The organism is Bradyrhizobium sp. (genome assembly GCF_030654605.1).
Classification (GTDB): Bacteria; Pseudomonadota; Alphaproteobacteria; order Rhizobiales; family Xanthobacteraceae; genus Bradyrhizobium.
The window spans coordinates 1-57,197 of sequence record NZ_JAURXB010000225.1 but is presented as its reverse complement, the minus strand read 5'-3'; the positions used below and the strand labels follow the sequence as shown (position 1 = coordinate 57,197).

The 57,197-nt window shown below is 63.3% G+C and carries 51 protein-coding genes and 2 pseudogenes; 29 read left to right on the top strand and 24 right to left on the bottom strand.

The genetic code is table 11. The annotated features are described in order from the left end of the window. Nucleotides 1-481: 481 nt before the first annotated feature. From Q7U29_RS20380 to Q7U29_RS20360, 5 genes are all read right to left on the bottom strand, one after another. A complete protein-coding gene (locus Q7U29_RS20380) occupies nt 482-3,256 on the bottom strand; it encodes a molybdopterin-dependent oxidoreductase (protein WP_028133714.1) in 2,775 nt (924 codons plus the stop codon). After that, nucleotides 3,253-4,791, bottom strand: coding sequence for an NADH-ubiquinone oxidoreductase-F iron-sulfur binding region domain-containing protein (locus Q7U29_RS20375; protein WP_049819928.1), 1,539 nt, complete (start codon nt 4,789-4,791; stop codon nt 3,253-3,255). The genes Q7U29_RS20380 and Q7U29_RS20375 overlap by 4 nt, the downstream gene beginning before the upstream one ends. Next, nucleotides 4,775-5,578 carry a phosphonate ABC transporter ATP-binding protein gene (gene phnC, locus Q7U29_RS20370; protein ID WP_049819927.1) on the bottom strand — a complete coding sequence of 268 codons (804 nt, stop codon included), beginning with the start codon at nt 5,576-5,578 and terminating at the stop codon, nt 4,775-4,777. Before phnC ends, Q7U29_RS20375 begins: the two co-directional genes overlap by 17 nt. Continuing rightward, on the bottom strand, nt 5,575-6,453 hold the full coding sequence (gene phnE, locus Q7U29_RS20365) for a phosphonate ABC transporter, permease protein PhnE (RefSeq protein WP_245269324.1): 879 nt from the start codon (nt 6,451-6,453) through the stop codon (nt 5,575-5,577). Before phnE ends, phnC begins: the two co-directional genes overlap by 4 nt. Before the next feature lie 179 nt (nt 6,454-6,632). Continuing rightward, entirely contained in the window at nt 6,633-7,523 is an 891-nt protein-coding gene (locus tag Q7U29_RS20360; protein ID WP_210164231.1) for a phosphate/phosphite/phosphonate ABC transporter substrate-binding protein, read from the bottom strand. A 228-nt stretch (nt 7,524-7,751) separates the two neighbouring features. On the opposite strand from Q7U29_RS20360, the gene Q7U29_RS20355 reads away from it, so the two are divergent. Beyond that, complete coding sequence (locus Q7U29_RS20355) at nt 7,752-8,816, top strand: LysR family transcriptional regulator (protein ID WP_155253222.1); 1,065 nt, start codon at nt 7,752-7,754, stop codon at nt 8,814-8,816. A 175-nt stretch (nt 8,817-8,991) separates the two neighbouring features. Beyond that, the gene (locus tag Q7U29_RS20350) at nt 8,992-10,002 is read left to right on the top strand and encodes a phosphonate dehydrogenase (protein ID WP_028133711.1); all 1,011 of its coding nucleotides are present in this window, start codon (nt 8,992-8,994) and stop codon (nt 10,000-10,002) included. A 1,018-nt stretch (nt 10,003-11,020) separates the two neighbouring features. On the opposite strand, the pseudogene Q7U29_RS20345 reads toward Q7U29_RS20350, so the two are convergent. The 8 genes and pseudogenes from Q7U29_RS20345 to Q7U29_RS20310 all read right to left on the bottom strand — a co-directional run. Beyond that, a pseudogene (locus Q7U29_RS20345) lies at nt 11,021-11,566 on the bottom strand (IS3 family transposase); the annotation flags it as partial. Between the two features lie 510 nt (nt 11,567-12,076). After that, nucleotides 12,077-12,478: a type II toxin-antitoxin system HigA family antitoxin gene (locus Q7U29_RS20340; RefSeq protein ID WP_304744295.1), complete on the bottom strand. Its 402-nt coding sequence runs from the start codon at nt 12,476-12,478 to the stop codon at nt 12,077-12,079. Further along, nucleotides 12,463-12,774: a type II toxin-antitoxin system HigB family toxin gene (locus Q7U29_RS20335; protein ID WP_304744294.1), complete on the bottom strand. Its 312-nt coding sequence runs from the start codon at nt 12,772-12,774 to the stop codon at nt 12,463-12,465. Before Q7U29_RS20335 ends, Q7U29_RS20340 begins: the two co-directional genes overlap by 16 nt. Before the next feature lie 53 nt (nt 12,775-12,827). Further along, entirely contained in the window at nt 12,828-14,498 is a 1,671-nt protein-coding gene (locus Q7U29_RS20330) for a tetratricopeptide repeat protein (RefSeq protein WP_304744300.1), read from the bottom strand. Nucleotides 14,499-15,522: 1,024 nt separating this feature from the next. Further along, nucleotides 15,523-16,314 carry a TIGR02186 family protein gene (locus Q7U29_RS20325; protein ID WP_304744292.1) on the bottom strand — a complete coding sequence of 264 codons (792 nt, stop codon included), beginning with the start codon at nt 16,312-16,314 and terminating at the stop codon, nt 15,523-15,525. After that, a complete protein-coding gene (locus tag Q7U29_RS20320; RefSeq protein ID WP_304744290.1) occupies nt 16,311-17,237 on the bottom strand; it encodes a sulfite exporter TauE/SafE family protein in 927 nt (308 codons plus the stop codon). The genes Q7U29_RS20325 and Q7U29_RS20320 overlap by 4 nt, the downstream gene beginning before the upstream one ends. A 243-nt stretch (nt 17,238-17,480) precedes the next feature. Next, nucleotides 17,481-20,933: a tetratricopeptide repeat protein gene (locus Q7U29_RS20315; protein ID WP_304744289.1), complete on the bottom strand. Its 3,453-nt coding sequence runs from the start codon at nt 20,931-20,933 to the stop codon at nt 17,481-17,483. Nucleotides 20,934-21,123: 190 nt separating this feature from the next. Beyond that, nucleotides 21,124-21,675 (bottom strand): PadR family transcriptional regulator, encoded by a 552-nt coding sequence (locus Q7U29_RS20310; RefSeq protein ID WP_304744287.1) that lies wholly within the window; start codon nt 21,673-21,675, stop codon nt 21,124-21,126. 105 nt (nt 21,676-21,780) lie between these two features. On the opposite strand from Q7U29_RS20310, the gene Q7U29_RS20305 reads away from it, so the two are divergent. The 5 genes from Q7U29_RS20305 (at nt 21,781) to Q7U29_RS20285 (ending at nt 29,256) form a co-directional block, all read left to right on the top strand. Next, nucleotides 21,781-22,191, top strand: a complete 411-nt coding sequence (locus Q7U29_RS20305; protein WP_304744286.1) for a nuclear transport factor 2 family protein — start codon at nt 21,781-21,783, stop codon at nt 22,189-22,191. A gap of 114 nt (nt 22,192-22,305) precedes the next feature. Then, nucleotides 22,306-24,096, top strand: a complete 1,791-nt coding sequence (locus Q7U29_RS20300; RefSeq protein ID WP_304744284.1) for an acyl-CoA dehydrogenase C-terminal domain-containing protein — start codon at nt 22,306-22,308, stop codon at nt 24,094-24,096. A 152-nt stretch (nt 24,097-24,248) separates the two neighbouring features. After that, nucleotides 24,249-25,457: an acetyl-CoA C-acetyltransferase gene (locus tag Q7U29_RS20295; protein WP_304744282.1), complete on the top strand. Its 1,209-nt coding sequence runs from the start codon at nt 24,249-24,251 to the stop codon at nt 25,455-25,457. A gap of 149 nt (nt 25,458-25,606) precedes the next feature. After that, entirely contained in the window at nt 25,607-27,829 is a 2,223-nt protein-coding gene (locus Q7U29_RS20290) for a 3-hydroxyacyl-CoA dehydrogenase NAD-binding domain-containing protein (protein ID WP_304744280.1), read from the top strand. A gap of 194 nt (nt 27,830-28,023) precedes the next feature. Beyond that, nucleotides 28,024-29,256: an FAD-binding oxidoreductase gene (locus Q7U29_RS20285; RefSeq protein ID WP_304744278.1), complete on the top strand. Its 1,233-nt coding sequence runs from the start codon at nt 28,024-28,026 to the stop codon at nt 29,254-29,256. Between the two features lie 68 nt (nt 29,257-29,324). Here the strand turns inward: Q7U29_RS20285 and gstA are convergent, their stop codons facing one another. Next, on the bottom strand, nt 29,325-29,942 hold the full coding sequence (gstA, locus tag Q7U29_RS20280) for a glutathione transferase GstA (protein ID WP_304744277.1): 618 nt from the start codon (nt 29,940-29,942) through the stop codon (nt 29,325-29,327). A gap of 129 nt (nt 29,943-30,071) precedes the next feature. On the opposite strand from gstA, the gene Q7U29_RS20275 reads away from it, so the two are divergent. The 3 genes from Q7U29_RS20275 (at nt 30,072) to Q7U29_RS20265 (ending at nt 32,688) form a co-directional block, all read left to right on the top strand. Continuing rightward, nucleotides 30,072-30,560 (top strand): MarR family winged helix-turn-helix transcriptional regulator, encoded by a 489-nt coding sequence (locus tag Q7U29_RS20275; RefSeq protein WP_304744275.1) that lies wholly within the window; start codon nt 30,072-30,074, stop codon nt 30,558-30,560. 96 nt (nt 30,561-30,656) lie between these two features. Further along, entirely contained in the window at nt 30,657-32,027 is a 1,371-nt protein-coding gene (locus tag Q7U29_RS20270; RefSeq protein ID WP_304744274.1) for a glutamate--cysteine ligase, read from the top strand. A 103-nt stretch (nt 32,028-32,130) separates the two neighbouring features. Continuing rightward, entirely contained in the window at nt 32,131-32,688 is a 558-nt protein-coding gene (locus Q7U29_RS20265; protein WP_370691795.1) for a PAN domain-containing protein, read from the top strand. A gap of 130 nt (nt 32,689-32,818) precedes the next feature. On the opposite strand, the gene Q7U29_RS20260 is transcribed toward Q7U29_RS20265, so the two are convergent. The 4 genes from Q7U29_RS20260 to Q7U29_RS20245 all read right to left on the bottom strand — a co-directional run bounded on the left by Q7U29_RS20260 (nt 32,819) and on the right by Q7U29_RS20245 (nt 36,093). Continuing rightward, nucleotides 32,819-33,307, bottom strand: a complete 489-nt coding sequence (locus tag Q7U29_RS20260) for a nucleotidyltransferase family protein (RefSeq protein WP_304744270.1) — start codon at nt 33,305-33,307, stop codon at nt 32,819-32,821. Between the two features lie 130 nt (nt 33,308-33,437). Beyond that, nucleotides 33,438-34,205, bottom strand: a complete 768-nt coding sequence (lepB, locus tag Q7U29_RS20255; protein ID WP_304744268.1) for a signal peptidase I — start codon at nt 34,203-34,205, stop codon at nt 33,438-33,440. Continuing rightward, entirely contained in the window at nt 34,205-35,644 is a 1,440-nt protein-coding gene (gene tldD, locus Q7U29_RS20250; protein WP_304744267.1) for a metalloprotease TldD, read from the bottom strand. Before tldD ends, lepB begins: the two co-directional genes overlap by 1 nt. Nucleotides 35,645-35,724: 80 nt before the next feature. After that, a complete protein-coding gene (locus Q7U29_RS20245; protein WP_370691798.1) occupies nt 35,725-36,093 on the bottom strand; it encodes a winged helix-turn-helix transcriptional regulator in 369 nt (122 codons plus the stop codon). A 196-nt stretch (nt 36,094-36,289) separates the two neighbouring features. On the opposite strand from Q7U29_RS20245, the gene Q7U29_RS20240 reads away from it, so the two are divergent. Genes Q7U29_RS20240 through Q7U29_RS20230 form a run of 3 tightly spaced genes read left to right on the top strand, consistent with a single transcriptional unit; the run spans nt 36,290 to nt 37,870 of the window. Further along, entirely contained in the window at nt 36,290-36,682 is a 393-nt protein-coding gene (locus tag Q7U29_RS20240; RefSeq protein WP_304744263.1) for a DoxX family protein, read from the top strand. A gap of 1 nt (nt 36,683) precedes the next feature. Beyond that, entirely contained in the window at nt 36,684-37,211 is a 528-nt protein-coding gene (locus tag Q7U29_RS20235) for a DsrE family protein (protein WP_304744261.1), read from the top strand. Nucleotides 37,212-37,261: 50 nt separating this feature from the next. Beyond that, entirely contained in the window at nt 37,262-37,870 is a 609-nt protein-coding gene (locus tag Q7U29_RS20230; protein ID WP_304744260.1) for a TlpA disulfide reductase family protein, read from the top strand. Between the two features lie 30 nt (nt 37,871-37,900). Here Q7U29_RS20230 and Q7U29_RS20225 read toward each other — a convergent pair whose 3' ends face one another. Next, a complete protein-coding gene (locus tag Q7U29_RS20225; protein WP_304744259.1) occupies nt 37,901-38,476 on the bottom strand; it encodes an invasion associated locus B family protein in 576 nt (191 codons plus the stop codon). Between the two features lie 493 nt (nt 38,477-38,969). On the opposite strand from Q7U29_RS20225, the gene coxB reads away from it, so the two are divergent. The 13 genes from coxB (at nt 38,970) to Q7U29_RS20160 (ending at nt 52,080) form a co-directional block, all read left to right on the top strand. After that, a complete protein-coding gene (gene coxB / locus Q7U29_RS20220) occupies nt 38,970-39,812 on the top strand; it encodes a cytochrome c oxidase subunit II (RefSeq protein ID WP_304744257.1) in 843 nt (280 codons plus the stop codon). Nucleotides 39,813-39,894: 82 nt separating this feature from the next. Then, nucleotides 39,895-41,520 (top strand): cytochrome c oxidase subunit I, encoded by a 1,626-nt coding sequence (gene ctaD, locus Q7U29_RS20215; protein ID WP_304744255.1) that lies wholly within the window; start codon nt 39,895-39,897, stop codon nt 41,518-41,520. Nucleotides 41,521-41,577: 57 nt separating this feature from the next. Next, nucleotides 41,578-42,513, top strand: coding sequence for a heme o synthase (locus tag Q7U29_RS20210; protein WP_304744253.1), 936 nt, complete (start codon nt 41,578-41,580; stop codon nt 42,511-42,513). A 15-nt stretch (nt 42,514-42,528) separates the two neighbouring features. Then, nucleotides 42,529-42,693 carry a CoxF protein gene (locus tag Q7U29_RS20205; RefSeq protein ID WP_304744252.1) on the top strand — a complete coding sequence of 55 codons (165 nt, stop codon included), beginning with the start codon at nt 42,529-42,531 and terminating at the stop codon, nt 42,691-42,693. Nucleotides 42,694-42,729: 36 nt separating this feature from the next. Then, a complete protein-coding gene (locus tag Q7U29_RS20200) occupies nt 42,730-43,383 on the top strand; it encodes a cytochrome c oxidase assembly protein (protein WP_370691797.1) in 654 nt (217 codons plus the stop codon). Between the two features lie 90 nt (nt 43,384-43,473). Continuing rightward, nucleotides 43,474-44,328, top strand: coding sequence for a cytochrome c oxidase subunit 3 (locus Q7U29_RS20195; RefSeq protein ID WP_304744248.1), 855 nt, complete (start codon nt 43,474-43,476; stop codon nt 44,326-44,328). A gap of 239 nt (nt 44,329-44,567) precedes the next feature. Further along, complete coding sequence (locus tag Q7U29_RS20190) at nt 44,568-44,957, top strand: DUF983 domain-containing protein (protein WP_304744246.1); 390 nt, start codon at nt 44,568-44,570, stop codon at nt 44,955-44,957. Next, nucleotides 44,954-45,718 carry an SURF1 family protein gene (locus Q7U29_RS20185; RefSeq protein WP_304744245.1) on the top strand — a complete coding sequence of 255 codons (765 nt, stop codon included), beginning with the start codon at nt 44,954-44,956 and terminating at the stop codon, nt 45,716-45,718. Before Q7U29_RS20190 ends, Q7U29_RS20185 begins: the two co-directional genes overlap by 4 nt. Before the next feature lie 94 nt (nt 45,719-45,812). Next, the gene (locus Q7U29_RS20180) at nt 45,813-47,636 is read left to right on the top strand and encodes a beta-(1-6) glucans synthase (protein ID WP_304744243.1); all 1,824 of its coding nucleotides are present in this window, start codon (nt 45,813-45,815) and stop codon (nt 47,634-47,636) included. A gap of 98 nt (nt 47,637-47,734) precedes the next feature. After that, complete coding sequence (thrC, locus tag Q7U29_RS20175) at nt 47,735-49,153, top strand: threonine synthase (protein WP_304744242.1); 1,419 nt, start codon at nt 47,735-47,737, stop codon at nt 49,151-49,153. After that, entirely contained in the window at nt 49,150-50,439 is a 1,290-nt protein-coding gene (locus Q7U29_RS20170; RefSeq protein WP_304744240.1) for a pitrilysin family protein, read from the top strand. The genes thrC and Q7U29_RS20170 overlap by 4 nt, the downstream gene beginning before the upstream one ends. A gap of 189 nt (nt 50,440-50,628) precedes the next feature. After that, nucleotides 50,629-51,216 carry a GNAT family N-acetyltransferase gene (locus Q7U29_RS20165; RefSeq protein ID WP_304744239.1) on the top strand — a complete coding sequence of 196 codons (588 nt, stop codon included), beginning with the start codon at nt 50,629-50,631 and terminating at the stop codon, nt 51,214-51,216. Nucleotides 51,217-51,495: 279 nt separating this feature from the next. Beyond that, nucleotides 51,496-52,080: a hypothetical protein gene (locus tag Q7U29_RS20160; protein WP_370691796.1), complete on the top strand. Its 585-nt coding sequence runs from the start codon at nt 51,496-51,498 to the stop codon at nt 52,078-52,080. Between the two features lie 216 nt (nt 52,081-52,296). On the opposite strand, the gene Q7U29_RS20155 is transcribed toward Q7U29_RS20160, so the two are convergent. The 5 genes from Q7U29_RS20155 to Q7U29_RS20135 all read right to left on the bottom strand — a co-directional run bounded on the left by Q7U29_RS20155 (nt 52,297) and on the right by Q7U29_RS20135 (nt 54,864). After that, entirely contained in the window at nt 52,297-52,782 is a 486-nt protein-coding gene (locus Q7U29_RS20155) for an ATP F0F1 synthase subunit B (RefSeq protein WP_304744237.1), read from the bottom strand. A 5-nt stretch (nt 52,783-52,787) separates the two neighbouring features. Next, complete coding sequence (locus tag Q7U29_RS20150; RefSeq protein WP_304744236.1) at nt 52,788-53,321, bottom strand: F0F1 ATP synthase subunit B'; 534 nt, start codon at nt 53,319-53,321, stop codon at nt 52,788-52,790. Nucleotides 53,322-53,386: 65 nt separating this feature from the next. Continuing rightward, nucleotides 53,387-53,614: a F0F1 ATP synthase subunit C gene (locus Q7U29_RS20145; RefSeq protein WP_009796340.1), complete on the bottom strand. Its 228-nt coding sequence runs from the start codon at nt 53,612-53,614 to the stop codon at nt 53,387-53,389. A 57-nt stretch (nt 53,615-53,671) separates the two neighbouring features. Beyond that, nucleotides 53,672-54,418, bottom strand: a complete 747-nt coding sequence (locus Q7U29_RS20140) for a F0F1 ATP synthase subunit A (RefSeq protein WP_304744235.1) — start codon at nt 54,416-54,418, stop codon at nt 53,672-53,674. Between the two features lie 74 nt (nt 54,419-54,492). Continuing rightward, on the bottom strand, nt 54,493-54,864 hold the full coding sequence (locus Q7U29_RS20135; RefSeq protein ID WP_304744233.1) for an AtpZ/AtpI family protein: 372 nt from the start codon (nt 54,862-54,864) through the stop codon (nt 54,493-54,495). A gap of 282 nt (nt 54,865-55,146) precedes the next feature. On the opposite strand from Q7U29_RS20135, the gene Q7U29_RS20130 reads away from it, so the two are divergent. The 3 genes and pseudogenes from Q7U29_RS20130 to Q7U29_RS20120 form a co-directional block, all read left to right on the top strand. Then, complete coding sequence (locus Q7U29_RS20130; protein ID WP_304744232.1) at nt 55,147-55,770, top strand: 2-hydroxychromene-2-carboxylate isomerase; 624 nt, start codon at nt 55,147-55,149, stop codon at nt 55,768-55,770. 68 nt (nt 55,771-55,838) lie between these two features. After that, nucleotides 55,839-56,423: a hypothetical protein gene (locus Q7U29_RS20125; RefSeq protein WP_304744230.1), complete on the top strand. Its 585-nt coding sequence runs from the start codon at nt 55,839-55,841 to the stop codon at nt 56,421-56,423. Nucleotides 56,424-56,580: 157 nt separating this feature from the next. Then, nucleotides 56,581-57,042, top strand: a pseudogene (locus Q7U29_RS20120) (secondary thiamine-phosphate synthase enzyme YjbQ); the annotation flags it as partial. Nucleotides 57,043-57,197: the final 155 nt, after the last annotated feature.

Genomic DNA, 57,197 nt, shown 5'->3' with positions numbered 1-57,197 from the left:
GGCACGCTAAACTATCGATCCACCATGCGGTGGAGAGGGCACTCTTGGACGCTTATTATTCACACGCAACAGTTTTTTGAACGGGTGTGGCAATCTCTGCCTTCAGATTGATATCTTTACGCGTACTGCTCACATCAATCGCTGAACGTTACTGTTCGGTGCGGCGTTCGATCGGACCTGCACAAGCCCGCAATGCATATCGAGGTGAAAGCCATGTCGGCGGGACAGCTTGTCACTCTGCGCTGCGAATGCGGCGTGAGAGAAGAAGGTTATGTCGGCGCTTTGGCCTGACCGGGGACTACGTCGCCGCGGAACGTAATTCGCGTCTTGTGCCACCGCATCCACATGTGCCGTACCAGGCGGCGCAGATGAGCACGCACCCCGACCCCGCCCGGCGTCGTGCTATCCTGCCTTCAGCGAATTCTGCGTATTGTTAGCGCTCGCTTGTGTGAATTCGCGGCGTCAGTTAAAGTGGCGGCATTTAGTTGACCTTGTTCACAACGATTTTAGCGGAGCAGTACTTGTATTCCGGCACGCGTGTGTATGCATCGAGTTTATTGATGGTCAGTTCATTTGCTGCGGCCTCGAAGAACGACATTGCCATCCAGATAACGCCTTGCTGAATTCGCTGATCGGAGACCGGACGAACAGTTACAGCCCCTCGGCGAGTCTCCACGGTTACCAAGTAGTCCGACGAAAGAGCCAGTCGGTCGAAGTCGGAGGGGCAGACGTGGAGCAGTGCTTCAGGACTTAACGCGTCGAGCACGTCAGATCGTCGCGTCATCGAGCCCGTATGCCAATGCTCGCGGACGCGCCCTGTAATCAGCGTGAAGGGAAACGCTGCGTCGGGCAGTTCGCTGGGACACTTACCTTCCAGGGCTGCGAGCCGAGCCCGGGGGCCTCGTGGAAAGCCGGTCGAGAACAGGCTGTCCTGCGGTATCTGATTGCTTCCTATCGGGTGATCCATCCGTAGCGGATCGTTCGGATTGAGAGGATACCGCACGCCGCGTTCGGTCTTGAGCTTTTGCCAGCTCAAGCCGTTGAGGACAGGAACAACCGACGCCATTTCATCAAAAATCGCCTCGTGCGAGTCCCGCGCCCAAGACAGTCCTAGCCGAGCCGCGATGGCGCAGGCGATTGCCCAGTCCTCGCGGGCCATGCCCGGAGGCGATAGCACAGGCTCGACGAACTGGATGATCCGGTCGGTGTTCGTGACAGTCCCGGATCTTTCCGCAAGTGCGGCCGCTGGAAGGATCACATCAGCAAAGGCGGCCGTCTCGGTTGGGAAGATGTCTTGAACCACGAGGTGGTCCAATCGGGCGACGGCTTCCCTGGTGGCGGCAAGATCGGGATTCGCCATGGCGGGATTTCCGCCGACGACATAGAGCCCCTTCATCTTTCCGGCTTTGGCGGCATCCATAATCTCAACAACAGAAAGCCCTGACCCGATCGGAATCTGCGTCTTCCATAGCGTCTCGAAAAGGCTTCTCTGCACAGCGTCGTCAAGCGTGCGGTAGCCGGGAAAATAATGCGGCAATAGACCTGCGTCGCAGGATCCCTGCACATTGTTCTGCCCACGGAGCGGATGAAGGCCAGTCCCCGAGCGCCCGATCTGTCCGCAGACCAAAGCAAAGGCGATCGTTGCGCGGATATTGTCGGCTCCGTGCACATGCTGAGAGGCGCCCATTCCCCAAAAGCACATGGCGGCCGGCGCCTTCGCGAAAAGACGAGCGGCCTCCACGATGGCTTCAGCTGAAACGCCACAGATTCGGGCCGCCACGTCCGGCGTATAGGCTTCGACGCGCTGGACAAGTTCGTCGAAACCCTCCAGTCGATCATCGACAAACTTGCTGTCATAGAGCCCTTCGGCAATCACGAGCTTCGTCATAGCCGACAAAAGTTGGACGTCCGTACCGGGTCGCAATTGCAGGTGGACTGTCGCCAGCCGCGCTAATGGTTGCTCGTAAGGATCGATCAGGATGAGCTTGGTACCGCGCCGAATGGCGTTTTTCATGATCGAGGCGGCAACGGGGTGGTTCACTTCAGGGTTCGAGCCGACCATAAGAGCCACATCCGCGTTAACTATCTGCTCGATCGGGACAGTGACGGCGGAAAACCCGATGGCTTCCGCGAGTGGCGGTACCGAGGCGCAAAGCCGGGTGCAATGATCGATATGGGCGGTGCCGAAGCCGGTCCGTGCAAGCTTCTGGAGAATATATGCGTCCTCGTTGGTTCCCTTGGCCGATCCGAGAACGGCCAAGACATCCCCTCCGTGACGATCTCTTAGGTCGGCGAAGCCGGACGCGGCACGATCCAGCGCTTCGTCCCAGGTCGCGGGGCGAAACATCTCCAGTACCTCGGCGCCCCGAAAATTATGCGAAGCATCTTTGGGGGCGTCGTCGCGTCTGATGAGCGGGACGGTAAGACGCTCGGCATGTCGCAGGTAGCCGAAGCCGAAGCGTCCCTTGACGCAAAGCCGACCGTGGTTGGCCGGCCCATCCGCGCCGTCAGCATACACGACGCGATCCTCGGCGACATGCAGATTTACCCGGCAACCGACGCTGCAGAATGGGCAGACCGTCTCCGCCGAATACTCGATCGCTACCGGTGCTTCAGGCGCGAAGAGCACGGCCGGTGACAAGGCGCCTGTGGGGCACACCTGGACGCACTCTCCGCAGGACACGCAACTGCTGTCGCCGATATCCTTGCCGGTATCGAACGCAACGTGGAGTCCGTCACCGTGACCGGCGAGCGAGATCACGCCGTTGACCTGAACGTCCTGGCAGGCGGACCTGCACAGGCCGCAGCGGATGCACGCGTCCGCATCGACGGTGATCGCAGAATGATTTCGGTCCGGCTCCGAGCGCACCGCGCGGTTGCCGAACCGGCCACTATCGGCCTCGACCCGTCGCACTAGGCGCTGGAAAAGCCCATCCGGGTGCCGCTTCGCCGCCGGCTCGCTCATTTCAGATGCAAGGAGTTCCACAACGGTGCGTCGCGTGCGCCTCGACAGGGCACTATCCGAACGGACCACCATCCCTGGCGCAACGCTGTGGCGGCAAGCCGGCACAAGGCCGTCATGGTTGTTCAACTCGACGAGACACGTCCGGCATGCGGCGATGGGCAGATAGCCTTCGCGCATACAGGCGCAGAGATGCGGCAGGTCGACCCCCGCCGCAACAGCCGCCTCGAGAATGGTTATGCCGACGGCGGCCGGAACCGTCTTGCCATCGATGTCGATGTCGAAAAAATTCATCGCTCATGCTCCGTTAGGATCGGGGTGACCCGCGCGAGGAACTTTCCGGCGCTTCGACCGAGGCCGCAAATGGACGCTTCGCTCATCACCGAGGCGAGGTCATCGAGCAGGCGGCGATCGAGTGGCCCGCCCGCGAGCGCGCGCGCCATCTTGGCGGTACCGATACGGCAGGGAGCGCATTGTCCGCAACTCTCCCGCGCAAGAAAGCCCGCCATTTTTTCGGCGATCCATCGAATGTCGTCGGTCTTGCCGAACACGACGGCGCTGCCGGTGCCGAGGCTCAGCCCCGATGCCAGAAGCTCGGCCAGCGGCACGCCGCAGCGGGAAGCCGGAACTATAGTCCCTGCCGATCCGCCGATGACGACACCGCCGAGCTCTTCCTCCTCGCGCATACCACCAGCCGCTCGCACAAGCGCGTCGAGCGAAGGCAGGGCCCGGATTAGTTTGGGCCCAGGTTTCCGAACCCGACCGGACACGCTGTAGAGCAGCATATCGGGATCGAGCAGGGCGGAAACCGGCACGGCATCCTCGTGGACCGCGCCCCAGGCGCCGCGAAGGCGGTAAAGGGTCTCGACGTTGTGGACCAGCGTCGGTCGTCCCTGCAACCCGCGCTCAGTCGGATAGGGCGGACGCTCACGCGGGCGAGCAGGCCGCCCCTCCAGGCTGGCAATCAGAGCAGTTTCCTCGCCGCAGATATAGGCGCCGCCACTACGCCGCAGATGGACATCGAGCCCCGCGGTCAAACCTGCGGCGACCGTATCGTCGATCGCGCGACGCACAATGGCATGAAGATCCGCGTAATCGTCGCGCAGATAGAAAAATAGCTGCTTTGCTCCGGTAACCGATGCGGCAACGAGCGCGGCTTCCAGTACGCCGTGCGGATCGCTCTGCAGGATGAAGCGATCCTTGAACGTCGCAAGTTCGCCTTCGTCCGCATTGACGACCACCACCGGCTCTCCTCCTGTCGCAATCAGGCTTTGCCACTTGCGATGCACGGGAAACCCGACGCCAGCTCGACCGACAGCGTTCCGGCCAGCGATGTTCTGCAGAATTTGATTTTTTTCCGTCGGCATCCGCTGCAGCCTGTTGACGACTGTGTAACCGCCGGCCGCGCGAAACGTCTCGAACGATCGCGGCGCCGGTTCGGAGTCCGGCACGTCGCAACGTCCTCCGCAAACGCCGGGACGCATCTCGCGATCGATGTCCGCTGGTCCGCGCAACAGCGCACAGACCAAGTCGCAGCAATTGTTCGTATAGTTGCCGTAGGGAACAGTGGCGCCGTAGTTTACGGCCGGAAACGCCGTCGCCACTTCGTAGACCTCGGCCGAGGTAAGCCGAAGACGTTCCGCGATATACTGAAGCCCAGCTTGGGAGACGCTCCCCTGGCGGTCACGGATGTCGAGAAGGATTTCCAGCAGCCCGTCGCGTGCGGTGCCGTGCGACAGCAGCGCCGTCTCGATCGCCGCGATCTCCTGCGTACCGGCAATAGGCCCGCCTGCACCGTACGATCTTGGACGCTTATGCTTTGACCGCACTATAGAGCTCCTCGCGCACACTCGCCTTGAAATCGTCCGACGGCCCGTCGAAGAAGATCCGGCCATCCTTGAGCGCCACAATGCGGTCGGCATAACGAACCGCCAACTCGACCTGGTGCAGGCTGCACAAGACGGAAAAGCCGCAATCACGAGCTGCTTGCTGAAGGATCTGGAGAATATTCTCGGAAGACTCCGGGTCGAGGCTCGATATTGGCTCATCGGCCAGGATCAATTCGCCCTGCTGGGCGAAGGCTCGAGCGATCGCCACGCGCTGCTGCTGGCCTCCGGAAAGCGTTTGGGCTTTCTGATAGGCTTGGTCGAGCAGGCCAACACTATCAAGGCAAGCCAAGGCGAGTTGCCGGTCGGATTTCGAGAAGCGCCGCAGCATCGCGCGCATCGTCGACGTGTAGCTGAGCCTAGCCGCAAGCACGTTATCCAGGGCGCTGAGGCGCTTGACGAGGTTGAACTGCTGGAAGATGAACCCCACTTGGCGGCGAAAATCGTTTAGTGCGCCGGCGTTTAGACTCGTTATTGTGGTGTTGTTGATGCTGATATGACCGCTATCAGGCTCGATTAGGCGGGTGAGACAGCGGAACAATGTGGACTTCCCACCGCCGCTCGGTCCCAAAAGCACGACGAACTTCCCTCTGGGGATCGAAAAGGACACGTCGTCGAGGACCCTGCGGGTGTTAAATGACTTGCAGAGATTTCGCACAGTGATGACGTCGGTCTGCGCAGCATCGAATGGTTGGCAACGGGTCAGATCGATCGGTGTGACGGTATTCAAGGCATTTCTCCTCTGCTGAGCCGTACCGGTGCGCCATGACCAGCGCTGCTGGCCGCGTCGGGATTCAGAATTTTGTTACGCACCCAGGAGCTCAAACTGTCTATGGCGACGACCATAATCAGGATGACGCCGAGAACGGTCAGCATCTTTGGAAAATCGAGCAGGTCGATGGAGTCCTTCAGCGTCTGCCCGATTCCGCCCGCGCCGACGATACCGAGTACGGTCGAGGCTCGGACATTGAACTCCCAGATGTACAGCGTCGTCGCGATGATGTTCGGCCAGACATCAGGAAGCAGCGCATAGCGAAAGGTCTTCACGGGGCCCGCGCCTGTGAGTTGGACGGCCTCCACCGGGCCAGGGTCGGCCGGCTCGATTACCTCGGTGAGCAACTTACCCAGGGCGCCGACCATATTGAACGTGATCGCAAGCACGCCGGTGAAGGGGCCGAACCCGACGGCCGCAACGAAGATCAAGGCGAATACTAGGATTTCCGTCCCTCGCAGCACGGAGAACAGGCCTCGCACTAGGCGGTAGATCAGCATATTCGGTGTCGTGTTGCGTGCGGCGAGCGGCACCAACGGCAAACAGATCACGAGAGCGAATATCGTCCCTACAGTTGCCATGGCCAGGGTCTGGAATGCATCGCGCAGGATTCGGTCGATGTCGCGCAGGTCGGGAGGAAACATCTGCACGAACCAGTTCGCGATCTTGGGAAGGCCGCTGGCCAGTTTGTAAATGTCGATCCGCACGGCCGAGAAGCAAGTGGCCAAGAACGCCGCTACGCAGATAAAGATCAGGACGTTCCGAATGTTGCGCCAACAAAATACCCGTACACCAGGCTCCATAAAGCGTTTTTCTGACAAGTCAGCGATCAACACAGATCCTCCCCCGCAATTACGGCAACTCGTCGTCCCAGAGCGGTGAGACCGCTGGCCTGGTAATGAGTTCGTCCATAGATTTCGTGCGACCGACGAGCGCTGAAAATATCCACCCGCCGCCGGTCGCGCAGGAATACGGGCAGGGCGCCAGAATGCGCTCGCCCAACTGAATGTAATCAGGTGCGCAGCTTGCCGGTTACGCGTCCGGCTTCCTCGATGATCGCGTAGTCCTTGTGGCTCGCAGGGACAAAACCGTTGTACCCGCTGCCCATGAGCGACTGCGCTTTCTCCTCCGAAAGCCCGACCAGGATCGCCAGGAGTTTCTTCTTCAACTCCGGATCGAAATTCTTCGGCACGCAGATAGCGTCATTCGGAAGTTGATCGGAAGTCCAATAGACCTTGACCTTGTTGGGGTCCATTTCGCCAGCTTCGATCATGCCGTTGCGACCTCGATCCATGTTTGAACCGAGGTCGATCAGGCCCTGCTGGATCATCGAGACGTTGTTTCCGAAAGTTGCGCCCTCGCGCAACTGGAAGAAATCACGCGGATCAATGCCGTTTTTCACCAGGAAGGCGTAGGGGACGAGCCAGCCGGACGTATTGCCCTGATCGCTCAGCGACAGCTTCATTCCCTTTGCGTCCTTCGGGAACTCCTTGATCGAAAGATCCGGCCGTCCTTCGATGATGGCGTGGTAAAACGGCTTGCCACGATATTTTGCAGTCGCGAGCACTTCAGTGCCGACCCGGTGATATGCCAGCACATAACCCCACGGTCCGAGCCAGCCCACATCTACGTGGCCATTGGTCATAGCGACCGATATTGCAGACCAGCTTTCGGGGGACACCAGTTCGTAGGTGGCCCCCATCTCGTCAGCGATGTATTTGAAGACGGGCTCGAATTCCTTGAGGGTGATGGCTGGGGTTGGACGAAGTGGGGCGATAGCAAACCGCAGATGCAGTTTGCCATTGCGCATTTCCTGACCGCGAGCCGCGCTGGCGGCAAGGCCGAGCGAAGCTGCAGAAATAGAGGAGGCGGCAAGCGCTCCGAAACGACGACGCGTCAGCATGAAAGTCTCCATAGATCAATTCTGTTTGAGGCATCGACCGCACGCCGTGCCTTGCGCTTGCAACGTGGGCTATCGTCTTGCGCCTAGTTGCGAGGGTAGAATTATATTAACGAATGAAAATTGAATAACATTCGTATTACGATATGATGACGATTTAAGAAACTCGCTATAGAATGACAATAAAAGCAAATAATCAGACATTTTTATCATCGGAAAATCGGATTTATCTTGAAAAAGATTTCGTTTTGTAATGTCAATAATCTAATTTCGCGTGAGTTCGCGTATTCGGCGCGCATTTGTTCAAGAGCAACTATTCCGCGATGCCGCCGCCGGCGCGTGAACAAGACGATCAGGCCAACCGGTGGAGCGTTGGCGAAGTTAATCCGTCAGCAGGAGACTGAGACCCAGATGCTAGTTCTATCTCAAGTTCAGACGTTTCTTGCGATCATAGATGAAGGAAGCATCCAGTCTGCGGCGACGCGCTTGTCGTGCTCGCAGCCCACCGTCTCGCAACAACTGCGAAAGCTTGAGGAGTTTTTCGGCGTTCCGCTAGTCGTGCGCAACAGAGGCCACTCGGCTCCAACACGAGAGGGCGAGCTCTTTCTGCCACATGCGCGATCATTGCTCGCCACAGCTGAGCGAGCCCGCGAGCTGATTGAGGAGCGCCATCTCGTTGTCGCGGCAAGCGGCAACGTCGGCGTATTCCTCGCGCCTCGCTTGGTTGCTGGCTTCGAAAGGCAGCTGGGTCGAGAAGGAATCGTCGATCTTCGTATCGGCGCCAATCGACGCGCGATCGATGCGCTCCTATCTGGTGAAGCCGATGTGATCATGACCGAATGGGCCGAAGATCATGCTTCGGTGGAGTGGCTGCGCTGGCGTCGAGAAAAGCTTGTCGTGATCGTGGCACCAAATCATCCCCTGGCCCAACGCGGCTGTATCAGCAAAAAAGAGCTGTTGGAGTATCCGATGATGGGCGGCGAGCCTGGAACTGGAACCGGGCGCCTCCTTGGAAGCCTTTTTGGCAAGGATGTCGAAAAACTCCGGATTGAGCGCCAGCTCGGCAGTACAGCAGCAGTAAAGGAAGCGGTTAAGGCAAATCTTGGCGTGTCGATCGTGCTTGCTTGTTCGGTTACCGAGGATATGGCCTTTGGCTCTCTCGTAGCGATCGACATCGAGGAAGCCGACATATTCAAGAATCTGTTCTTGGGGGTTTCCGGAGAAAGTCCGGAGACATCCCTGTCTCGTCAATTTGCCCGGTTTTGCAGCGCGGCAGGCACGACATCCGATGCGTGAGTGCAGATCGCCACCTGGGCAGCAAGGGCAATGTCGTGGTCGGCAAGGTTCTGTATCCGTCATCCTCATCGTTTCTGCCGTGCGCCGCATGACAGCGGCATTTCAGCCACCGGTCTCTGACCAATCGTAAATAATCGTGCAGACCACTCCGCCAATTCCTGAGGAAGCTCGACCGATGACACGAAAGACTTTGATCACAAACTGGGTGCATTCCGAAGTCATCGATTTGCTGCGGGTCCGTGGGGACGTCGAGGTCAATCTTTCACGGCAGCCATGGCTAAGGGAGACCATACTATCCCGATTACGGAATGCGGATGCCATGATCGCGTTCATGACGGACCATATCGACGATGAATTTCTCGAACAGTGTCCGCATCTGCGGGTTATCGCCTGTGCTCTCAAGGGTGCTGACAATTTCGATCTCGCCGCCTGTCGACGTCGCGGTGTCGCAGTGAGTATCGTCCCAGACCTGTTGACGGCCCCAACGGCTGAACTGACCGTGGGGCTCATGATAGCTCTTGGCCGGAACCTGCTTGCGGGCGACCGGTTGATCCGGGAAAAATCCTTTGCGGGGTGGCGCCCAATCCTCTACGGAACAGGCCTTGACGGAGCAGCCGTAGGAATTGTCGGAATGGGCTCTGTTGGGCAGGCGATCGCGCACCGGCTCCGTGCATTTCGCTGCCGGTTGGCCTATTATGATGCGAGACCACTTTCGCCTGCCAAGGAGGACGCGTTTGGCCTCATACGGCGCGATCTTGCACAGCTGCTCGCCGAGAGTGACTATATAGTGTTGGCTCTACCCCTCGCCGCGAATTCCTTGCACCTGATCAATGCTGAAATCTTGGCCGGAATGAAACCGGGCGCTCTCCTGATCAACCCGGCGCGGGGCTCCCTGGTTGATGAGGTTGCAGTTGCCAATTCTCTCGAGTCGGGCCACCTCGGCGGTTATGCCGCCGACGTATTCGAAGTGGAAGACTGGGCACGACAGGACCGTCCGACTTGCATCGAGCCGCGGCTGCTGGCGCATCCTGGCACTGTCATGACGCCCCATCTCGGCTCTGCTGTCGCTGCCGTACGGCGCGACATTGCCCTGGCCGCTGGGCGAGACATCCTGCGTTTTTTGGATGGTGAAGCAATGCTGGGTGGGGTCGTCGATCCCCGCACGGCCAGCGCGACGATCTCATGATCGTCGATTGCCTCGCTTAGAAAGGAATGCCGTCGCCGTTCGCCGACGACAGCTCGCTCGGCTCGGCCGCTGCACTTCGTCGTGACGTCGCGGGCGCCGGTGCGTTCTGTACTTCCGGGCCTCGAACCAATGATCTTCGCTGTCTTGACGTCAGGCGCCATTTTTGTGTTTGTTACGCTGATATGGAATTTTGTGTTTGTTACGCTGATATGGAATGATGAAGTGAATGACTGGAACAATCCGCCGCCGGGCTTCTGCGAGGTCGACGGGTCGCCCACGGCGGCACGTCGGTGGCGCGATCGTTCATCCAAACCCTAACGATGGTCGATATCGCCACGGGCTGGACGGAGTGCCTTCTGTTGGTGACGCGGGATAGCTCGCTGGTTGCCGAGGTGATGAAGCACGCACAGAGCCTGTTCCCCTGGCTTCTACGCGGTGTAGGCTTCGACAAGCGTAAGGTCGGAAATTACATAGTAATTTCAATTGTATATGAGTTCGTAGTTTTGTTCTGAATGGCGCGCCATTCTCTAAAAATATTTCAAGGTCGTCGCAAAGCTCGAAATCACAAATTGAGGGCACTGCCCCGATCGTCCCCGAATTCCCGAATCGGATAGACTGCGGTTTAGGAGATTCCATGAGCGCATCCGAAGGCCGGCAAGAGTACGTAGACCAGCGACGTTGCCCAAAGTGCGATGAGTGGTATGCGGTCGCGACCGCAAATGAGGAAGGCTCGAATCCCGCCGCTTGTCCGAAGTGTGGATGGCGCCCCCACAGCACTGCGGATGGAGAATAGCCTGACGCATAGTCGGCGCAAATCTTCCCCCATATCGATTCGATGTCTGGGAATCTGTACGCAAAAGTTGTACGGTTACTAATATGCAAGTGGGAATCACCGGTCATCAGGAGAGGGAGGGCATAGATTGGAAGTGGGTCGAGGCGACCCTCCAAACTGAAATTAGAGCCGGTCCCGGTTGTCTGAACAGAATTTCCGCCTCGATAAGTGGAGCCTCTGCCGGGGTTAGGCCGCCAAGCGGAATGGCGGCTGGTTGAAGTAGGCTTGATCTGGTGTGGCGTCGTCAAGGCTTTGGTGCGGTCGGCGGCCATTGTAGAAGTCGAGGTAACGGCCGATCGAGGCGCGGGCCTCGCTGACGTTGTCGTAGGCCCGCAGGTACACCTCCTCGTATTTGACGCTGCGCCACAGCCGCTCAACGAACACGTTGTCGCGCCATGCGCCCTTGCCGTCCATGCTGATGGCGATGCCGTTGCTGGCGAGCAGGCCAGTGAAGGCCGAGCCGGTGAACTGCGAGCCCTGGTCCGTGTTGAAGATTTCCGGCTTGCCATGACGAGCCATGGCGTCCTCCAGTGTCTCGACGCAGAAGGCCGCCTCCATCGTGATCGAGAGCCGCCAGGACAATACCCGGCGAGTTGCCCAATCGAGCACGACGGCGAGATAGACGAAGCCGCGCGCCATTGGAATGTACGTGATGTCCATCGCCCAGACATGGTTCGGCCGCGTGATCTGCATACCGCGCAGCAGATACGGATAAATCTTGATATCTGCGGTCGTATAACGCCGGCGTCAGTGTATTCGCATGTGGATCAGACTTTAGGCTCTTGGGAGCAGCGGCCAATCTACAAAGCAAACGTCCAAACGTTCGTGACATTGCGGGAGGTTAGTCCGAGAGTTCCAAAGGAGGTGCTCCGGCGGCTTCCTCACTATTTCCCCGATGCGGCTTATACATTTCCGCTTGATCCGTCATACGAACCTGACAGGTCTAACATGTCCGCAGAAATGAAAGAAAAATTTCCGGCCAATGAGGACCGTCAGAGGGTGTTCGCCGAATTGCAGCAATGTAATCGGCATGGATTGGTGATGCCGGTTGACACGCTGCACATGTATTACGCGGCTTTAGAGTCAAAGGCCTGCAAACTCTCGGCCCTCGGTGCGCACTATCGTAGGCTCGCGGAGTTGAACCGAATTTAGTCCCCCGACCGTACCCAGCGAGATATCTGAAATTCCAAGCGATCGACTCAGTCGCTGACGGCGAGCGCCGGTGCTAACTCCTGTAGGCACCTACGCCGCCGATTTTCGTCCACGAATCCGTGGCGGCGGCGCGATCAGCGCTTCCGCAGGAATGTTCCACTCGCGGTGCAGCTTCCAGGCCATGTTCATCGTGAGGGGACGCTTCCGTGTCAAGATGTCGGATGCGCGCTGCCGCGAACCGAGCAGTCGTCCGAGGTCGGCCTGGGTAAAGCCGCCGGTTTCCATCCGGTAACGAATCGCCTCGATCGTTCCGGGCGGCTCGATAGGCCAACGCTTGCGTTCGTAGTCCTCGACAATCAAGGCCAGAAGATCGAAGCGATCCGCCTCCGGCGTGCCTGGCTTCGGTTCGTTTTCGAAGTACTGCTCGATCTCTTCCAGTGCCCCGTCGTACTCGGCCTCGGTACGAATGGGACGGATCACTTTCTTCGCCATGAAACGGTCTCCGGATCGATACGATCGTATTCTGCATGGGTTCCGACGAACTTCACCAGCACGCGCTTAAACGCAAACGAGATGTGGACGATCAGCCGGTACTTGTTGCCGCCGAGGTCGAAGATGGCCCTGTTGTCGCCGACAAAATCGACAGTGCTGCCGAACTGCCGCTTGATCTCGGCTGGATTGGCCCATTGTGCCCCGGACGCAATCGCGAACCACGCCCGGATCGGTCCCTCCGCCCGCGGGTGACGCGCCCAGAATTCCCTCAGCGTCCGGCGGGCGATGACCTGCATCCCGCCATCATATCATGTCACCAATCTGGTGACAATACTTCTACCCGCACGCCTCACCCTTCCGGCAATCCCGCCGCCGCCATCGACCGAATGATCCGGTCGGCCGCCTCGAGATAGACCGGGCTGGAATTCTTCGTGGGCGTCGGGACGTTGCGCACGTTCGAGCCTGGCCGCAATTCGCGGCCCTTTTCCATCGCCGCCCTGGCTTCGTCGGTCTTGCCCAGTTGCTGATAGGCGGCCGCCAGCAGCATATGCGTGCGCCCGCTGGCGGATGTGATCGCGATCGATTTCTGCAGCCACGGCACGGCGTCTTCGGCGCGGCCCATCAGCAGATTGGCCCAGCCGGCGCCGATCATCCAGGTCCAGCGCGAGACCTGCGGGGTGTCGAAGCGGTCCGCCTGCCTGAATGTCGCCAGCGCGTCCTCGAACCGTCCCGTTTGAATCTGGGCAAGGCCGACATGGTACAGCGCGATCCCGTTCCACGGATCGAAGCTCAGGGCTTTGGCGCAGGCCACAAGGCTGGCGTTGAACTGGTTGGTGGCGTTGAGGAAGCGGCAATAGGCCTCGTGCGCCGGGAGGTGATTGGGCCTTGCGCGCAACGTCTGCTGCAGGATCGCCTCGGCCCTGGTCTCCGCCGCCTCGCGCTCGGCCGGGCTCAGCCAGACCATCTGGACGCCGCGCATCAAGAGCGCGGCCAGCGCGATCTGAACGTCGGAATTGTCGGGTTCTTCGGCCAGCGCTTTCTCCAGCATGGCCTGCGCCGCCTGAAAACGTTCCGGCGAGGTCTGCTTGATATGGGCGGTGGCCTGTTCGATCACGACCCTGCTGCTATCAGCGACCCGCGTATCCGTGTTCAGCAGTTCGTTGATGCGCAGCGCCAGGGCGTGACCGACGCCGGCCGCCAGCCGCGACGGCTGCAATTGCAGGTCGGTGTCTGCCAGGTTGATCGAAGTGGAAGCGGTCCACTTGACCTCGCTGGTTGCGGTTGAGGTCATGCGCGCCCGCACGGTCCACGCCTGCTCGCTCTTTTGCAGTTCGCCCTTCACCACGAAGTCGGCCTGCGGTGTGGCCGCTTCCGCCGTCAGGACGCGGATGTTCTCGATCTTCGCCAGCCCGTCGGCGAGACGGCCGCTGACGTCAGCCGCCATCCGGGCGACCAGCGGATCGTTGCCGGCGCCCGCGATCGGCATCACGGCGATGGTCGCGGGCCCGCGCGCAAGGATCAGGCCGGGGCGCAACGTCCATGTGGCGATGGCAGCGCCCAGCATGGCGAGGCCCGCGACGGAAGCCAGCGCGAGGCTGCGACGCCGGCCAAAGCCGGGCGGGCGTTCGGCGGCTTCAACGTTCGTTTCGGCTGCCGCCCTGGTGTCCGGCGCGGCGTGCGCAGGCGCGCTTGTGGTGACGTCTTGCGGCGCCGCCGTGTCAGTCACCTCGGCCTCGAACAGATAGCCGCGGCCGGTGATCAGCCGGATCATCTGGCGCTTGTCGTCGCCGAGCGCTGCGCGGATTTCGCGAATGCATTGAAACAGGCTGTCTTCGCCGACATGGACGTTCGGCCAAACCGCTTCCAACAATTCTTGCTTGCTGAGAACGCGCCCCGAACTGGTGGCGAACAGCCGCAGCATCTCCAGCGTCTTGGGCCGGAGCTTGATCGCCCCGCCATCGGGGCGACGCAACTCGGCGCGCTCCGAATCCAGCTCAAAACCAGAAAAGCGCAGCACCATGCCCTCCGACCGACTTCTCATTCAGTGCACGGATAGGCCTTGAAACCGCGGCCAAACGCATAGGAGCGCCGAATATCAGAAAAATTCCAGAATGTCTCAGCCATCGCTTCGAGACCTGCGCGGCGGCTTCTCGGTCGGCGCCACCTTCGTGGTGACCTGTGCGGATTCTGTTTATCAGAATCCAGAGTCAAGCCCTCGAAATAAAAATATTTCGCTTAACACGTCGGGCAAATCACCTTTAGCAATTTGCCCGTCTCACCCGACAAGGGGCGTTGCGCACGTCACGAACGCGCGGTGGGATGCGATGGACGCGACAGTGTCGGGCGCGCAGTTGCAGCCGCAGGGCGAGATGAACCTCGTGAGCGGCATGCGGCGTGTAGACGGACGGCGCTGCTAACTATCCTCGCTGGAACTTGCCGGGACGCACGAGGACCGGCAAGACCTCTGGCAGGATGGGCGCGGACGGCGAAATCGTGTGGTCCTGACGCCCCCATGCTGGCGTCAAGTCGTGTGGAGAGGCATCCGGCCCAACCGGGCTTGATGCATCTGCGATCCGCAAGGCGACGGTGGCAAAAGTGCAAGGCTCACCGGGGAGATCACCTATAAGCCGTAACCCATCGTGCAGGGAAAGCCGGATGATCCGGTTCACCTGTGGTCTACTCGTGCACTTCCAGTGCACGACCGCGGGTGCAATCGGCGCCCGGCTTTCCCTGCGCCCTTCTTTCTCAGGAAGGGTGAAACCGACGCAAACCTCGGGCGCATCGCGCCGCGAGAATGCGGACGCATATCTTCGCGCTATTTGAATCTGAACATGACGTTTGAGTGCACGCCGCTCGCACAAACACCGCTGTCATCGCACGGCTTGACCGGGCGACCCGGTATTCCAGAGACGCCAGCGATAGAGCCGAGAAGCCGCGGCGTACTGGATCGCCGGTCAAGCCGGCGGCGACAGTTCTGGTTGTGGCGGCGCCTTTCCGAGCCCGGCTTCCTCCAGGGGAGGGTGAATACAGGATTCCAGGCCCGCTCAATCCTTCCGGAACACGATCGACGCCATCCAGCCCGTCATCAGCGCCATGAACGCCGTGGCCAGGCCATAGGCAAAACCGTTGTTGCGCGCGGAGTTGGCGACGAACTGCTCGAAGCCGACCTTGACGATTTCGAACGCGGTGTCGGTCTTGGTCACCAGCGCGCCGTCGGAGAACAGCTTGATCTCGACGTCATAGGTGCCGATCGGCACTTCGCCGGGCAGCGGAATGCCGGTGCGAAACAGCGTCGGCGTCAGGAACGTCACCGCCGAGGTCTCTTCGCGATAGAGGCCGTGCTGCGAGCGCAGCCGCACGAAGGCGCTGCGGAACGGATCGTTCGGCACCACGTCGGCATAATCGGGTCCGACGCGCTGGGTCAGCAACACGTTGTTGAGGCCGAGCTGCTGGCGCCGCGTGACCTCGGGCGAAGCGATGGCGTCGAACGGCCGGTTGGAAAACAGCGCCAGATAGGCCGGCACTTTGAGAAACTCCCGCGAGTCGGTGTTGATCCAGATGCCGAGCTTGCGCTCCTTGCGGCGCGTCACCATGTCGGCGCGCGGCCCGGAAACGGTCACGACCAGATCGTAACTGGTGCGGGTCGCAGGCGTCGAGGCGTCCTTTTCGACCGAGCCGAACAGCACCAGTTCCTCGCCGGAATAGTTCGGCGTCACGGTCACGCGGTGGTTCGAGACCGAGACGATCAGCCGCTCCGCCTGTGCCGGCGATGCGGTGAAGCCCGCGCCCAGCGCCAGCGCGAGAACGACGGCTGCGAGTGAGGTGCGCGCGATCATCCCGCACCTCCGGTTTCCCGGACGGTGAAGAGCTCGTCGGGACGGATCCCGAGTTCGATCGCAAAACGGATGCCGACCGCGAGAATCAGCAGGCCGAGCAGTAGCCGCAGATGCTCGCCGCGAATCTTCTGGCCCGCCCGCGCGCCGAACTGGGCGCCGGTGACGCCGCCGACCATCAGGATCAGCGCCAGCACCGCATCGACCAGATGATTGGTGACCGCATGCAGCATGGTGGCGATCACCATGGTCACCAGGGTCAGCACCATCGAGGTGCCGATCACGGTCGAGGTCGGCACGCGCAACAGATAGATCATGATCGGAATCAGGATGAAGCCGCCGCCGATGCCCATGATCGCGCCGATGAAGCCGATGATCAGGCCGACCACGATGACCGGAATCACCGAAAGGTAGATCTTGGAGCGCTTGAAGCGCATCTTGAGCGGCAGCCCGTGAATCCAGCCGTGGCTGCCCGAGCGCCGCGCCAGCGAGGCCACGCCGCGCCGCGCCCGCAGGATCGCGCGCAGGCCTTCCCAGAACATCAGGCCGCCGACGCTGCTGAGCAGGATGACGTAGGACAGCGCGATCAGGAGATCGAGCTGGCCGAGCGAGCGCAGCAGCGTGAAGGTCCATACCCCGAGCCCGGTGCCGACGATGCCGCCGCTCAACAGCACCAGCGCCAGCGCCGGGTCGATGGCGCGCCGGCGCCAGTATGACAGCGCGCCCGAGAACGACGAGGCGGCGATGTGGCTGGCCACCGAGGCGACCGCGACCGCGGGCGCGATGCCGACGAAGATCAGCAGCGGCGTCATCAGGAACCCGCCGCCGATCCCGAACATGCCGGACACGAAGCCGACCGCCGCGCCCATCGCCAGGATGAGGAAAACGTTGACCGGAATGTCGGCGATCGGGAGGTAGAGCTGCACGCGCTATACTTCTGCTATGGGCCGCAAGGTCGGCCGGGGCCGCTCACGGTCTGGTTTCTTGATCGAGCATTGGCCGGCAAGGAATTCACGATAAATCCGGGATGCGCCCGCGAAAGCGGTGAACGCCGGTTGCCGAGCCCTGCATAACCGAAATCGGCAGTGGGAGGGACTAAAGAATCCGCGACGGGGCAATTAATTGCCGTGAGCCGCCCGGCGACCTCACGGCATGGTTGATGGTTTGGATTAATGCGCGGCGGCGGCGCGCTTGGCCGCGACCGGCCTGGCCGCGGGCTTCGCGGTAGTGGCCTGCACCGGGGCCGCATCCCAGCCGCCGGCCGGGGCCGCCACGTTGATGGCGTCGTCGGGCTGGGGCTCCGGCGTGAAGGTCTGGATCGCGAGCTTGGCCGCTGCCAGCGACTGGGCGTCGAGCCGCTTGGCGATATCGTCGCGCTTGCGCACCGAATCCGCGTCGCCCTGCGCCGCGGCCAGGCTGAACCATTTGAAGGATTCGGCGAGGTTCTGATCGACGCCGATGCCGCGGGCATAGAGGATGCCGAGGTTGAACTGGCTGTCGGCGACGCCGCGATCGGCCGCCTTGCGGAACCATTGCGACGCGTTCTTGTAGTTGGCGCCCTTGCCGCCGCCGTCGGCGTCGAGCACCGCCAGATTATGCATCGCCTTGGCGCTGCCGCGCTCGGCGGCCTGCATGTAATAGCGCCGCGCGATTTCGACGTCCTTCTTCACGCTGAGACCCTTCTCATAGAGGGTCCCGAGCCGGAAGATCGCCGGCACCACGCCGGCCTGCGCCGCGCGGTCGTACCATTTGGCGGCTTCGTCGAAATTCGCTGCAACGCCTTTGCCTTCGGCAAAACGCACGCCGATCTCGTAGGCCGCGGTGGCATCGCCCTTCAGCGCCGCCGCGCGCAACGCGGGTCCGCCGATCGCCTCGGGCAGCCGCTCACTCGGCGGCACCTGCACCTGGGTGAGTTTGCGGCTGGCAGGCGGAGCCTGCTGCGCCGGAATCGCACCGGTGATGTCGCTTGCCGATATCGGCAAGGAAGCGGGTGAGGAAGCGGGCGAGGAAGTGGATGAGGCAGCCGGGATCGCCGCCGCCTGCGGGATGGCGATCGTCGCGGTGGCGTCGGGCGCCGAGTTGTTGAACGATTGCCGGCCGATCGGCGTCGGCGAGGTCATCGAGGGCGGGGCTGGCGCCGGCGTGGCCGGCCTGGCGCTGTCGGCGGCGGGCGGCTGGGCCGCAGGCGCCTGCTCCATCGAGCTCTCCATCGCGGGCATCGGCGGCGCAGTTTCCCGGTCGAGCAGCGTCATCGCCATCTTGAAGGTGCCGAGCACGATCACGACCACGCTCGCGCCGACCAGCAGCGAGCGGATTTTGGAGGTGATGGTCGAAGGCTCCTTGTTCGGATCCTTGTTCGGGGCCTTGCTCGAATCCTTGGCCTTGCTTGCGGCGGACTTGAACGGGCCGCGACCGGCCTTTTCGGCAGGCGCCGCGGCGGCAGCGGCCTGCGCGGCGCGGCGCGCGGCGGCAATGAAACTGGAGGTGCTGACGGGCTCGCGGCTCTCAGCCGGAATTTCGCTGATCGCGCTTTCGGAAGCGGCGATGCGCTCCGACGGCGTCGCCACCCTCGCGGCGGGGCGGGTTCCCGGTTCGAGCGGATGGTCGGGCGGCAGATCCGGCGCGATCACGGCGCGCGGCGCCGTGTACGGTTCGAGAATCTCGCTGATGGCGCGCGGCGCCACGGCGACGGCCGTCGGCGGCGGCTGCACGGCCTGGAATTCGCGCGGCGCGGTGGCGAAATGCTCATGTGCCGCGGCGGGATTTGGCAGTTCGGGTTTCGGCTGCGGCGGCATCGCCATGCGGGGCGCGGCCGCTGGCGCGGAAACGGGTTCGGGCGCCGGCGGCATCGGCATCTGCGGCTGGGGTGCTGCGGGCAAAGCGCGCGCGCTGCGCAGGTCGCCTTCGATCATGGCGAGCCGGTCGACCACGTGGCCAAGGGTAGAGTGGACGGCTTCCAGCGAATCCTGGGTGCGGCGGTCGGTTTCCGACTGGCTGAAGCGGATGTCGGACATCTCGCGCTTGACCATGTCGACGACGCCGGCGTCGAACGGCTGCGGCGCGCTGGCGTTGCGGTTGTTTTCGGCCAGCGCGACCACGGCCGCATGCTGGTTTTCCAGATGGCGCAGGATATCCTGCAACCCGGCCTCGACCCGGCCGAGATTGCCGGCGCGGGGATCGGTCGAACTTTCGATCCGCTCGAGCAGATACGACACGCGCTGTTCGAGATGGGCGAACGCCGACGCGTTGTCGTTGCCGACCGGCATGCGGTCGAAGCGGTCGGACAACGCCCGCAGCGCGCCCTCGAGCTGCTCGGTGCTTTCGCCGGACGCTGGCCGCTCGCGGCCTTCCAGCGTCGAGGTCAGCGCCGCGATGCGCTGCTCGAGGCTGGCAAAGGAATCGCTGTTGTCCTCGCGGCGCGCAAGCATGTCGACCTTCGACGACAGCATGTGCACGTCGTCCGACAACCGCGCCAGCGCGTCGTTGGAGGCGACATTGGAAACGATGGCGCGAAGCGCCGAGATGGCGCCTTCGAGCTGCTGCACGGTGGAGGGGTCGTCATTGGCGCGCAGGATGAGGTCGAGCTTGCCGCCGAGATTGCGGATCGCGTCGTCGTAGCCGGCGAGCTGTTCCGCCGGCTTCAGCGAGAACAGCACTTCGCGAATTTCGGAGAGCGCGCGTTCGATGCCGGCAAGCTGCTGGCCATCGGTGCCGCTCTGGCGGGTGTCGTCGATGCGGCGAGACAGCGAGCGGATTTCGTTCTCGATCGATTCGATCGCCCGGCGCGGCATCGCCTCGGTGATGGCGGTGCGAATGTCCGCCAGCTCGGCGCGGAACGCGGTGATCGACCGCTCGATTCCGTCGGGCCGCTGCAGCGCCTCGATCTGGCTGGTGATCTTGAGCAGATGCCGTTCCAGCGAGGAAAAATCCGGACCCGCGGGCGCCGCCGGCTGCATCGGGGGCGCCATCGGCATGGCGGGCGCCATGGCAGCTGGCGTTGCAGCCGCTCTGGGCGGCGCGCTGCGCGGCGGCATCGAGCGGGGTGCGGGAGCATCGAGTTCGTTCTGGCGCGCGGCGATTTCCGCGATCGCAAAATCGAATGACGCCGGGCTGAGCGGCGGCGAGGGACGGTACACCTGGCTGGCGGCGCGCTCGACCATCTCGGTCTGGCGCTGCCGGTCCTGCATCTGGGCCTGTCGCGGCGCCGGATTGGAGATCTGCGACAGCCGCGCGTCGAGGCGCGAAATCGCGTCGTTCAATTGCCGGGCGACGCCCGGTTCGCCGCGCGGAGCGTCGCTTCGCGGCGCATCGGAATGCGGCGCATCATTGCGCGGCACCTCGCCGCGCGCGCGGGGTTGCGAAATCTGCTCGATCTGGCGGGTGATCGAATCCAGCCGCTGGTGGATGTCGGAGACGTCGGGCGCCTCTCGGCCCGGCATCGCCGCGGGCTGATCGTAGGGTCTTTGAGAATCGGGGCTCTGAAAACTGGGCCGGGCGGAATCGCCGAGGGTGGAATTGAGCCAGTCGTTCAACGACATGCCGGCGCGGCGCGCGGCGGCCTCGGCCCTCTCGCGCACGGATGGATCGATGCCTTCAACACTCCACGATACGCGCGAATTCATGCTCTCGTCCGGTTCCGACTCCGGCGCGCCAACCTGCGCCTTCAGCCTCCCCGCGCGTCCCACTGAAGAGACAATCGAATTCCGCGCAGGTCGTCTGCCTCAGAAATCGACTTTTTCGTGTTACGGTAAAGAACCAGTTAAGGAATGGCCCGGCATGGCCGGAAAGTTGCTGTGCCGGTCAGATTGCAAGTCAAGTTGCTTGGCCGGCGGCGCTGCCCGGCAGGGCCTGCAGGGCCTCCTCGCACCACTCCACCACGACCCGCTCATGACGAACACCGAGGCGCAGCGCCAGGAGCTTGCCGATATCCGCCGGCGACGCGGTTCCATCAGGGAACCGTTTTTGGAGGATACGTTCGTAGCGGGCACAGCGGTCGCGGTGGTGTTCCAGCCGCGCCATCAGGTCGGCGCGCAACGGGCCGATATCGACGCCGTCGAGCGCGTAAAGTCGCACCAGCAGGTCGTCCTTGATCGATGGCGGCACGCTCGGACGTGCCCCCCAGTGCCGCAACGCAGCCCGGCCCTCGGATGTCAGGGTGTAGACCAGCTTGTTGGGCTTGCCCGTTTGCACCACCTCGCAGCCCTCGATGTGGCCGCGGTCGCGCAGCTTGGTCAGCTCGCGGTAGATCTGCTGGTGGTTGGCTTTCCAGTAGAAGCCGATCGAGGCGTCGAACGTCTTGGCGAGCTCATAGCCCGTCATCGGACCTTCCGTCAGGCAGGCCAGGATCGCGTCACCGAGCGCCAAGCGCCAACCCTCCAACAATTCTTGACAATATGCATAAAAGTGCATATGCGTCAATGTGCATATGATGGCGTGACCCACGCGCTCTTCATGCACGGGAGACGTCCGATGAGTATGACCGGCCTCGACAAATGGTACGGCTACATCAAATCCCACGACCGCGCGGCGCTGTGGGATCTGCTGCATCCGGACGCGGTGTTCGAAAGCCCCGTCGTGCACACGCCGCAGCGCGGCCGGGACATCACCTTCAAGTATCTGGCGAGCGCGGACAAGGTGCTGGGTGGCCCGGGCTTCTCTTATATAGGCGAATGGCGCAGCGACACCGGCGCGGTGCTGGAATTCCAGACCGAGATCGACGGCATCAAGCTCAACGGCGTCGACATCATCACCTTCGCCGCCGATGGCCGGATCACGAATTTCAAGGTGATGGTGCGTCCGCTCAAGGCGATCAACCTGCTGCACCGGCTGATGGGAGAGCAGCTGGCGGCCAGTGCGGCAAGCGGCGCCGCGACGTCGTAACCGCGACGCTGAAGTAGCTCCCTATGACCTTTGGAACCGGATAAGGTTCTTTCTGAAACCCAACGATTGCTGCGAAGGCTCCCTTGCGTGGAGCGAGCCAGCCGGGAGGATGCAATGCCGATCTACAAAGCCCCAGTGGAAGATGTCACCTTCCTGCTCAACGACGTGTTCCAGATCGACCGCTACGACAACCTTCCAGGCTTCAGCGATGCCTCCGCCGATGTGCGCGATGCGATCCTGGGCGAGGCCGCCAAACTCAGCGAACAGGTGCTGCAGCCGCTCAACCGCGTTGGCGATCTCGAGGGCTGCAAACGCCATGAAGATGGCTCCGTGAGCACCCCGAAGGGCTTCAAGGCAGCATTCAAGCAGGTGGCCGAAGGCGGCTGGCTTGGACTGTCGGCGCCGACGGAATATGGCGGGCAGGGCCTGCCGGTCACGCTGACCCAGGCCGTCACCGAATTCCAGTCGTCGGCCAATATGGCGTTTTCGATGTATGGCGGCCTGACCATGGGCGCCACCGCCGCGCTGATGGTGCACGGCAAGCCCGAACAGAAGAAGATGTTCGTGCCGAAGATGGTGGCCGGCGAATGGGCCGGCACCATGAACCTCACCGAGCCGCAATGCGGCACCGATTTGGGCCTGCTGCGCACCAAGGCCGTCAAGCAGGCCGACGGCAGCTACAAGATATCAGGCACCAAGATCTTCATTTCCTCCGGCGAGCACGATCTCACCGAAAACATCATCCATCTGGTGCTGGCGCGCATCGAGGGCGCACCATCCGGCATCAAGGGCGTATCGTTGTTCGTGGTGCCCAAGATCCTGGTCAATGCCGATGGCTCGCTGGGGCAGCGCAACGGCGTCACCTGCGGCTCGATCGAACACAAGATGGGCATCCACGGCAATTCCACCTGCGTGATGAATTACGACAGCGCCACCGGCTGGCTGATCGGTGAGGAAAACAAGGGCATGCAGGGCATGTTCGTGATGATGAACGAGGCCCGGCTCGGCGTCGCGGTGCAGGGGCTGGCGCAGTCCGAAGTCGCCTACCAGAACGCGGCGAACTATGCCCGCGAACGTCTGCAGGGCCGCTCGCTCACCGGCGCCAAGGCGGCGGACAAGCCGGCCGATCCGATCATCGTGCATCCCGACGTGCGCCGCACCCTGCTCACCATCCGCGCCTTCAACGAAGCGGCGCGCGCCATGGTGATCTGGACCGCGCTGAAGAGCGACGTCGCCCACCGCTCCAGCGATCCCAAGGATCGTCAGGAGGCCGACGACCACATGGGGCTGATGACGCCGATCATGAAGGGCGTCATGACCGACGTCGGTTTCTCCAATTCGGTGCTGGCGCAGCAGATGTATGGCGGCCACGGCTATATCGCCGAGCACGGCATGGAGCAGTTCGTGCGCGATGCCCGCATCGCGATGCTCTATGAGGGCGCCAACGGCATCCAGGCGCTCGACCTCGTCGGCCGCAAGCTGCCGCGTGACGGTGGCCGCGCGGTGATGGCGTTCTTCGGTGAAGTCGCCGCCTTCGCCAAGGACCACGGCGCCGACGAGGCCATGAAGCCCTATGTCGCGCCGCTCTCTACGGCGCTCGGTCATCTGCAGCAGGCCACCACCTGGCTGATGCAGAACGCGATGATGAAGCCCGACAATGCGGGTGCTGCCGCCACCGATTACATGCAGTTGTTCGGCCTCGTCACCTTCGCCTATATGTGGGCGCGGATGGCGAAAGTCGCCCAGGACAAGATTGCGGGCAGCGGCACGACGCCCTATCTCTCCACCAAGCTCGTCACCGGCCGCTTCTTCATGGAACGGATGCTGCCGGAAACCGCGCTGCACCTTGCCCGCATCCAGACCGGATGCGACACCACCATGGAATTGGCGGCGGAAGCCTTCTGAAACGTCATTGCGAGCGAAGCGAAGCAATCCAGAAGCCGCAAGCAAGGACTGGATTGCTTCGTCGCAAGAGCTCCTCGCAATGACGAGCGCACCATTGCTTTTTTGAAATTCGTTCGGCTCGATCGGAGCTGAGACTGAAACGGGAGAAATAGATGCCTGAGGCATATATCTACGATCACGTTCGCACGCCGCGCGGCCGCGGCAAGGCTGATGGCGCGCTGCATGAGGTGACCGCGGTGGCGCTGGCCACGGTGCCGCTGAGGGCGCTCAAGGAGCGCAACAATCTGAAGGAAGACGTCGTCGACGACGTCATTCTCGGCGTGGTCGATCCGGTCGGCGAAGCCGGCTCCGACATCGCACGGTTCGCGGCGATGAATGCGGGCCTCGGTGAAGCCGTCCCCGGCATCCAGATCAGCCGTTTCTGCGCCTCCGGCCTCGATGCCGTGAATTTCGCCGCCGCCCAGATCATGAGCGGTCAGCACGACCTCGTTATCGGCGGCGGCGCCGAATCGATGAGCCGCGTCGGTATCGGCGCCTCCGGCGGCGCCTGGCCGATGGACCCCTCGATCGCGGTGCCCACCTACTTCATGCCGCAGGGTGTGTCGGCCGACCTGATCGCCACCAAATACGGATTCTCGCGCGACGACGTCGATGCCTATGCGGTGCAGAGCCAGCAGCGCGCCGCCAAAGCCTGGGACGAAGGCCGCTTCAAGAATTCCGTGGTGCCGGTGAAAGACATCAACGGCCTCACCATCCTCGCCAAGGACGAGCATATGCGTCCCACCACGACGATGCAGTCGCTCGGTCAGTTGCAGGCCGCCTTCGCGGCGGTCGGCGCGATGGGCGGCTTCGATGCGGTGGCGATCCAGTCGCATCCGGAAATCGAGCGCATCAACTACGTGCATCACGCCGGCAATTCGTCGGGAATCGTCGACGGCGCCGGCGCCGTGCTGCTCGGCAGCAAGGAAGCGGGCAGCAAGCACGGCCTGAAGCCGCGTGCCAAAATCCGCGCCTTCGCCAATATCGGCTCGGAGCCGGCGATGATGCTGACCGGTCCGGTCGACGTCACCGAAAAACTGTTCGAGCGTTCGGGCATGAAGAAATCCGACATCGACCTGTTCGAACTGAACGAAGCCTTCGCCTCGGTGGTGCTGCGCTACATGCAGGCCTTCGACATCGACAGTGCCAGGATCAACGTCAATGGCGGCGCCATTGCGCTCGGCCATCCGCTCGGCGCGACGGGGGCGATGATCCTCGGCACCGTGCTCGACGAACTCGAGCGCACCAACAAGTCGACCGCGTTGATCACGCTGTGCATCGGCGGCGGCATGGGCACCGCGACGATTATCGAGCGGGTTTAGTTCGCAGGGTGGGCAAAGCGTCTTCGCCGTGCCCACCAATACAAGCTTCGACATCAATGGTGGGCACGGCGCCAAGCGCGCCTTTGCCCATCCTACGATCAGAGACAACCGCCGCGCCTGCTGGCAGTCGGCATCGAGGGAGCAACCACATGGCCTTCAAGAATTTCAAGCTGGAAACCGACGCCGACGGCATCGTGCTGGTGACCTGGGACACCCCGGGCCGCTCGATGAACGTGCTGGACGAAACCTCGGTCACCGAGCTCGAGGAGATCGTCAAGCAGACCTCGGCCGATGCCGCCGTGAAGGGCGTCGTCATCACTTCGGGCAAGGAGGCGCTGTGCGCCGGCGCCGATCTGTCGATGCTGGAGGGCATGAGCAAGCAATATGCCGACATGCTGAAGGCCAAGGGCGAGGAAGCGGCCAACCAGGTGCTGTTCGACCAGAGCCGCCGCTTCTCGCAGGTGTTTCGCAACATCGAAATCAGCGGCAAGCCGTGGGCTGCCGCCATCAACGGCCTCGCGCTCGGCGGCGGCTTTGAGCTGACGCTTTCCTGCCATTACCGCGTGGCCGCCGACAATCCCAAAACCCGGCTCGGCCTGCCCGAAATCAAGGTCGGCCTGTTCCCCGGCGCCGGCGGCACCCAGCGCGTGCCGCGCATCGTGTCGCCGCAGGATGCCATGCAGCTGTTGCTGAAGGGCGAGGCGATCAATCTGGCCAGGGCCAAGGCGCTGAACCTGATTCACGCGATCGTTCCCGCTGCCGATCTGATCCAGTCCGCCAAGGACTGGATCAAGGGCGGTGGCAAGGCGATCGCGCCTTGGGACGAGAAGGGCTTCAAGCTTCCCGGCGGTCCGGTGTTCTCCAAGAACGGCATGATGATGTTCCCGGCCGGCAATGCGATCTTCCGGCGCGAGACCTACGACAATTATCCGGCCGCGCGCGCCATCATGAGCTGCGTCTATGAAGGCCTGCAGTTGCCGATCGACGCCGCGCTTCGGGTGGAGTCGCGCTACTTCACCAGGATTCTGCGCTCCAAGGAAGCGGCGGCGATGATCCGCAGCCTGTTCCTGTCGATGCAGGAACTGAACAAGGGCGCGCGGCGTCCGCAGAACGTGCCGCCGACCAAGGTGAAGAAACTCGCGATCATCGGCGCCGGCTTCATGGGCGCCAGCGTCGGCTATGTCTCGGCGCGCGCCGGCATCGACGTGGTGCTGATCGACCGCGACCAGGCCAGCGCCGACAAGGGCAAGGGCCACGCCAAGGCCGTGATCGACGATCTGATCAAGAAGGGCCGCGCCAAGGAAAGCGACAGCGAGGCGATCCTCGGCCGCATCACCGCGACCGCCGACTACAACGTGCTGAAGGATTGCGACCTGATCATCGAGGCGGTGTTCGAGGACCGCAAGGTCAAGGCCGAGACCTATGCCAAGGCGCAGCCGCTGCTGAAGTCCGACGCCATCTTCGCCTCCAACACCTCCACGCTGCCGATCAATTCGCTGGCGGAAGAGTTCAAGGACCAGGGCAAGTTCATCGGCATTCACTTCTTCTCGCCGGTCGAGAAGATGATGCTGGTGGAAATCATCGTCGGCAAGAACACCAATGACACAGCGCTCGCCACTGCGCTGGACTACGTGCGGGTGATCGGCAAGACCCCGATCGTGGTCAACGACTCCAGGGGCTTCTTCGCCAACCGCTGCGTGCTGCGCTTCACCGCCGAAGGGCTGGAAATGCTGATGGAAGGCGTGCCGCCGGCGATGATCGAGAACACCGCGAAGATGGCGGGCATGCCGGTCGGGCCGCTGTCGCTGGCGGACGAAGTGGCGCTCGATCTCGTGCTCAAGATCATGAAGGCGACCGAGGCCGATCTCGGCGCCAATGCCATCGACCAGAGCCAGAAGAAGCTGCTGGTCGAGATGGTCGAGAACCAGGGCCGCTTCGGCCGCAAGAACGGCAAGGGATTTTACGATTATCCCGAAAAGGGCAAGGGCCAGAAGAGCCTGTGGACCGAACTCGCCGGCCTGCAGTCGAAGCATCTCGATCCCGATACCCTCGACATCGAGGAGATGAAGCAGCGCTTCCTGGTGGTGCAGGCGGTGGAAGCCGCGCGCACCGTGGAAGACCATGTCATTACCGACATGCGCGAGGCCGATGTCGGCTCGATCCTCGGCTTCGGCTTCGCCCCGTTCACCGGCGGCACGCTGTCCTATATCGACTTCATGGGCACCAAGAACTTCGTCGAACTGTGCCGCAGACTGGAAGCCAAATACGGCTCGCGCTTCACGCCGCCAAAGCTGCTGGTCGAGATGGCCGCCAAGGGCGAAACCTTCTACGGCCGCTTCCCGCCGAAGAAGCTGGCGGAGAAGGCGGCGTAAGCTACACAAAAGGTCGTCGTCCCGGCGCGTAGGCCGGGACGACGCCGTCGTTGGTTCTCGCAGTGCGACACACAAAATGGGCCGGATCCTCGATCCGGCCTTTTTGCATCCGGGATGTGTCGCTAGCCCGCTTCTGCTTAGTTGCGATCTCATGTAGCTGTTCGAAGTGACTGGCTCGGCAGGTAATCGTGGCAATGCGAAGCGTTATCGTTCTCGGCGCCGGAATGGTCGGGGTCTCCACCGCGCTGCAGTTGCAGCGCCGCGGCTGGTCCGTCGTGCTGGTCGATCGCAAGCCGCCCGGCCGCGAGACGAGCTACGGCAATGCCGGCTTCATCCAGAGCGAAGCCGTGCGGCCCTATCCGATGCCGCGTGATCTTGCCACGCTGGCGGCGATCGCGACAGGGCGCGCCAACGATGTCCATTACGGCGTCAGTTGGCTGCCGCGGCATCTTGGTCCCTTGCTGCGGTACTGGTGGCATTCCGCGCCGGATCGGCACGACCGCATTTCGCAGGCTTACGCGCGGCTCATCGCAAAGGCGACGAGCGAGCATGACGTGCTGATCCGGGAAGCTGGCGCTGATAATCTGGTGCAGCGAAGCGGCTATCATTCCCTGCGCCGCACCCAGGCAGCACTGGATGAAGTGGCGGCGGTCGCCGAGACGCTGGCGGCCGAATTCGGCGTGCGATCGGAAATCATCAGCCCGGCACAGCTTGCCGCGGCCGAGCCCGGGCTCAACGAGACCGGGGCGGGGGCTGTTCACTGGCGAGACCCCTGGACGGTCTCGGACCCAGGCGGGCTCGTCTCCGCCTATGCCGACCTGTTCACACGCAACGGCGGCACCTTCGTCAACGGCGATGCGGCCACATTGGCGCCGACGGCTGCCGGCTGGACGGTTCAATCGAATAATGGCCCGATCGCTGCCGAGGCGGCCGTGGTGTCGCTGGGGCCATGGTCTCCCGATCTCCTGCAAAGATTCGACTATCGTTTTCCGATGCTTCGCAAGCGTGGCTACCACCGGCATTTCAGCGGCGGCGGCCGACTCAATCTGCCACTGCACGATCCTGAGTTCGCCTACGCCATGGCGCCGATGGCGAAGGGATTGCGGATTACGTCCGGCGCCGAATTGATGGGACCGGAAAGGTTGCCGCAGTCGCGTCAACTCGATCGCGCCGAGCAGGCGGCGCGGCGGCTGCTCGATCTCGGCACTGCGATCGAGGCCGAACCCTGGAGCGGCGTTCGCCCCTGCATGCCCGACATGCTGCCGGTCGTGGGACCGGCGCCGAAGCACAAGGGTTTGTGGATGCATTTCGGGCACGGCCATCACGGCCACACGCTCGGGCCTACGACCGGTCGCATGCTGGCCGAGCTGATGAGCGGAGAGCCTGCCTTCACCGACGCCTCGGCCTTCAGCCCTGCGCGATACTGAGCGGCCCGCCAGACGGAAAGGGCCGGATCGTCGATCCGGCCCTTCATCTTGTCGCTACCTCTGCAGCCTTACGCCGCCGCCTTCATCAGGCCTTCCTTGGTCAGCGCGGCCTGCACCGCCGGCCGGGCGCCGACCCTGGCCTTGTAGGCCAGCAGGTTCGGCAGCGCGGCGAGGTCGAACTTCATCCGCTCGGCCCAGGACAGCATCGTGAACAGATAGCCGTCGGCGACGGTGAACTGCTTGCCCATCAGGTAGTCGTTGCCGGCCAGCGCGCCGTCGAGGTACTTGAATTTGCCCATTACGCGGTCCTTGAAGAACGCCTTGGCGTCGTCGGCCAGCACCGGTGAGAACATCGGACCGAAATTCTTGTGCACCTCCGAATTGATGTAGGTGAGCCACTCCTGCAGCTTGTAGCGCTCGGCGCTGTCGCGGGCGGGCGCCAGATTCTTGCCCGAAACCTTGTCGGCGATCATCTGGACGATGACGGGGCCTTCGGTCACTACCTCGCCGCTGTCCAGCACCAGCGTCGGCACCTGGCCCTTGGGGTTGATGCCGAGGAAATCGTCTCCGTTTTCGAGCTTTTTGGCCTTCAGATCGACCTTGACCAGATCGTAGGGCAAACCGGCTTCAAGCAGCGCGATATGGGGCGAAAGCGAGCAGGCGCCGGGGGAATAATAGAGTTTCATGGGGTTTTCCTTCCCTTGGATTATTGGATATACGGGACCGGGGGATTAAATGCATCTGCATGAAATAGTCAAGATTGATGCAGGTGCATTTAGTGCGGTACACTCTCCCGTGACATTGTGGGCTGGACCATGAAGCGCAAACCATCGACCGAGGCGACCGCCGCCTGGATCCGCCTGATGCGGGTGCAGAGCCGGGTGCTCGATGCCGTCGAGCAGGAGCTGAAGAAGGCCGGCTATCCGCCGCTGGCCTGGTATGACGCGCTGCTCGAACTGTCGCGGGCGCCGACGGGCGAAATGCGCCCGGTCGAGCTGGAAAAGCAGATGCTGATTCCGCAGTACTCGACGTCGCGGCTGATCGACCGGCTGGTGGACGAGGGACTGGCGGCGCGCCGCGAATGCAAGATCGACAAGCGCGGCCAGTTCGTCGAGATTACCGAGGCGGGGCGAGAGCTGCAGAAGAAGATGTGGAACGCTTATTCCGCCGCGATCGAAAAACACGTCGGCTCGAAATTGTCCGATGCGGATGCCGTCAGGCTCTGCGGACTGCTCGACCGGCTGGGCTGCTCCTGCGGCGAGGCCCAAGCGCTCGCCGCGAGAGACGGCGCGCCCGCCCGATGATATCATTTTCTCCGCAAGTATTCCCGGGCCGGTTGGTCCGCGGATACCCCCGACACCGCGCGCGTTCGTTTGCAGCGCCCCACATCCGGAATTTGCATGGCGCGTGATCAGATCGATATGACGCCGCTGGCGTCGCGCGACGAACTGGTGGCCTGGCTGGCGGCGGGCGTGAAGCCTCCTTCCGAATTCCGGATCGGCACCGAGCACGAAAAAACCCCGTTCACGCTGCAGGGGCACCATCCCGTGCCTTACGAGGGCCCGCGCGGCATCGGCGCCGTGCTGGAGGGCATGCAACTCCTGCTCGGCTGGGAGCCGATCATGGAGCGCGGCAACATCATCGGTCTATACGACGTCACCGGCGGCGGCGCGATCTCGCTGGAGCCCGGCGGGCAGTTCGAGCTGTCAGGCGCGCCGGTCGAAACCGTGCACCAGACCCAGTCCGAGCTGATGGCGCATCTGGCGCAGGTGCGCGAGGTCGCAACGCCGCTGGGTATCGGCTTTCTCGGGCTCGGCATGACGCCGTCATGGTCGCGGGCACAGATTCCGATGATGCCCAAGGGCCGCTACAAGATCATGACCAACTACATGCCGAAGGTCGGCCAGTACGGTCTCGACATGATGTACCGGACCTGCACGGTGCAGACCAATCTCGACTTCTCGTCGGAAGCCGACATGGTCAAGAAGCTCAGGGTGTCGGTCGCCCTGCAGCCGATCGCGACCGCGCTGTTCGCCAATTCGCCGTTCACCGAGGGCAAGCCCAACGGCTTCCAGTCGTTCCGCTCCGAGATCTGGCGCGATACCGACAATGCGCGGTCGGGGATGATTCCGTGGGCGTTCGAGGACGGCATGGGGTTCGAGCGCTGGGTCGACTACGCGCTCGACGTGCCCATGTATTTCGTCAAGCGCGGCGACGAATATATCGATGTCTCCGGTTCGTCGTTCCGGGCCTTTTTCGACGGACGCAACAATTCGTTCCCCGGCGAGCGGCCGACGCTGTCGGACTGGGCCAACCACCTGTCGACGATTTTTCCCGAGGTGCGGCTGAAGCGCTACCTGGAAATGCGCGGCGCCGACGGCGTGCCGTGGGGGCGGCTGCCGGCGCTGCCGGCGTTTTGGGTCGGATTGCTCTATGACGACACCAGCCTCGACGCCGCCTGGGACCTCGTGAAGCACTGGAACGCCGCGGAGCGCCAGGCGCTGCGCGACGACGTGCCGCGCTTCGGCTTCAAGGCCAGGATCCGCGACCGCTATCTGTTCGAAATCGCCAAGGAATGCGTGGCGCTGGCGCATTCGGGCCTGCGGCGGCGTGAGCGCGTCGATCACCTCGGCCGTGACGAGAGCCGGCACCTCGAGCCGCTGGAGCGGATTATCGATTCCGGCCACACCCCCGCCGAGGAGATGCTGGAGAAATTCAATGGCCCCTGGCATGGCTCGGTGGAACCGGCCTACGACGAGTACGCTTTCTAACTCGGACTGTTGAACGGCGTTCATCCGCCGTACAGGTTGACGGCGATCAAATGGCGGCCCGCGAACCGCGGGTTAAAGTCCAATCAGTCGAAAGCGACAGGGTATGTGGAAAGGCCGCCTGCTCAGGGCGTGTTTGGTGGTATTTGCCATGCTGGCGTTCACCACGGCCACCCGACCCGCCCAGGCCCAGGCCAATTTCGATCGTCCGGGCGGCGACTATCTGCGCTCGCCGGTTCCATCGGGCGATCCGGCGGATTGCGCCCTGCTGTGTGAGCGCGACCGGCGCTGCCGGTCATGGACGTTCAGCTATCCGACCGATGTCTACGGCGGCGCGGTGTGCTGGCTGAAGAGCACGGTGCCGGCGCGCACTCCGGACAATTGCTGCGTTTCCGGCGTGCGCGGCGCCGGCGTGGTCGAGCCGAGGAACGACAAGATCGAAACCTCGATCGACCGGTTCGGCGGCGACTACCGCAATTTCGATTTGAAGGGCGGCGGCGAAGGCGACGACGAGTGCAAGGCGGCCTGCACCGCCGACAACAAGTGCCGCGCCTGGACCTATGCCCGCCCGGGCTATGCCGGCAAGGCCGCGCGCTGCTTCCTGAAAAACGACATCAAGCCGCCGCGCCGCAAGGCCGGGTTTACCTCGGGCGTGGTGCGGTAGCACTGTCGTCCCTGCGAACGCAGGGACCCATAACCACAGGCAGTCGGGGCTGCGAAAAGTCGTCGAACAACTTATTTAATCGATGGATCACGCGGTATGGGTCCCTGCGTTCGCAGGGACGACAGCTAATTCAATCTGCCGGCAGCACCGTGAGCTCCGGCCACAATTTCTTCCAGCGCGCCGCCTTCACCGCATAGACGTCGTAACCGTCTTGCGTGCGACGGATTCCGACCTTGGTAGTCCTGGTCAGGAAGCGATCGATGCCTTCGGTCGAGCACCGCAGCGGAGGGTAGGGCAGGCCATGCTTTTGCGGATACCAGAGATGGACGCGAGCCTGGTTGCGCACCTCGACCGTGACACCGAGCCCGGCGAACGCGTTCTGCAACTGCCGGATCACGGCATCCTCGGCCTGCCACGAGATGTCGGGATCGAAATAGAACACGTCGTAATCGTTGATGCCGTAGTCGAGCGCGCGGTTCGTCAACCCGTTCCACACGGTCTGCACCAGGCATCCCGAGACGAGCCACGCATCCGGCAAAGCGAGCCGGAACAATTCATCCGTTATCGCCGCATTGACGGGATTGCGAAGGGCCAAAGCGAGGAATTCGGATTGGTTCATCGGTGCGCAACACGATCAGTCCTCATCCTGAGGAGCGGCGTCTTCGCCGCGTCTCGAAGGATGAGATGATGTGGGTCTCATGGTTCGAGACGGCGCTGAAGAAGCGCCTCCTCACCATGAGGCATTTCTCTCAATGCACCGCGGTGAAAAACCGCGCGACGCGGAAGCCGGATAGCCAGGTCCAGACCGGCTGGCCGCGGATGCCGAGGTCCCAGGATCCGACCACGGCGTCGGCGCGGCCGACCAGATTGTCCATCGGCAACAGCCCGACGCCGCCGTCGCGCACGGCGACGCGGCTGTCGGCGGAGTTGTCGCGGTTATCGCCGAGCACGAACAGCCGGTCCGGCGGCACGATCACTTCCGGCGTGTTGTCGAGCCGGCCATTGTCGCGCATCTTGAAGATCGCGTGGGTGACGCCATCAGGCAGCGTCTCGATGAAGCGCTGGGCCGGCCCGCCGCCGGCATCGTCCTCGGATTGTCCTGTTCCGTCAGGCTTCAGCGCGGCGGCGCGATTGTTGATGAAGAGCTGGCCCTGCCGCATCTGGATGCGGTCGCCGGGGAGGCCGACGACGCGCTTGACCCAGGCCTGCGAGCGGTCGCCCGGCCAGCGGAACACGACGACGTCGCCGCGCTTCGGCGTGCCCCCGAACACCCGCCCGGTCTCGGGCAGGTTGATCTGGATCGGCAGCGACGAGGTGCCGTAGCCGTAGGGATATTTCGAGGCCAGCAGCGCGTCGCCGATCAGCAGCGTCGGCTCCATCGATCCCGACGGAATGTAGAATGGCTCGGCGATCGCGCCCTTGGCGACGAACACGACGGCCACGATGGCCGCGAGTTGCACGGCCTGGCCGCGCCAGCTGCTCGCCTTCGGCGGCGTGGCTTCCTTGTCGATGCTCACTAGCCGGTTCCTCCGACCGTGATCTTTTCCATCCGCAGCGTCGGCTGGCCGACGCCGACCGGCACGCCCTGGCCGTTCTTGCCGCAGGTGCCGATCCCGGTATCGAGCGCCAGATCGTTGCCAACCATGGTGATGCGATGCAGATCCGTGGGACCGTTGCCGATCAGCATGGCGCCCTTCAAGGGCGCGCCGATCTTGCCGTTCTCGATCTTGTAGGCCTCGGTGCACTGGAACACATATTTGCCCGAGGTGATGTCGACCTGGCCGCCGCCGAAATTGGCGGCGTAGATGCCGTTCTTCACCGAGGCGAGGATTTCGGCGGGGTCGCGGCTACCCGCCAGCATGTAGGTGTTGGTCATGCGCGGCATCGGCACATGGGCATAGCCCTGGCGGCGGCCGTTGCCGGTCGGCTTCATGTTCATCAGCCGGGCGTTCTGGCGATCCTGCATGTAGCCGACCAGAATGCCGTCCTCGATCAGCACGGTGCGGTTGGTCGGCGTGCCCTCGTCGTCGATGGAAAGAGAACCACGCCGCGACGCCATGGTGCCGTCATCAACCACGGTGACGCCTTTGGCCGCGACCTGCTGGCCCATCAGGCCGGCGAAGGCCGAGGTCTGCTTGCGGTTGAAATCGCCTTCGAGGCCGTGGCCGACCGCTTCATGCAGCATCACGCCGGGCCAGCCGGCGCCGAGCACCACGTCCATTTCGCCGGCCGGCGCCGGCACCGATTCCAGATTGACCATGGCCTCGCGGATCGCGCCGTCGGCGGCCTCGCGCCACGCCTTGGTCTCGATGAAGCGGGCGTAAGGCTCGCGGCCGCCATAGCCCTTGCTGCCGCTTTCCTGCCGGTCGCCCTGGCCGGCCACCACGGAAACATTGACGCGCACCAGCGGGCGGATGTCGCGATAGCTCTCGCCGTCGGGCCGCAAAATTTCCACCACCTGCCAGGTCGCCATCAGGCTGACCGTCACCTGCCGCACCCGCGGATCCTTGTCGCGCACGTAGGCGTCGATCTCGGCCAGCAGTTTTATCTTCGATTCAAAACCCGGCGCATCCAGCGGATTCTCGTCGCCATAGAGCCGCACATTGGTATGCCCCGGCGCCGCCGCCAGTTTCCCGCTATAGCCGCCCCGCACCGCATTGACCGCATCCGCGGCGCGGATCAGCGCCGGCAGCGAGACATCGGAGGAATGCGCATAGCCGACCGCGTCATCCTTGACCGCGCGCAGTCCAAACCCCTGCGCGGTGTCGTAGGTGGCCTGCTTCAGCCGCCCATTGTCGAACATCAGCGCTTCGGACTGGCTGTATTCCAGGAACAACTCGCCGTCGTCCGCCCCCTCCAGCCCGCGGGCCACCTGATGGCGGACGGCATCGCGGTCGAGATTGGCGCGGTCGAGCAGGGAGGTTGTGGGGGATAGGCTGCTGGCGGGTGTGCTCATCGAAGCTCCGGGGATCACTGGTTCGGTCAAAGATAGGTATGGCGAGGCGGCAGGGCTAGCCGGTCAGCCAACTCTAGAAATCAAGGGTGGTTTTGGCGTGGCGGCTTCGGGTGCTCGTTTTCGCCGCGGGGGGAGGCCTTGGGCGGAGCCGCCGCCGGAAACCCATACTCCTGCGACCATTTGAACAACTCATCGAACATCGGCTTCAGCGCCTGGGCTGATGGTGTGATCTCGTATTCCACGCGCGGGGGCACTTCGGGATAGACGGTGCGCTTGACGAGTCCGTTGGCTTCGAGATCGCGCAACTGCGTCGTCAGCATGTGCTGGGTGACGCCGGGGATCGACTGGCGCAATTCACCGAAGCGGTGCTTGCGCTGAACCAGCTGCCAGAGAATCTCGCCCTTCCATTTCCCGGCCAGCACCCCGAGCGCGCGATGGAATTGCGGCATCAGGCCATCGCACGGCTCGGACGCGGAAATCTCGGCGTTTTTCTCAATAGTCTTCTTTTTCATACTACCTCAGGAAAACCATCCTACTTGTGTTTTTCATCTTACTCCCGAATTTTGCGTATCGAAAGCCTTCGCGGGTTCTGCACGGACTTGCCGTCTGCCGCGGGTCGCAAAACCGTTCGAACCAATGTTATCCATGTCACTTGCTGCCACATCGACGCCATCGCGCTGGCCCACGGTCGGTCTCTGGGTCATCAGGGGATTGCTCGCGCTTGCTTTTGTGGGCGCGGGCGGCGCCAAGCTCTATGGCGTACCGATGATGGTGCAGGAATTCGAGCATATCGGGCTCGGGCAGTGGTTCCGCTATCTGACCGGCGCGCTGGAAGTGCTGGGGGCGTTCTTGATCCTGACGCCGTCGCTCGCGGCGTTCGGCGCCTTGCTGCTGATCGGCATCATGATCGGCGCGACCATCGCCCACCTGTTCGTGATCGGCGGCACCGCGGTGCCGGCGCTGGTGCTGCTGGCACCGAGCGCCATCGTTGCCTATGTGAAGCGCGGCCAGCTCGCGTCGCTTGCCAGAATATTGTGAGGTGGCCGCGTTGCGCTTTTCCCACCGTGAATGGACCGTTGCCGCAGGACTGATGCTGGCCTTCGCGGTGCCGCTGGCCGTGACCCTGTTGCTGACGGGATCGCAGGCGGCTCCCGCAAAGCCGGAGGCCAAAGCAACTGAAAAGGCTACTGCAAAGGCCGCTGCGCATCGGCTGGTGCTGCCGATCAACACCGATGATCCCACCACGATGCGGGCGCTGATCTCGACCTCGCTCAACCTGCCAAAATACTACCAGGAGCGGAACGAGGCGTTCACGATCGAAGTCGTCGCCTACAATGCCGGCGTTCACATGTTGCGCGCCGATACCTCACCGGTGAAGGACCTGCTGCGGGTGCTGAAGTCGGTCAATGCCAACATCCGCTTCGTGGTCTGCGACGCCACCAAGCTCGGCATGGAGCGGCAGGAGGGGCGTCCGGTCACGCTGATCGGCGGCGTCGAGATCGTGCCGAGCGGCCCCGGGCGCATCATCGAATTGCAGGAAGCCGGCTGGTCCTACATCCGGTCGTGATCGTGGATTCAGAAGATTTGGATTCAGGCCTGCACCATGGAGCATCCGGCATGACGTCGTCTCATAGCCCGACCCGGCGCAGCCTTGTCGCCGGCATCACGGGCGCGGCCGCCGCGCTCGCGATCCCGGCCTTGCCGGGTCGCGCCGTCGCTGCCGGGCCGCCGCCATTTGTAACGGCCAGGCATCAGTTCACGCTGGTTCGCGGCGCGCGGCCGATCCCGTCGGTAGCGATCCCGCGCCTCGGCGGCGGCGTGCTCGATCTGGCTTCGTTCCGCGGCAGGGTGGTGCTGGTCAATTTCTGGGCGACCTGGTGCGCGGCCTGCCGTATCGAGCTGCCGATCCTGGATCGACTCGAGGCCAGCCGCCGCGGCGACCTCGCGGTGGTCGCCATCGCCACCGACCGCGAGCGGTCCGTGGTCGCGCCCTACGTCAAGCAGCTGAAGCTTCGCCGACTCACGATCGGCTTCGATCCCGGCGGGCTGGTGGCGCGTGCCGGGACCAACGACGGCCTCGACACGCCATTCGCGCTTTACGGCATGCCGATCTCCTTCCTGCTCGGTGTCACCGGGCAGGTCGAGGGCTACATGACGGGTGAAGCGGACTGGCTCTCGATCGAAGCGCGCCGACTATTCGATTATTACGCCAGCCAGCGCGCGTGAGGGAGGCGCGCCGGACTGCGGGCCAAGCCCTCACGGCAGCTTGTCATACCCCTCGCCGATGCCGTTCAGGCTCAGCGGAAACCCGATTCCCTCTTCCGGGGTCTCGAAGATAATGAACGTCGCCGTCTTCGCAGTGCGCAGCTGCCCGAGCAGCTTGTCGTCCATCACGACTTCCGCCACGCAGCCATTGGGCAGGCAGCGGACAAAACCGGCGCGGCCGACGTCCTGATTGTCGAGCTTCAGGCCGAGCCCGGAGGGCAAGAGCACGCCGAGCGGCGCTACCACCCGCATCAGCTTGCTCTTCTGGTCGGCGGTTTTCAGCACGATCACGGTGAGGCCGGCATTGGAGCGGTCTTCCGCCACCACGCTCTGGATCAGGGCGCATTGCTCGCCCTGGGCGCCAGGCGGGTTGTCGCAGCGGATCTGCCAGTCGCCATGCACCGAGCGCACCGCGCCTTGCGCGTAGGCGGCGCCGGTCAGGCCCAATGAGAGCGCGGCGGCGAGACTCGCCACAGCCAGGCTGGCGGCCTTGAGCCGACCCAAACCGGCGGCCCAACCCTGGCCGCCCTGGCCCACGCTTGTCGCCCGGTGTGTCGAACGCCCCATCAGGGTCGATTCCTCTAATATTCCTCAGGCTGGGCCGGTCCGAGCATTGGACTGGCCTTCGACTGGCCTTGGACTGATACGGCAAATGACGGCGCCTTGAAGGCGATATTCCCGGGCCTTACGCCCGAATGGGTGCTCCCCAGGCGAATCAGGCGCCTCGGGATCACCCTGTCTGTGCCTACATCGGGCAATCCGGCTGTCAAGCGCGATCGGCCCGCCGCAATGGGACTGTGGCCTGATTCCATGGGAAAAGCCGGCATGCGCCGAATAGCCGGTGACACGCCGTGCCATACCTTACTACTGCATTGCGAGAGCCTGAGAATTATGGTTTGAGAGGCTGGATTTCGACGCGTTCTAGCTTTCTGGCCCCGGTACTCCAGGCAGTACCTCCCAAGGCCGTTTGTCTGGGGACGGATCGTGCAGCATCTCCCGCCATCCGGCGGAATGCTTTGGGGATTTAGCTTTGGGAATTCATCATGGGAGCGCGAGCGGCATGAAGATGTCGATGGGCCGGATTGGCCGACGGTTGCTGGGTTTGGCGGTGGCAGGCGTTGCGCTGGCGGCCGGCGGTGCGGCTTTCGCCGAATTGGGCCAGCCAAGGCCCTGGGAATGGACCCTGCAGGAATCGGCCACGCCGGTGATGGACAAGATCACTTCGTTCCATACCCTTTTGGTCTGGATCATCACCATCATCACGCTGTTCGTGCTGGCGCTGCTGATCATGGTGGTGTTGAAGTTCAACGCCAAGGCCAACCCGGTCCCCTCCAAGACCACCCACAACACCCTGATCGAAGTCGCCTGGACCCTGATTCCGGTGCTGATCCTGGTCGCCATCGCGGTGCCGTCGTTCCGGCTGCTGTTCCAGCAACTCGACATTCCCAAGGCCGACCTCACCGTCAAGGTGACCGGCAAGCAGTGGTACTGGAGCTACGCCTACCCCGATAACGGCAAGTTCGAATTCGATTCGCTGATGGCCCAGGACAAGAAGCCCCGGCTGCTCGGCGTCGACAACGAGATGGTGGTGCCGGTCAACAAGGTGATCCGGATCCAGACCACCGGCGCCGACGTCATCCACGCCTTCGCGGTGCCGTCCTTCGGCATCAAGATCGATTCCATCCCCGGCCGCCTCAACGAGACCTGGTTCAAGGCCACCAAGACCGGCTGGTTCTACGGCCAGTGCTCGGAACTGTGCGGCAAGGACCACGCCTTCATGCCGATCGCGGTGCGGGTGGTGAGCGATCAGGAATTTGCGGCCTGGGTTGAGACCGCGAAGAAGAAGTTTGCGACCAACCCGGCGAATTCGTTCGCCGCGGCGGCAGGCGCAGTCGCGCAGTAAGCCTGACGGCTTTAAGCGCGGCACTGGGACAAGGGCGACGGGACCGCGAGGTCCGACAGGGACTGCAAGGCAGGATTTGAAAATGGCAACAGCAACACCGGCTCATCACGATCACGCCCACCCGCATGACGATCACGCGCACGCCAATCCGACCGGCTGGCGGCGTTTCGTCTATTCGACCAACCACAAGGACATCGGCACGATGTACCTGGTGTTCGCCATCATCGCCGGCGTGATCGGCGCCGCGATGTCGATCGCGATCCGCGTCGAGCTGATGTATCCCGGCGTGCAGCTGTTCCACGAGAGCCATACCTACAACGTGTTCGTGACCTCGCACGGCCTGATCATGATCTTCTTCATGGTGATGCCGGCGATGATCGGCGGCTTCGGCAACTGGTTCGTGCCGCTGATGATCGGCGCGCCCGACATGGCGTTCCCGCGCATGAACAACATCTCGTTCTGGCTGCTGCCGGCCTCGTTCGCGCTGCTTCTGATGTCGACCTTCGTCGAGGGTGAGCCGGGCGCCAACGGTGTCGGCGCGGGCTGGACCATCTACGCGCCGCTGTCGACCTCTGGCCATCCGGGACCGGCGGTCGATTTCGCCATCCTGTCGATCCATCTGGCCGGCGCCTCCTCGATCCTCGGCGCCATCAACTTCATCACCACCATCTTCAACATGCGCGCGCCGGGCATGACCCTGCACAAGATGCCGCTGTTCGTGTGGTCGATCCTGGTCACCGTGTTCCTGCTGCTGCTGTCGCTGCCCGTGCTGGCCGGCGCCATCACCATGCTGCTCACCGACCGCAATTTCGGCACCACCTTCTTCTCCGCCGACGGCGGCGGCGATCCGGTGCTGTTCCAGCATCTGTTCTGGTTCTTCGGCCACCCCGAAGTCTACATCCTGATCCTGCCGGCGTTCGGCATGATCAGCCAGATCGTCTCGACCTTCGCCAAGAAGCCGGTGTTCGGCTATCTCGGCATGGCCTATGCGATGGTCGCGATCGGCGGCATCGGCTTCGTGGTGTGGGCGCACCACATGTACACCGTCGGCATGTCGTCGGCGACGCAGGCCTATTTCGTCGCCGCCACCATGGTGATCGCGGTGCCGACCGGCGTGAAGATCTTCTCCTGGATCGCCACGATGTGGGGCGGCTCGATCGAGTTCAAGACGCCGATGATCTGGGCGATCGGCTTCATCTTCCTGTTCACGGTCGGCGGCGTCACCGGCGTGGTGCTGGCCAATGCCGGCGTCGACCGGGTGCTGCAGGATACCTATTACGTGGTGGCGCACTTCCACTACGTGCTGTCGCTCGGCGCCGTGTTCGGCATCTTCGCGGGCTGGTACTACTGGTTCCCGAAAATGTCCGGCTACATGTATTCGGAGTTCATCGGCAAGCTGCACTTCTGGGTCACCTTCGTCGGCGTCAACCTGGTGTTCTTCCCGCAGCATTTCCTCGGCCTGTCCGGCATGCCGCGCCGCTACATCGACTATCCCGACGCCTTCGCCGGCTGGAACCTGGTGTCCTCGCTCGGCTCCTACCTCTCCGGCTTCGGCGTGCTGATCTTCATCTACGGCGTCATCCTGGCGTTCGTGAAGAAGGAAAAGGCCGCAGACAATCCGTGGGGCGTTGGCGCCACCACGCTGGAATGGACGCTGCCGTCGCCGCCGCCGTTCCATCAGTTCGAAGTGCTGCCGCGCGTGCAGTAGTCGAAAATGCGCGGCGCATCGTTTGCGCCGCGCCCTTAAACGGAAGAAAGACCTGTCTTGTCGGTTATCGACCACAACGCCATCGAACTGCCTCGCATCTCGGAGGCCAGTGTTGCCGACTACATCGCGCTCTTGAAGCCGCGGGTAATGTCGCTGGTGATTTTCACGGCGCTGGTCGGGCTCGTGATCGCGCCCGGTCATGTCCACCCGGTGCTGGCCTTCACTTCGATCCTCTGCATCGCGGTCGGCGCCGGCGCCTCGGGCGCGCTGAACATGTGGTACGAGAGCGATATCGACGCGCTGATGTCGCGCACCGTCAACCGGCCGATTCCGCGCGGCCGGGTCACGCGTCCGGAAGCGCTCGCCTTCGGCCTGATCCTGGCGTTCTTCTCGGTGATGACGCTCGGCGTCCTCGTCAACTGGCTGGCCGGCGGGCTGCTGGCTTTCACCATCTTCTTCTACGTCGTGGTCTACACCATGATGCTGAAGCGCTGGACCGCGCAGAACATCGTGATCGGCGGCGCCGCCGGCGCGCTGCCTCCGGTGGTGGCGTGGGCGGCGGCGACCGGGTCGCTGTCGATGGAGCCGGTGCTGCTGTTCCTGATCATCTTCTTCTGGACCCCGCCGCATTTCTGGGCGCTGGCGCTGTTCCGCAGCGACGACTACGCCCGCGCCGGCGTGCCGATGCTGCCGGTGGTCGCCGGTCCCGATGCGACGAGGCTGCAGATCCTGCTTTACACGGTGGTGCTGGTCGCGGTCGCGGTGGCGCCATGGCCGCTCGGCTATTTCGACGCCGTCTACGGCGTGACCTCGCTGGTGCTCGGCGCCGGCATGCTGGCGCTGGCGGTCAACGTCTACCGGCTTCGCACCGGCAGCCAGGCGCTGCGCGCGACGCGAAAGCTGTTCGCCTTCTCGATCGTTTACCTGTTCGTGCTGTTCGCGACCTTGCTGCTCGAGGTCGTCGTCCATGCCGTCGCTCCTTCGATCTGGTAGGGGGCGCATGAGCGAATGGACAAAAAAGCAAAGCCTGACGGAATCGTCCTCACCGAGGCGCAGAAGAAAAGCCGCCGCGAGCGTTCGATCGCCATCGCGCTGGCGCTCGGCGTCCTGGTCGTGCTGTTTTTCGCCGTCACCATGGTCAAGGGACCGGCTGTGATGCTGCGGCCGATGTGACGGGATGATGTGATCGACATGGAGCGCCAGCCGACGATGCCGCAACCGCCGACCGCAAGCCAGAAAGCTGCCGCACGCCGCGGGCTGCGCGGCCGTTTTGCGCTGCGTGGGCTTGGCCGCGATGCGGCGGTGGCTTCGATCTGCGGCTTCGTCGTGGTGCTGATGGTCGGCGCGTCCTACGCGGCGGTGCCGTTCTACAACTGGTTCTGCCGCGCCACCGGCTTCAACGGCACCACCCAGGTCGCGACCTCGGCACCGTCAGGTGCGCCGCTGGCGCGCAAGATCGCGGTGCGCTTCGATGCCAATGTCGGACCGGGGCTGCCATGGAAGTTCGAGCCGGAGCAGACCGAAATCGAGGTCCGCATCGGCGAGGTCTTCACGGTGTTTTACAACGTGACCAACCAGTCGGCGCGGGAGACCACCGGGCAGGCCGCCTATAATGTGGCGCCGCTGACGGTTGGGGCGTATTTTCAGAAGATCAACTGCTTCTGCTTCACTGATCAGAGCATGGCGCCGGGCGAAAAGCGCCAGATGCCTGTCGTGTTCTATGTCGATCCGGCGTTGGCCGCGGACAGCGAGAACGACGGGCTGAACACCATTACGCTATCCTACACCTTCTACCCCATGCGGGAACCGGCACCGAAGCCGCTGGCGGCGAGCGAGCCGGACAAACGCAAGGGCAATCTCTGACCGCCGGATTTCCCGGGATTCAGGGATGGGATTTGATTTTTGAGACGAATACGTGCCGAATAGCACGGCACCGCTAACGGAGAGACCGCAATGGCTACGGCGCACGTCAAGCATCACGACTACCACCTCGTCGATCCCTCCCCGTGGCCGATCGTCGGTTCCATCTCGGCCTTCATCATGGCCGTCGGCGCGGTCGCCTGGATGCATCACATGTTCGCCGCCGCGCCGATCATTTTCGGCATCGGCACCATTGGCGTGCTCTACACCATGGCGGCCTGGTGGACGGACGTGATCCGCGAGGCCCAGCACAAGGGCGATCACACCCGCGTGGTGCAGATCAGCCATCGCTACGGCATGATCCTGTTCATCGCCTCCGAAGTGATGTTCTTCGTCGCCTGGTTCTGGGCTTTCTTCAATTCGGCGCTGTTCCCCGGCGATACGGTTCATGCCGCCCGCGAGGCGCTGTTCGGCGGCGTCTGGCCGCCGAAGGGCATCGAGACCTTCGATCCCTGGCATCTGCCGTTGTTGAACACGCTGATCCTGCTGACCTCGGGCACCACGGTGACCTGGGCGCATCACGCGCTGCTGGAGAATGACCGCCAGGGCCTGAAATGGGGCCTGATCCTCACCGTGCTGCTCGGCGTCGCTTTCACCTGCGTGCAGGCCTATGAATATGCCCACGCTGCGTTCGCGTTCAAGGGCAACATCTACGGCGCCACCTTCTTCATGGCGACCGGGTTCCACGGTTTCCACGTGCTGGTCGGCACCATCTTCCTGCTGGTCTGCCTGCTCCGCGCCTATGCCGGGCACTTCACGCCGACCCAGCACCTCGGCTTCGAATTCGCCGCCTGGTACTGGCATTTCGTCGACGTGGTGTGGTTGTTCCTGTTCATCTGCATCTATGTCTGGTTCGGTGGCGCACCTGGGGCGCACGGCGCGCACTGATCTGACACTACTGTGCTACAAGGGGGCGGCTGCAGGGCCGCCCCTTTTCGTTGGTGCCGTGCCCCGGACGCTGCGCAGCACCATGAGCGCGTTTACGCGCGTCTTCGACGCACTATGGTGATGCGCTGCTGAGCCGGGGCCCATCCTTTTGCACGCGAGGTGGGTCCCGGCGCTGCGGCGCAGCCTGAAAGTCGCTGGGCCGCGTCCGGGACACGAGCCCGCTCACTATGGAAGAATGCATGACCGACGAGACCTTACCGACGGTGGCGCAGAGCGCGATGCGCGGCCTCGCCTGCAAATGTCCGCGCTGCGGCAAGGGCAAATTGTATGCCGGCTTTCTCAACCTGAGGCCCCGATGCGAGTCCTGCGGGCTCGACTATGCTTTCATCGATACCGGCGACGGACCTGCAATTTTCCTGATCATGATCGCCGGCGCCATCGTGGTCGGATCGGCCCTGATCGTGGAGATCAAGTACCAGCCGCCGTTCTGGCTGCATGCCGCCCTTTGGCTGCCGCTGATTCTCGCGACCACGTTGCTGCCGATGCGTTCGATGAAGTCGCTCTTGATCGCGCTGCAGTTCCACCACAAGGCGGCACCCGGCCGGCTGATCGATCGCGAGCCGAAATGACCGCGGTGCAACGACGCCGCGGTGTCGCCGGCTTCGGCATTTTCTCGCTTGCGATGCTGGCGCTGTGTATCGGTCTCGGGCTGTGGCAGTTGCAGCGCCGGGCCGAGAAGCATGCGTTGATCGCGGCCCTGACCGAGCGTCTCGCAGGCGTCCCCGGAGCGCTGCCGCAGGCCGCGGATTGGAGTGCGCTAACGCCAGAGCGCGACGAATTCCGCCGCATCCGTTTCTCGGCGACCTATCAGCCGCGTCCGGATGCGATGGTCTACAGTTCCGGCTCGGCGGTACGCGATGACGTGACCGGTCCCGGCACCTGGGCGTTCCTGCCGGCGACGCTTGCCTCCGGCGAGACCGTCGTGATCAACACCGGCTTCGTGCAGAACACGATGCAGGACCGCGCCCAGCAGGATCGCGCAGTCACGCGACTGATCACGACGCAGCCGGTGACGTTGACCGGCTACCTCCGTTTTCCCGAAACTGCCGGCTCCCTGACGCCGGCGGAGAATACGGCAAAACGGCTGTGGTTCACCCGGGATCATCTGGCGATGGCACGCACGCTCGGCTGGGGCGAGGGCGGCAAGCCGGTCGCGCCGTTCTACATCGACCTGGAGGCGCCGGTGCCTGCCAGCGGCATCCCGAAACCCGGCCCGCTCACGGTTCGCCTCAAGGATAACCATCTGCAATATGCCGTCACCTGGTTCGGCCTCGCGGGCGTGGTGCTGGTCGCGTTTGTCGTGTGGTGGCGCGCGCAAAGGCGAGCGTGAATAGGTCTGCAATCCTGACCTTCTCCCGCCGGAAAACACGCAGCGGCCCTCAAGCGCCAAGTCGTTTCCTTACGGAAAGGGCGATCGCAACGGTGTGCAGCCTTGCACGTCATGCCAAAATGCCTTTGGATCGATTAATCCAGGGTTGCTCGCGGAAATTGAGCGGCGGATTCTCGTGAGTGACGGCGGCATGTCACAGTTCGAGCGCGATGGGGTAACGGCAGCCGGCGCCATCGAAGGGCTTCCGCCGATCGCGCTCACGCCCGAGCGGTCCTCGCCGCATGATTGGCTGCCGTATTGCTTCCCGCCGGCGCTTCTCTTGCTATCGTTGGCCATCATTGCGGGGACGTGGCTATGGCTGGGCGCCCCGGCCGCGGATGCGCCGCACTTCGGGTCCGGAAAGCTCCACTGCGTCTCTTACGCTCCCTTCAGGGATAGTCAGAATCCGCTGACGCCGGGGCTCATGATCGGTGCGCGCCAGATCGCTGAAGATCTCGATCAACTCGCCGGGATCAGCGACTGCGTCCGTACCTATTCGACCGGCAACGGACTGGATCAGGTTCCCGCGATGGCGCGGCGAGCCGGGCTGAAGCTGCTTTTGGGCATATGGATCGGTACGCGGCCCAGTGAAAATCTCCAGCAGATCGAGACCGCCATTGCATTGGCCAATGACTATGCCGATGTGGTCAGCGCCGTGATCGTCGGCAATGAGGTGCTGTTACGCCGGGAAATGACGGCGTCGGATCTCGCCGGTATCGTTCGCTCGGTAAAGGCACGCGTCAAGGTGCCTGTTACCTATGCCGATGTCTGGGATGTGTGGCTGCGTTCGCATGAGGTTTCCGCTGCAGTCGATTTCGTTACGGTTCACGTTCTGCCGTATTGGGATGATCTGCCGATAAGCGCCGTGCGAGCGGCCGCGCATGTCGGGTCGATGCGGCAGCGGATTGCTGCCGCGTTTCCGGACAAGGAAATCTTCGTTGGTGAGGTCGGCTGGCCAAGTGCGGGGCGAATGCGCGAAGGCGCATTGCCCTCGCCGGCCAATCAGGTGCGTGTCATTTCCAATATTCTCGCGCTGGCGGCGCAGCAGAACTTTCGGGTCAATTTGATCGAGGCCTATGACCAGCCGTGGAAAGCCAAATGGGAAGGGACCGTCGGCAGGCATTGGGGCCTGTTCGATTCCGAAGCGCGGGCGCTGAAATATCCCGCGGGCGTTCCGGTTCGCAATCACCCGTTCTGGGAAATCCAGATGGCCGGCGGGATCGCGTTCTGCCTGCTGATATTTGCCGTCGCATATGGCGCCGGTCGGCAAACCCGCGGGCAATCGCGGCCGGCGACCTGGTTCGCAATTGCCCTTGTCGCGTCGGTCAGCGGGGTATTGCTGGGAATGGCGATCGAGAGAACCTTGCTGCAGGGCTTCGGAATCGCCGGATCGATCAGGTGCGGCGTGCTGCTTGCCGTGGCGACCGGCGGGCCGCTGCTTTGCGCCATCGCGCTGATGACAGGCGTGGCGCCGCCGACGTTTTCGGAGGTCATGGGAGTGCGAGGCGATCGACGCCTTCCCGGATTGTCGTTGGCTCTGGGAGCCGCCCTGACGCTGACGACCCTGGCTGCCTGCGAGACCGCCCTCGGTCTGGTGTTCGACCCGCGTTACCGCGATTTTCCCTTTGCACCGCTGACCATGGCTGTGCTGCCCTATCTGATCCTCCGGTCTTTCGACCGGCGGCAGATGGCGGGTTCGCCTCCCCTGGCCGAAGCCGTATTCTGCGTGCTGTTCGGCATGTCGGCGGCCTGTATCGCGTTCAACGAAGGTCGCGAGAACTGGCAATCGCTATGGACGTGCGCGGCATATCTTGCGCTTGGGAGTGCCTTGTGGCTGGCGCGCGCTCCGGGTGAAAGAACCGGTTTCCACTTCGCTTGAAAACGCTTTATGGTGCCGCGCGACTTCGCCACCGGCAAAGTTAGATAATTCACTGATATCAAAGGCTTGGCGATAGCCTTGAGCCTTTGGAGGGCGGTTTGACGCGGTATATTTCGACGCGGGGGGAGGCCCCCACGCTGGGTTTTTGCGACGTGATGCTGACCGGGCTAGCCCGCGACGGCGGCCTTTACGTGCCCGAGACCTGGCCGCAATTGTCGCCCGAAGCCATCGCCGGATTGTTCGGCCGGCCTTATTGGGAAGTCGCGGTCGAGGTGATTCGCCCGTTCGTCGGCGGCGAAATCTCCGACGCCGATCTCGGCCGCATGGCCAATGAGGCCTACGCCACGTTCCGCCATCCCGCCGTGGTTCCGCTCGACCAGACCGGTCCCAATCAATTCATGCTGGAGCTGTTTCACGGCCCGACGCTGGCGTTCAAGGACGTCGCGATGCAGCTGATTTCGCGGCTGATGGACCACGTGCTTGCCAAGCGCGCTCAGCGCACCACCATCGTGGTCGCGACCTCGGGCGATACCGGCGGTGCGGCCGTCGATGCCTTCGCCGGCCTCGACCATGTCGATCTGATCGTGCTGTTTCCGCATGGCCGGATCTCCGACGTGCAGCGGCGGATGATGACGACGTCGGGCGCCTCGAACGTCCATGCGCTCGCCATCGAGGGCCATTTCGACGATTGCCAGGCGATCGTGAAGGGACTGTTCAATCATCACGGCTTTCGCGATGAGGTCGCGCTGTCAGGCGTCAACTCCATCAACTGGGCGCGGATCGTGGCGCAGGTGGTGTATTATTTCACCTCGGCGGTGGCGCTCGGCTCGCCCGCGCGCACGGTGGATTTCACCGTGCCGACCGGGAATTTCGGCGACATTTTCGCCGGCTACGTCGCCAAGAAAATGGGCCTGCCGGTGCGCTGGCTGCGGATCGCCGCCAACGTCAACGACATCCTGCCGCGCACGCTGAAGACCGGCATCTATGAAGTGCGCGAGGTTCACGCCTCGGCTTCGCCGTCGATGGATATCCAGGTCTCCTCGAATTTCGAGCGGCTGCTGTTCGAGGCCGGCGGACGCGATGCCGCCAGCGTGCGCCGGTTGATGGCGTCGCTGAAACAGTCCGGACGCTTCGTGCTGCCCGACGCGACGCTGGCGGCGATCCGCGCCGAATTCGACGCCGGCCGCGCCGACGAGACCGAAACCGCCGCCGCCATCCGCGCCGCCTGGCGCGAGGCCGGCGATCTGGTCGATCCGCATACCGCGGTGGCGCTGGCGGTGGCGGACCGCGACACCCCGGATTCGAAAATTCCCAACATCGTGCTGTCGACCGCGCATGCCGCGAAATTCCCCGATGCGGTGGAGGCGGCGTGCGGCGTGCGTCCGGAACTGCCGGCCTGGCTCGAGGGTTTGATGAGCAAACCCGAACACATCACGGTCATGAAGAACGACCAGGTCGAAGTCGAACGATTCGTGCGCTCGGTCAGCCGCGCCGCGAAGCAAGGAGTTGCCGGATGAGCGTCGATGTCACCAAGCTTCCCTCCGGCCTCACCGTGATCACCGATTCCATGCCGCATCTGGAGACGGCGGCGCTCGGGGTGTGGGCCGGTGTCGGCGGCCGCGACGAAAAGCCCAACGAGCACGGCATCTCGCATCTGCTCGAGCACATGGCCTTCAAGGGCACCACGCGACGCTCGTCGCGGGAGATCGTCGAGGAGATCGAGGCGGTCGGCGGCGACCTCAATGCCGGCACGTCGACCGAGACCACGGCCTATTATGCCCGTGTGATGAAGGCTGACGTGCCGCTGGCGCTCGACGTGCTCAGTGACATCCTGGCCAATCCGTCCTTCGTGCCGGACGAGCTCGAGCGCGAAAAGAGCGTCATCGTGCAGGAGATCGGCGCGGCCCAGGACACCCCCGACGACGTGGTGTTCGAACACCTCAACGAGCTGTGCTTCCCGGATCAGCCGATGGGCCGCTCGCTGCTGGGGACGGCGAAGACCCTGAAAGGTTTCAATCGCGATACGCTGCAAGGCTATCTGTCGACGCATTACCGCGGTCCCGACATGGTGGTGGCAGCCGCCGGCGCGGTCGATCACCGGCGGGTCGTGGAAGAAGTGTCGCACAGGTTCGCCAGCTTCGACGGACCGCAGGCGCCGAAGCCGCAAGCGGCGATGTTCGGCAAGGGCGGTTCCCGCGTGGTGCATCGCGACCTCGAGCAGGCGCATCTGACGCTGGCGCTCGAGGGGGTGCCGCAATCCGACCTGTCGCTGTTCTCCCTGCAGGTCTTCACCAACACGCTCGGCGGCGGAATGTCGTCGCGGCTGTTCCAGGAAGTGCGGGAAAAACGCGGGCTGTGCTACTCGATCTACACCTTCCATGCGCCCTACAGCGACACCGGATTTTTCGGGCTCTATACCGGCACCGATCCCGGTGACGCGCCTGAAATGATGGAGGTGATCGTCGACGTCATCAACGACGCGGTCGAGACACTGACCGAAGCCGAGGTGGCGCGCGCCAGGGCGCAGATGAAGGCGGGGCTCTTGATGGCGCTGGAAAGCTGCTCGGCGCGCGCCGAACAACTGGCGCGCCATGTGCTGGCCTATGGGCGGCCATTGACGGTGGAAGAGCTGGTAGCCCGGATCGACGCGGTCAGCGTGGAATCGACCCGCAACGCCGCCCGCGCCCTGTTGTCGCGCAGCCGCCCGGCGGTGGTGGCGCTCGGCAGCGGCAGGGGTCTGGACACGGCGGTGAGTTTCGCGGAAGGTTTGACCCGGTCGAAGGCGAAGTCACTGCTGCATTAGGAGGGTCGCTTGCTGCCCATGCTTCGAGACGCTCGCGCCGCTCGCTCCTCAGCATGAGGTTGTTGTGTTTCAACAGCTTAAACCTCATCCTGAGGAGCTCGGCATCGCGCAGCGAAGCCGGGCGTCTCGAAGGATGGGCAGCAATACCGATGTGTGATTCCAAGTCTTAGGGCAGGGGGAGTTTGAAGCATGGCCCTGTTTCGTTTGCCATCCAGCGGACCGGCGGCGCTCGCCCCGCGTGGCCACGGCCTGTTGCTGCGCGCGCCGCAGATGTCCGATTTCCTGGCCTGGTCGCAGCTGCGCGAATCGAGCCGGGGGTATCTCACGCCATGGGAACCGATCTGGCCGTCCGACGACCTGACCCGCTCGGGCTTCCGGCGCAGGCTGCGCCGCTATGCCGAGGACATCGCCGCCGACCGGTCCTATCCCTTCATCGTGTTCCGGGAATCCGACGGCGCCATGATCGGCGGCGTGACGCTGGCGAATGTCCGCCGCGGCATCGTGCAGGCCGGCACCATCGGATACTGGGTCGGGCAGCCCTATGCGCATCGCGGCTACATGACGGCGGCGCTGCGGGTGTTGCTGCCGTCGCTGTTCGGCGAACTCAACCTTCACCGCATCGAGGCCGCCTGCATTCCGACCAATTCGCCCTCGATCCGCGTGCTGGAGAAATGCGGCTTCGCCCGCGAGGGGCTGGCGCGACGCTATCTCTGCATCAACGGCGTCTGGCAGGACCACCTGCTGTTCGGGCTGCTGCATGAGGATTTTCGCGGCTGACCCCATTCTATCAGCGTTTCGGACGCCTTTGGTTCGCCGCCATTGCCCTGCTATAAGGCGGGCCAGAGCGTTTTCGAGCGAAGTGGACGCCGGTTCGCGTCAAGAAAACGCGTCGAAATAAAGACTGGAGCGTCGGTTCCAAACCGACGCTGCAGGGGACGATATTCAGAACACGCAAGTTACCGGGGACATCGCATGGAGGTTAAACCTGTGATCAGGACGGCCGCGCGGCCGGGCAAATCTCGCCGGGTCGCGCTGTTGGCCGTGATTTCATTGGCCATGGGCTCGGGCATGCTGGCTTCGCCGGCATCGGCGCAGTCGATCACCGATCGCTTCAAGGGCCTGTTCGGCGGCAAGTCGGAGGAGGCTCCCGCGCCGGGCGCCCCACCTGCCGCGGATCAAGCCCCTGATGGACTGTCCTGTCCCCCGGTCAGCATTCGCGCCGGAGCCTCCACCTATCAGGTGGCAGCCCCCGGCAAGCAGCCGGTCGGCAACGATCTGCGGTTCCAGGTGACGATCACGCGGACCGCGCGCGAGTGCAGCTACACGGGCGGCGAGATCACCGCACGGATCGGCATTCAGGGCCGCGTCATCGCCGGCCCCGCCGGCGCTCCCGCCACCGTCGATATCCCGATGCGGGTGGCGGTGGTGCAGTCCGGCGTGCAGGAAAAAACCATCGCCACCAAGGCGTACCGGACCTCGGTGACGATGTCGGAGGACGGCAGCGTGCCGTTCACGCTGGTCGCCGAAGACCTGGCCTATCCCGCGCCGCCGGGAGCGGTCGGCGATTCCTACATCTTCTACATCGGCTTCGATCCGCAGGCGCTGAAGCCGGAACCGAAGGCGAAGCCGAAGAAGAAGTAATTTTAGCTGCAGAAAATGCACTCGGTTGTCATCGCCCGGCTTGACCGGGCGACCCGGTATCCAGAGACGTCAGCAATAGAGCCGAGAAACCGCGGCGTACTGGATCGCCCGCTTTCGCGGGCGACGACATCAATAGATATTTGCGGTTGACGACAACCGAACAAAAAAGCCGGCGCGATGATCTCGCGCCGGCTTTTGTCAACGAATTGAAACGCGTCAGTTCAGCTTGGCCTTGACCTCGGCGATGCCCTTGATGAGCAGGTCGTCGGCGACCGAGCCTTGCACCGATTGCGACAGGATGGCGGAAGCCGCCGTCACCGCGGCGTTGGCTGCCGCCGCGCGAACGTCGGCGAGGGCCTGGGCTTCGGCGAGCGCGATCTTGCCCTCGGCGGTCTTGGTGCGCCGGGCGACGAAATCTTCCAGCTTGGTCTTGGCTTCGGAGGCGATGCGCTCGGCTTCGGCCTTGGCGGAGGCGATGATGTCCTGCGCCTCGGCTTCCGCCTTGGCGTGACGGGCCTTGTATTCCGCCAGCAGCTTGGCAGCCTCGTCCTTGAGCCGTCGAGCTTCGTCGAGCTCTGCCTTGATGCGCTCGCTGCGATGATCGAGCGCCTTCAGTACGGTGCGATGGATGCCGAAATAGGCGAACACCGCCATCAGGAGAACGAAGGCGACGGCGACCCAGAATTCCGCTTGGTAGAACATCGTCACTATCCCTTCAGCGACGCATCAACGGCCGAACTCACGGCCTTGCCGTCGGGCACCACGCCGGTCAGCCGCTGCACGATCGCGGAGGCTGCTTCGGCGGCGATGCCGCGGACATTGCTCATCGCGGTCTCGCGCGTCGACGCGATGGTTTTTTCAGCCTCGGCGAGCCTGACCGACAACTTGTCTTCCAGCGCCTTGCGCTCGGCTTCCGATGCCGCGTTCAGCTTTTCGCGGGTCTCGGCGCCGATCGCCTGTGCGCGCGAACGGGCCGCGGCCAGCTCGCTCTCATAGGCTTTCAGGGCGTTGTCGGACTCGTCCTTCAGCTTCTGCGCCGCAGCCAGATCGCCCTCGATCGCAGCCTGACGGTCCTCGATCGTCTTGCCGACGCGCGGCAGGGCGATACGCGAGACGATCAGGTAAAGTGCAACGAACGCGACCAGCAGCGACACCAGTTGCGAAGCAAAGGTGTCCTTCTGGAACGGCGGAAACGGAGCCTTGTGGCCGCCATCTGCCGCGGTATGAGCCGTCGTAGCCACGGGCTTCTCCTCGTTGGACGATCGAGGTCCCGGTTCGGGACCTCACCGGCCAGATCGGTATGGGATCAGAGAGCGAACAGCAGCAACAGCGCGATCAGCAGCGAGAAAATGCCGAGCGCTTCGGTCACGGCGAAGCCGAAAATCAGGTTGCCGAACTGGCCCTGGGCTGCCGAGGGATTGCGCACCGCAGCGGCAAGATAGTTGCCGAAGATGATGCCCACGCCGGCGCCCGCGCCACCCATGCCAATGCAGGCAATACCAGCGCCAATGTACTTTGCAGCGATCGGATCCATGAAACGAACTCCTTCTTGAGTTTTGCTAGAGCGGCAGGTTTGCCAGTGAGGGCCGGATCAGTGGCCCGGATGGAGAGCATCGTTGAGATAGATGCAGGTGAGGATGGCGAAGACGTAGGCCTGAAGGAACGCGACCAGAAGCTCGAGCGCGGTCAGCGCCATGGTCAGGCCGAGCGGCAACACGGCGCCGGCCCAGCCGAGGAAGCCGAGGGCTCCGAGCATGCCGATGAAGCTCGCGAACACTTTCAGCGCGATGTGGCCTGCCAGCATGTTGGCGAAAAGTCGCACCGAATGCGATACCGGCCGCAGGAAGAACGACAGCACCTCGATGAACATCACCAGCGGCAGGATCGCGATCGGAACGCCCGAAGGCACGAAGATCTTGAAGAATTTCAGGCCGTTCTTGTAGATGCCGTAGAACAGCACGGTGAAGAACACGACCAGCGCCAGCGCGACGGTGACGATCAGATGGCTGGAAACGGTGAAGGTGTAGGGAATGATGCCGATGAAGTTCGAGATCATGATGAACATGAACAGCGAGAAAATCAGCGGGAAGAACTTCATGCCTTCCGAGCCGGCGGTGCTTCTGATCGTACTGGCCACGAATTCGTAGCTCAGTTCGGCCACCGACTGCATGCGGCCCGGGATCAGCTGCCGGCCGGTGCCGAGCATCAGCACGGAGATCACCGCCACCGACAGGAACATGTAGGCCGACGAATTGGTGAACGCGATTTCGTGTCCGCCGATGTGACCGAGGGTGAAGAGCTTGGTGATCTCGAACTGGTGAATTGGATCGGCGGCCATGCGTCTCTCAGTCTATCGGTTTCGCGATCTCGGGGATCGCGTCGGACGTTCGGTGGCGCTTCGCGATGCCAGCGTCAGAGCCGTTCGGACTGCTTCGCCATCACGCCCGCGGTTCGCATCACATTCATCACGCCGGCGGTAAAGCCAAGCAGCAGGAACACGATGAGGCCCCAGGGCGAAGTCGACAGCAGGCGATCGAAACCCCAGCCGAGACCCGCTCCGACAAGAACACCGGCAACCAGTTCGGAGGAGAGCCGAAGCCCCATGGCCATGGCGGATGCCCTGGCCTGAGCCTGCTCAGTTCCGGACGGGTCAGTCCCGATTTTGCGGCTGTCCCTGACTTCGGACAACCGCTGATCCAGACTTCCGAGCCTTGCGGAAAGCGCGGCTTCGTCGGACGATTTATCGCCACTTCCATTCCGCTCGCCGTTCGTGCCTTCAGCCATGCTGTGGAGCCCAAACGAACCTGCGGTGGATGGAAATTACGCCCCGTCACCCTCAAAAGCCGCGCGGACCATACTGACCGCACCTAACCAAGTCAAGATTGCGTCGTAACCAGTTAGTGCATTGATTTCTCTCGATTTATTCAACCGCAGCGGGATCGGCGGCCGAGCCCTCGCCGCACTGCAATAGCTGACCGTCTCAATGGGCGATCTTGCGCGGTATCGGCGGGTCTGTTGGGATGATTCCGACTGTCATTGCCACCTGTGGATTCACCTGGAGACCGCATGCCGCGTCAGATCGACTACTATTTTTCGCTGCTCTCCCCGTGGGCCTACATCGGCCATGAATTATTCCGGGAGGTCGCAAGTACCTACGATCTCGAGGTAAATCACAAGCCGGTGGTGCTGGTCGACCTGTTCTCGGAGACTGGCGGCCTGCCGCTGATGAAGCGCCATCCGGTGCGGCAGCGCTATCGGATGCTTGAACTGCAGCGCTGGCGCGACAAGCGCGGCCTCACTTTCAACCTGCAGCCGGCGAACTGGCCGTTCAACGCACGGCTCGCCGATGGCGTGGTGATTGCGGCCATCGAGGCCGGCCACGATCCGGGTCCGTATCTGCGGCGGGCATATGCTGCGGTGTGGGAAGACCAGCTCAATCTGGCCGATCCGGCCACCTTGATCAGGCTGGCCGACGATTCCGGGCTTCCCGGCGGGCAATTGGTGGCGCGTTCGGGGTCCGATGAGATCAGCGCGGTCTATGAGCAAAACCGCCAGGATGCGCTGGCGGCCGATGTGTTCGGATCGCCGGCCTATGTGCTCGATGGCGAGGTATTCTGGGGGCAGGACCGGATCGAATTGCTTGCCGACGCGTTGAAATCCGGCCGCGCGCCCTATAGGTCGCAGGTGTAGGCTGGTAGCGCCCGGGACGGGGACAGCCTGTCCGGTTTGAGGCGGTGCGATCCCAGCGGAGCGATCCCATGAGCACAGCGACGTCGAGCACAGCGAAATTGTCCTGGAAGTTCTCCACAGCAATCGCAGCCAGCGCGGTGATTCTTGGCCTCGCCGCTTCCTTTGGCGGAACCGGCGCCGCCGTCGCGCAATCGATGCCGGACGGCGAGAAGGGCCGCTATTCCATGTCGACGGTCGGCAACGGCGTGATCCGGCTGGATACCAGGACCGGCGCGGTTTCGACCTGCAGCAACAGCGGCGCGGGCTGGGCCTGCTATGCCGTGCCCGACGAACGCGCGGCGCTGGATGCGGAAATCGGCCGGCTGCAGGCCGACAATGACAGACTGAAGGCTGAATTGGCGGCGCGCGAAGCCGTCGTCACCGGCAAGATCGACGAGGCCTTGCCCAAGGAGACATTGCCCAAGGACAGCTTGCCCAAAACCGACTCGCTGAAAAAGCCCGATCCGAAGGTAGCCGAGGGCGAGCGCAAGATCGAGATTCCGCTGCCGAGCGACCGCGACATGGACCGTATGATGTCGTTCCTGGAGCGGGCGTGGAAGCGGCTGATCGAGATGGCCAACCGGGTGCAGAAGGACGTTTCCGGCCGGATTTGAGCGTCCTGCACGCTCTTTCCACGTCGTCCCCGCGAACGCGGGGACCCATACGCCGCGGCCTCTCGACGTTGCACAATGTATGTCGACGCTTTTCTTAATAACCAACATCGGTGGTTATGGGTCCCTGCTTTCGCAGGGACGACGTCTGGAGATATTCGTGCCACCCAAATCCATTTCCCGCTCCGCGCCGTCGACGGTCACCGTGACCGCCATCGTGTCCTCGCTGCTGACGGTGCAGACGCGCGGCGCCGGCTTCACCGATCTCACCGCCGAGATCGAAAAATTCATCCACGACGCCGGCGCGCAGGAGGGCGCGGTGACGCTGTTCATCCGCCATACCTCGGCGTCGCTGACGATCCAGGAAAATGCCGATCCCTCGGTGCTGACAGATCTGATGACGGTGCTCGGCCGGCTCGCGCCCGAGGGCGCCGGATGGAGCCACGACACCGAAGGCCCCGACGACATGCCGGCGCACATCAAGACCATGCTGACGGCGACCTCGCTGCAGGTGCCGGTGCTCGAGGGCGAACTCGCGCTGGGAACCTGGCAGGCGATCTATTTGGTCGAGCATCGCCGCGCGCCGCACCGCCGCGAGGTCGTGCTGCAGTTTGCCGGAAGCACGAGTTCGCGCGGTCGCACCCTCCGTCTCCCCCCCGCCCGCGCAGCGGTGGGGAGGGGCCGGGCGAGGGGACGGGGGTGGGGGGTCTATCGGCCTGGACCGCTGCCAATGAGTTTGCAAACACGACTCGCAGCGAGTTTGCTGAAGCGCCCCCC

Excerpts from the sequence above, each read along its gene's own strand:
- Q7U29_RS20285 (WP_304744278.1), top strand. The coding sequence starts at position 28,024 with ATGCGAAGCGTTATCGTTCTCGGCGCCGGAATGGTCGGGGTCTCCACC.
- Q7U29_RS20330 (WP_304744300.1), bottom strand. The coding sequence starts at position 14,498 with ATGGTGCTGCGCTTTTCTGGTTTTGAGCTGGATTCGGAGCGCGCCGAG.
- Q7U29_RS20305 (WP_304744286.1), top strand. The coding sequence starts at position 21,781 with ATGAGTATGACCGGCCTCGACAAATGGTACGGCTACATCAAATCCCAC.
- Q7U29_RS20130 (WP_304744232.1), top strand. The coding sequence starts at position 55,147 with ATGCCGCGTCAGATCGACTACTATTTTTCGCTGCTCTCCCCGTGGGCC.
- Q7U29_RS20380 (WP_028133714.1), bottom strand. The coding sequence starts at position 3,256 with ATGAATTTTTTCGACATCGACATCGATGGCAAGACGGTTCCGGCCGCC.
- Q7U29_RS20170 (WP_304744240.1), top strand. The coding sequence starts at position 49,150 with ATGAGCGTCGATGTCACCAAGCTTCCCTCCGGCCTCACCGTGATCACC.
- coxB (WP_304744257.1), top strand. The coding sequence starts at position 38,970 with ATGAAGATGTCGATGGGCCGGATTGGCCGACGGTTGCTGGGTTTGGCG.
- Q7U29_RS20360 (WP_210164231.1), bottom strand. The coding sequence starts at position 7,523 with ATGCTGACGCGTCGTCGTTTCGGAGCGCTTGCCGCCTCCTCTATTTCT.
- ctaD (WP_304744255.1), top strand. The coding sequence starts at position 39,895 with ATGGCAACAGCAACACCGGCTCATCACGATCACGCCCACCCGCATGAC.
- Q7U29_RS20265 (WP_370691795.1), top strand. The coding sequence starts at position 32,131 with ATGTGGAAAGGCCGCCTGCTCAGGGCGTGTTTGGTGGTATTTGCCATG.
- Q7U29_RS20245 (WP_370691798.1), bottom strand. The coding sequence starts at position 36,093 with ATGCCGCAATTCCATCGCGCGCTCGGGGTGCTGGCCGGGAAATGGAAG.
- Q7U29_RS20185 (WP_304744245.1), top strand. The coding sequence starts at position 44,954 with ATGACCGCGGTGCAACGACGCCGCGGTGTCGCCGGCTTCGGCATTTTC.
- Q7U29_RS20125 (WP_304744230.1), top strand. The coding sequence starts at position 55,839 with ATGAGCACAGCGACGTCGAGCACAGCGAAATTGTCCTGGAAGTTCTCC.
- Q7U29_RS20240 (WP_304744263.1), top strand. The coding sequence starts at position 36,290 with ATGTCACTTGCTGCCACATCGACGCCATCGCGCTGGCCCACGGTCGGT.
- Q7U29_RS20230 (WP_304744260.1), top strand. The coding sequence starts at position 37,262 with ATGACGTCGTCTCATAGCCCGACCCGGCGCAGCCTTGTCGCCGGCATC.
- Q7U29_RS20160 (WP_370691796.1), top strand. The coding sequence starts at position 51,496 with ATGGGCTCGGGCATGCTGGCTTCGCCGGCATCGGCGCAGTCGATCACC.
- Q7U29_RS20295 (WP_304744282.1), top strand. The coding sequence starts at position 24,249 with ATGCCTGAGGCATATATCTACGATCACGTTCGCACGCCGCGCGGCCGC.
- Q7U29_RS20275 (WP_304744275.1), top strand. The coding sequence starts at position 30,072 with ATGAAGCGCAAACCATCGACCGAGGCGACCGCCGCCTGGATCCGCCTG.
- Q7U29_RS20200 (WP_370691797.1), top strand. The coding sequence starts at position 42,730 with ATGCCGCAACCGCCGACCGCAAGCCAGAAAGCTGCCGCACGCCGCGGG.
- tldD (WP_304744267.1), bottom strand. The coding sequence starts at position 35,644 with ATGAGCACACCCGCCAGCAGCCTATCCCCCACAACCTCCCTGCTCGAC.
- Q7U29_RS20335 (WP_304744294.1), bottom strand. The coding sequence starts at position 12,774 with ATGCAGGTCATCGCCCGCCGGACGCTGAGGGAATTCTGGGCGCGTCAC.
- Q7U29_RS20350 (WP_028133711.1), top strand. The coding sequence starts at position 8,992 with ATGACACGAAAGACTTTGATCACAAACTGGGTGCATTCCGAAGTCATC.
- Q7U29_RS20195 (WP_304744248.1), top strand. The coding sequence starts at position 43,474 with ATGGCTACGGCGCACGTCAAGCATCACGACTACCACCTCGTCGATCCC.
- Q7U29_RS20270 (WP_304744274.1), top strand. The coding sequence starts at position 30,657 with ATGGCGCGTGATCAGATCGATATGACGCCGCTGGCGTCGCGCGACGAA.
- Q7U29_RS20260 (WP_304744270.1), bottom strand. The coding sequence starts at position 33,307 with ATGAACCAATCCGAATTCCTCGCTTTGGCCCTTCGCAATCCCGTCAAT.
- Q7U29_RS20140 (WP_304744235.1), bottom strand. The coding sequence starts at position 54,418 with ATGGCCGCCGATCCAATTCACCAGTTCGAGATCACCAAGCTCTTCACC.
- Q7U29_RS20135 (WP_304744233.1), bottom strand. The coding sequence starts at position 54,864 with ATGGCTGAAGGCACGAACGGCGAGCGGAATGGAAGTGGCGATAAATCG.
- gstA (WP_304744277.1), bottom strand. The coding sequence starts at position 29,942 with ATGAAACTCTATTATTCCCCCGGCGCCTGCTCGCTTTCGCCCCATATC.
- Q7U29_RS20300 (WP_304744284.1), top strand. The coding sequence starts at position 22,306 with ATGCCGATCTACAAAGCCCCAGTGGAAGATGTCACCTTCCTGCTCAAC.
- Q7U29_RS20165 (WP_304744239.1), top strand. The coding sequence starts at position 50,629 with ATGGCCCTGTTTCGTTTGCCATCCAGCGGACCGGCGGCGCTCGCCCCG.
- Q7U29_RS20325 (WP_304744292.1), bottom strand. The coding sequence starts at position 16,314 with ATGATCGCGCGCACCTCACTCGCAGCCGTCGTTCTCGCGCTGGCGCTG.
- Q7U29_RS20225 (WP_304744259.1), bottom strand. The coding sequence starts at position 38,476 with ATGGGGCGTTCGACACACCGGGCGACAAGCGTGGGCCAGGGCGGCCAG.
- Q7U29_RS20290 (WP_304744280.1), top strand. The coding sequence starts at position 25,607 with ATGGCCTTCAAGAATTTCAAGCTGGAAACCGACGCCGACGGCATCGTG.
- Q7U29_RS20145 (WP_009796340.1), bottom strand. The coding sequence starts at position 53,614 with ATGGATCCGATCGCTGCAAAGTACATTGGCGCTGGTATTGCCTGCATT.
- Q7U29_RS20155 (WP_304744237.1), bottom strand. The coding sequence starts at position 52,782 with ATGTTCTACCAAGCGGAATTCTGGGTCGCCGTCGCCTTCGTTCTCCTG.
- Q7U29_RS20205 (WP_304744252.1), top strand. The coding sequence starts at position 42,529 with ATGGACAAAAAAGCAAAGCCTGACGGAATCGTCCTCACCGAGGCGCAG.
- Q7U29_RS20190 (WP_304744246.1), top strand. The coding sequence starts at position 44,568 with ATGACCGACGAGACCTTACCGACGGTGGCGCAGAGCGCGATGCGCGGC.
- Q7U29_RS20315 (WP_304744289.1), bottom strand. The coding sequence starts at position 20,933 with ATGAATTCGCGCGTATCGTGGAGTGTTGAAGGCATCGATCCATCCGTG.
- Q7U29_RS20340 (WP_304744295.1), bottom strand. The coding sequence starts at position 12,478 with ATGGCGAAGAAAGTGATCCGTCCCATTCGTACCGAGGCCGAGTACGAC.